The 57,671-nt window shown below is 62.2% G+C and carries 37 protein-coding genes and 1 pseudogene (1 of these 38 running past the window's edge); 24 read left to right on the top strand and 14 right to left on the bottom strand.

All coding sequences use genetic code 11. The features are described 5' to 3' along the window. Window positions 1-1,770 carry the 5' portion of a UvrD-helicase domain-containing protein gene (locus tag FQ664_RS12605; RefSeq protein WP_256675929.1) on the bottom strand. Its footprint begins 702 nt before the window's first position, so 1,770 of the gene's 2,472 nt are visible here — the first part of the coding sequence; it begins with the start codon at window positions 1,768-1,770; its stop codon lies off the left edge, out of view. A 219-nt stretch (window positions 1,771-1,989) separates the two neighbouring features. Between FQ664_RS12605 and FQ664_RS12600 the strand changes: the two genes are divergently transcribed. Continuing rightward, a complete protein-coding gene (locus FQ664_RS12600) occupies window positions 1,990-2,688 on the top strand; it encodes a pirin family protein (RefSeq protein ID WP_144172200.1) in 699 nt (232 codons plus the stop codon). Window positions 2,689-2,745: 57 nt separating this feature from the next. Here the strand turns inward: FQ664_RS12600 and FQ664_RS12595 are convergent, their stop codons facing one another. Further along, the gene (locus FQ664_RS12595; RefSeq protein WP_144172199.1) at window positions 2,746-3,231 is read right to left on the bottom strand and encodes an isochorismatase family protein; all 486 of its coding nucleotides are present in this window, start codon (window positions 3,229-3,231) and stop codon (window positions 2,746-2,748) included. Window positions 3,232-3,551: 320 nt separating this feature from the next. Beyond that, entirely contained in the window at window positions 3,552-15,254 is an 11,703-nt protein-coding gene (locus FQ664_RS12590) for a peroxidase family protein (protein WP_144172198.1), read from the bottom strand. Between the two features lie 541 nt (window positions 15,255-15,795). On the opposite strand from FQ664_RS12590, the gene FQ664_RS12585 reads away from it, so the two are divergent. The 5 genes from FQ664_RS12585 to FQ664_RS12565 all read left to right on the top strand — a co-directional run bounded on the left by FQ664_RS12585 (window position 15,796) and on the right by FQ664_RS12565 (window position 21,911). Beyond that, window positions 15,796-17,532 carry a type I secretion system permease/ATPase gene (locus FQ664_RS12585; protein WP_144172197.1) on the top strand — a complete coding sequence of 579 codons (1,737 nt, stop codon included), beginning with the start codon at window positions 15,796-15,798 and terminating at the stop codon, window positions 17,530-17,532. Window positions 17,533-17,538: 6 nt separating this feature from the next. Beyond that, window positions 17,539-18,879, top strand: coding sequence for an HlyD family type I secretion periplasmic adaptor subunit (locus FQ664_RS12580; protein ID WP_144172196.1), 1,341 nt, complete (start codon window positions 17,539-17,541; stop codon window positions 18,877-18,879). Next, window positions 18,880-20,208 (top strand): TolC family outer membrane protein, encoded by a 1,329-nt coding sequence (locus FQ664_RS12575; protein WP_144172195.1) that lies wholly within the window; start codon window positions 18,880-18,882, stop codon window positions 20,206-20,208. It abuts the gene before it with no gap. A gap of 123 nt (window positions 20,209-20,331) precedes the next feature. After that, window positions 20,332-21,195, top strand: a complete 864-nt coding sequence (locus tag FQ664_RS12570) for a sensor domain-containing diguanylate cyclase (RefSeq protein ID WP_144172194.1) — start codon at window positions 20,332-20,334, stop codon at window positions 21,193-21,195. Window positions 21,196-21,242: 47 nt separating this feature from the next. Beyond that, window positions 21,243-21,911: a class I SAM-dependent methyltransferase gene (locus FQ664_RS12565; protein ID WP_144172193.1), complete on the top strand. Its 669-nt coding sequence runs from the start codon at window positions 21,243-21,245 to the stop codon at window positions 21,909-21,911. Window positions 21,912-21,978: 67 nt separating this feature from the next. On the opposite strand, the gene quiC is transcribed toward FQ664_RS12565, so the two are convergent. Next, a complete protein-coding gene (quiC, locus tag FQ664_RS12560; protein ID WP_144172192.1) occupies window positions 21,979-23,886 on the bottom strand; it encodes a 3-dehydroshikimate dehydratase QuiC in 1,908 nt (635 codons plus the stop codon). Between the two features lie 324 nt (window positions 23,887-24,210). Here quiC and FQ664_RS12550 point away from each other — a divergent pair, with 324 nt between their 5' ends. Next, window positions 24,211-25,584 carry an MFS transporter gene (locus FQ664_RS12550; RefSeq protein ID WP_144172191.1) on the top strand — a complete coding sequence of 458 codons (1,374 nt, stop codon included), beginning with the start codon at window positions 24,211-24,213 and terminating at the stop codon, window positions 25,582-25,584. A 36-nt stretch (window positions 25,585-25,620) separates the two neighbouring features. Here the strand turns inward: FQ664_RS12550 and FQ664_RS12545 are convergent, their stop codons facing one another. From FQ664_RS12545 to FQ664_RS12525, 5 genes are all read right to left on the bottom strand, one after another. After that, on the bottom strand, window positions 25,621-27,033 hold the full coding sequence (locus tag FQ664_RS12545) for a DOPA decarboxylase (RefSeq protein ID WP_144172190.1): 1,413 nt from the start codon (window positions 27,031-27,033) through the stop codon (window positions 25,621-25,623). Window positions 27,034-27,214: 181 nt separating this feature from the next. After that, window positions 27,215-28,159 carry a LysR family transcriptional regulator gene (locus tag FQ664_RS12540; RefSeq protein WP_144172189.1) on the bottom strand — a complete coding sequence of 315 codons (945 nt, stop codon included), beginning with the start codon at window positions 28,157-28,159 and terminating at the stop codon, window positions 27,215-27,217. A gap of 143 nt (window positions 28,160-28,302) precedes the next feature. Further along, a complete protein-coding gene (locus FQ664_RS12535) occupies window positions 28,303-29,013 on the bottom strand; it encodes a YebC/PmpR family DNA-binding transcriptional regulator (protein WP_144172188.1) in 711 nt (236 codons plus the stop codon). A gap of 97 nt (window positions 29,014-29,110) precedes the next feature. Beyond that, window positions 29,111-30,502, bottom strand: a complete 1,392-nt coding sequence (locus tag FQ664_RS12530; protein WP_144172187.1) for an FAD-dependent oxidoreductase — start codon at window positions 30,500-30,502, stop codon at window positions 29,111-29,113. A gap of 15 nt (window positions 30,503-30,517) precedes the next feature. Beyond that, window positions 30,518-31,834 (bottom strand): MFS transporter, encoded by a 1,317-nt coding sequence (locus FQ664_RS12525; RefSeq protein ID WP_144172186.1) that lies wholly within the window; start codon window positions 31,832-31,834, stop codon window positions 30,518-30,520. A gap of 243 nt (window positions 31,835-32,077) precedes the next feature. On the opposite strand from FQ664_RS12525, the gene FQ664_RS12520 reads away from it, so the two are divergent. Together FQ664_RS12520 and FQ664_RS12515 are read left to right on the top strand one after the other, a co-directional pair. Then, window positions 32,078-32,947, top strand: coding sequence for a LysR substrate-binding domain-containing protein (locus FQ664_RS12520; protein WP_144172185.1), 870 nt, complete (start codon window positions 32,078-32,080; stop codon window positions 32,945-32,947). A gap of 94 nt (window positions 32,948-33,041) precedes the next feature. Then, on the top strand, window positions 33,042-33,413 hold the full coding sequence (locus tag FQ664_RS12515) for a DUF2784 domain-containing protein (RefSeq protein WP_144172184.1): 372 nt from the start codon (window positions 33,042-33,044) through the stop codon (window positions 33,411-33,413). Here the strand turns inward: FQ664_RS12515 and tam are convergent. Next, the gene (gene tam, locus FQ664_RS12510) at window positions 33,403-34,179 is read right to left on the bottom strand and encodes a trans-aconitate 2-methyltransferase (RefSeq protein WP_144172183.1); all 777 of its coding nucleotides are present in this window, start codon (window positions 34,177-34,179) and stop codon (window positions 33,403-33,405) included. The genes FQ664_RS12515 and tam overlap by 11 nt on opposite strands. Window positions 34,180-34,297: 118 nt before the next feature. Then, window positions 34,298-35,710, bottom strand: coding sequence for an amino acid permease (locus tag FQ664_RS12505; RefSeq protein ID WP_144172182.1), 1,413 nt, complete (start codon window positions 35,708-35,710; stop codon window positions 34,298-34,300). 325 nt (window positions 35,711-36,035) lie between these two features. On the opposite strand from FQ664_RS12505, the gene FQ664_RS12500 reads away from it, so the two are divergent. Both FQ664_RS12500 and FQ664_RS12495 read left to right on the top strand, forming a co-directional pair. Further along, window positions 36,036-37,460: an aminotransferase-like domain-containing protein gene (locus FQ664_RS12500; RefSeq protein ID WP_144172181.1), complete on the top strand. Its 1,425-nt coding sequence runs from the start codon at window positions 36,036-36,038 to the stop codon at window positions 37,458-37,460. A 362-nt stretch (window positions 37,461-37,822) separates the two neighbouring features. Continuing rightward, window positions 37,823-38,011: pseudogene (locus tag FQ664_RS12495) on the top strand (FAD-binding protein); the annotation flags it as partial. Window positions 38,012-38,041: 30 nt separating this feature from the next. Here FQ664_RS12495 and tssM read toward each other — a convergent pair. From tssM to vasI, 3 genes are read right to left on the bottom strand one after another with little or no spacing between them, the layout of a single operon-like run. Further along, complete coding sequence (gene tssM / locus FQ664_RS12490; protein WP_144172180.1) at window positions 38,042-41,668, bottom strand: type VI secretion system membrane subunit TssM; 3,627 nt, start codon at window positions 41,666-41,668, stop codon at window positions 38,042-38,044. Then, on the bottom strand, window positions 41,665-43,131 hold the full coding sequence (tssA, locus tag FQ664_RS12485) for a type VI secretion system protein TssA (RefSeq protein ID WP_144172179.1): 1,467 nt from the start codon (window positions 43,129-43,131) through the stop codon (window positions 41,665-41,667). Before tssA ends, tssM begins: the two co-directional genes overlap by 4 nt. Next, window positions 43,119-43,727, bottom strand: coding sequence for a type VI secretion system-associated protein VasI (vasI, locus tag FQ664_RS12480; protein WP_256675933.1), 609 nt, complete (start codon window positions 43,725-43,727; stop codon window positions 43,119-43,121). The genes tssA and vasI overlap by 13 nt, the downstream gene beginning before the upstream one ends. A gap of 348 nt (window positions 43,728-44,075) precedes the next feature. Here vasI and tssB point away from each other — a divergent pair, with 348 nt between their 5' ends. The 13 genes from tssB to FQ664_RS12415 form a co-directional block, all read left to right on the top strand. Continuing rightward, a complete protein-coding gene (gene tssB, locus FQ664_RS12475; RefSeq protein ID WP_144172177.1) occupies window positions 44,076-44,579 on the top strand; it encodes a type VI secretion system contractile sheath small subunit in 504 nt (167 codons plus the stop codon). Between the two features lie 17 nt (window positions 44,580-44,596). Continuing rightward, entirely contained in the window at window positions 44,597-46,087 is a 1,491-nt protein-coding gene (tssC, locus tag FQ664_RS12470) for a type VI secretion system contractile sheath large subunit (RefSeq protein ID WP_144172176.1), read from the top strand. After that, window positions 46,084-46,494, top strand: a complete 411-nt coding sequence (gene tssE / locus FQ664_RS12465; protein WP_144172175.1) for a type VI secretion system baseplate subunit TssE — start codon at window positions 46,084-46,086, stop codon at window positions 46,492-46,494. Before tssC ends, tssE begins: the two co-directional genes overlap by 4 nt. A 3-nt stretch (window positions 46,495-46,497) precedes the next feature. Then, window positions 46,498-48,264 carry a type VI secretion system baseplate subunit TssF gene (tssF, locus tag FQ664_RS12460; protein ID WP_144172174.1) on the top strand — a complete coding sequence of 589 codons (1,767 nt, stop codon included), beginning with the start codon at window positions 46,498-46,500 and terminating at the stop codon, window positions 48,262-48,264. Continuing rightward, window positions 48,228-49,244 carry a type VI secretion system baseplate subunit TssG gene (gene tssG / locus FQ664_RS12455; RefSeq protein WP_144172173.1) on the top strand — a complete coding sequence of 339 codons (1,017 nt, stop codon included), beginning with the start codon at window positions 48,228-48,230 and terminating at the stop codon, window positions 49,242-49,244. The genes tssF and tssG overlap by 37 nt, the downstream gene beginning before the upstream one ends. Continuing rightward, window positions 49,241-49,804 carry an FHA domain-containing protein gene (locus FQ664_RS12450; protein WP_144172172.1) on the top strand — a complete coding sequence of 188 codons (564 nt, stop codon included), beginning with the start codon at window positions 49,241-49,243 and terminating at the stop codon, window positions 49,802-49,804. Before tssG ends, FQ664_RS12450 begins: the two co-directional genes overlap by 4 nt. Continuing rightward, entirely contained in the window at window positions 49,801-50,595 is a 795-nt protein-coding gene (tssJ, locus tag FQ664_RS12445) for a type VI secretion system lipoprotein TssJ (protein ID WP_144172171.1), read from the top strand. The genes FQ664_RS12450 and tssJ overlap by 4 nt, the downstream gene beginning before the upstream one ends. A gap of 52 nt (window positions 50,596-50,647) precedes the next feature. Beyond that, a complete protein-coding gene (gene tssK, locus FQ664_RS12440) occupies window positions 50,648-51,985 on the top strand; it encodes a type VI secretion system baseplate subunit TssK (RefSeq protein WP_144172170.1) in 1,338 nt (445 codons plus the stop codon). Between the two features lies 1 nt (window position 51,986). Beyond that, window positions 51,987-52,853, top strand: coding sequence for a type IVB secretion system protein IcmH/DotU (icmH, locus tag FQ664_RS12435; RefSeq protein WP_144172169.1), 867 nt, complete (start codon window positions 51,987-51,989; stop codon window positions 52,851-52,853). 131 nt (window positions 52,854-52,984) lie between these two features. After that, the gene (locus tag FQ664_RS12430; RefSeq protein WP_087500852.1) at window positions 52,985-53,494 is read left to right on the top strand and encodes an Hcp family type VI secretion system effector; all 510 of its coding nucleotides are present in this window, start codon (window positions 52,985-52,987) and stop codon (window positions 53,492-53,494) included. 91 nt (window positions 53,495-53,585) lie between these two features. Then, on the top strand, window positions 53,586-55,754 hold the full coding sequence (locus FQ664_RS12425; protein ID WP_144172168.1) for a type VI secretion system Vgr family protein: 2,169 nt from the start codon (window positions 53,586-53,588) through the stop codon (window positions 55,752-55,754). Next, window positions 55,751-56,683 carry a DUF4123 domain-containing protein gene (locus FQ664_RS12420; RefSeq protein ID WP_144172167.1) on the top strand — a complete coding sequence of 311 codons (933 nt, stop codon included), beginning with the start codon at window positions 55,751-55,753 and terminating at the stop codon, window positions 56,681-56,683. Before FQ664_RS12425 ends, FQ664_RS12420 begins: the two co-directional genes overlap by 4 nt. Next, window positions 56,676-57,671: T6SS effector BTH_I2691 family protein (locus FQ664_RS12415; RefSeq protein ID WP_306109824.1), on the top strand; the 996-nt coding region annotated here is incomplete at its 3' end. The genes FQ664_RS12420 and FQ664_RS12415, both read left to right, overlap by 8 nt.

The following is a 57,671-nucleotide window of genomic DNA, read 5'->3' as shown; positions in this document are numbered from 1 at the left end:
GCCGTAGATCGACTGCCAGTCATCGCCCACGCACAGCAGCGACGAATGCCGGGCATGGCGCCCGGTGTGCATTGCCGGGCCGCGCCGGCGGATCTCGGCGAGGCTGGCGCGCAGCCAGCTGACGATCTGCGGCGACACATCCTGAAACTCGTCGATCATCAGGTGCGCCAGCGGTCGCAGCAACGGGTCGGGCAGCAGTTGCAGGTTTTCCGGGTTGTTCTCGCCGAACAAAGCGAACATGCGGTTGTAGCTCATCACCGGCGGCGACTGGTCCAGCAGGTGCGCCTCCAGGGCCTTCCAGTACAGGGCCAGGGCCTCGAAGAACAGCGCATCGCTGTCGCCGGAGGGGAAGCTCATCGCCGCCACGGCAGTGTTCACGTCCAGGCCCAGGTTCTCGATGAAATTCGCCGCACCGACAAAGGCATCGAGCAGCGGCGCCGGGGCCAGTTCGCCCTTGACCTTGTATTCGAAGCCGGGGCCGGCCACGGCATCACCGGCCAGCGAGGCTGCCAGGCGCCGGGCCATGGCGTAATTGTCGAGCCAGATCAGCGGCCGGTCGCAGAAGGCCTGCAGCAGGGTGCGCTTGACCGCCCATTCGGCGCGCACCGCCAGCTTGGCGCCGGGGCGCTGGTACTGCGCGCTTTCCGCCGGGTCGAAGCCCAGCACCACCAACGGCCCCTGGCCGGCCAGACGGCCATGCACATGAAAGCGGCTGCCACGGATCTGGATCGTCTCACGGCAGGGTTCGATGCCTTTGATCGGCCAGGCGCCAGCGGCGAACCACAGGTCCTCGATCACGTCGCACAGTTCTTCGTCGCGCTGGGCCGCCAACTGGATTACCTGCACGCGCTTCTGCACATCGGGATTATTCGGGTCCAGCGGCTTCAGTTGCAGGGCTTCGCTGCGCAACAGGCCGACCAGCTCGGCAAAACGTGGGCTGTCGCCCAGCAGGGTGCTGTAGCACTGGTTCAGCTGCTGGCGCTGGGCATCGTTCAGGCGCAGGTCGAACGGGTTGCTCTCGGCCTCGGCCTCACGCCCGGCCGGCATCTCGTTGCCCAGTGTTTCGAACGCGCGTACCTGGCCAAAGCCCGGCAGGCTGCGCACCAGCGGCAGGATGCGCGAATGGAAGGTGCGCACCAGCTCGCGCGCCTGCAGCGGTTGCAGGTTGATCTGCCACACGGCGAACACTTGCAGCAGGCGCTTGATGAAGTCCTTGCGCGACTCGCGGGTGAAGGTGACCACGGTCATCGCGTCCAGCTCATAGCCCAGGTAATGGCGCAGCAGCAGGATGCGCAGCACCAGCGAAGTGGATTTGCCCGCCCCGGCCCCGGCCACCACGCAGGTGGACGGCGTGTCGCTGAAAATCAGCTTCCATTGCGCGGCACTGGGTTGGGCCTCGGCGGGCAAGCGCTGGGCGACATCGGCCTTGAAGCGCTTTTTCAGCTCGGCGGTCAGGGGCAGGCGCCAGTCATCGAACAGGTTGTCATCCTGGCCCGGCACGGCGGCGGTGTCGGGGCGGGTATCGCGGATCACCAGCACCTGGCGCCCGGCCTCGTAACCTTCCACCCGCCCGCGCGCGAACCCTTCACGCAGGCCATCGGCATGGCCACTGCGCTGGCCGCTGGCATGGCCGAGGAACCAGGAGTCGCGGTGCTGGGCCTGCAGGCGGGTCAGGCCACGCCCCAGCAGGCGGGCCGCCAGGCGGCGAAACCAGGGCAGTTGGGCAGGAGGGGTAAGGTCGGCGGGGGCCTGGGGTTGCTCGTGGGCCACGGTCACTCCGTTGAAAAACTGAATCAGCGGGCATGTTCGCCGGATCGACAAAAAATCGCCAGCGAATGCTTGCAGATCAGTGGATTAGGCGATGAAGCGGATAAAACACTCCACCGCAACAAATCTATTTTACTGATTGTTTTAAGCCGATATTTACGCTTATTTTAGATGCTTCTTCAGCGCATCATGGCGTCAATCCACTGATTCAAGGAGCACGACATGCTGCAACTGCGACCGTTCGAAAGCCTCGGCCACGCCAACCACGGCTGGCTCGACGCCCACCACCACTTCTCGTTTGCCGAGTACTACGACCCGGCGCGCATGCACTGGGGCAACCTGCGGGTGTGGAACGACGACCTGATCGCTGCCGGCAGCGGCTTCCCGCCGCACCCGCACCGCGACATGGAAATCATCACCTATGTGCGTGAAGGCGCGATCAGCCACCAGGACAGCCTGGGTAACAAAGGCCGTACCGAAGCCGGTGATGTGCAGGTGATGAGTGCCGGTACCGGCATCGTGCACAGCGAGTACAACCTGGAGGACGTCGACACGCGTATTTTCCAGATCTGGATCGTGCCGGAGCGCACTGGTGAAGCACCGCAGTGGGGTACCCGGCCGTTCCCCAAAGGTGAGCGTGGCGAAGGCTTCGTGACCCTGGCCAGCGGCCGCGTGGGCGATGAGGACAGCCTGCAGATCCGTACCGATGCGCGGTTGCTGGCTGCCACCCTGCATGCCGGTGAAACTGCCGAGTACCGCTTCGATGCCGCACGCCGGGGCTACCTGGTGCCGGCCAAGGGGCTGGTGGAGGTCAACGGGCTGCGCACCAAGGCGCGCGATGGTGTGGCGATCGAGCAGGAGCAGGTGCTGCGGGTGACCGCCATCGAGGACAGCGAGATCGTACTGGTGGATGTGGCCTGATGGATCGGGCCAGTGCTGGCCGCCTTGTGCTGCCACCTCGACTGCGGTGACATTGAACTAGCCTTGCGCGGCCAGTTCGGCAAGCACTTCGGCCGAGGTGGTGACCTGGCGGAAGTGCTGCTGCCACAACTGGATCCCCAGCTTGCCCGACCTGTCCAGCGAAGACCCTACCGTCATGTCGGTGACCAGGGTGGGCATCAGACCCGCATCGAACAGGGCGAAACCGGCGGCCAGCACACAGGTTTCGGTCTGCAGCCCGCACACCAGCACGCGCTCCACGCCCAGTTGCCGAATGTAGTCGATGGCCTCGGCGCTCTGCCCGTAGCCATGCTTGACGAACACCTGGTCGGCTTCGATCAGGCTCTCGTCCTCGGCCGCCGGGTGCCAGCCGAGTTGGCGCTCGAACGGCGTGACCTGTTCATCGTGCAACTCGACCGAGGCAATGGTGGGGATGGTGGCCGACAATCGGCGCAGGCCATCGATCAGCCACTCGGGCGGGCTGAAGGTGGACTGGACATCGACGATGAGCAAAACCTGGCGCATGTGCGGATTCCGGGCATGGGCAAAAGACGCGGAGTATAACGCGCTCCATTGTCGGAGCGGGCAAGCCCGTGAAGCAGGCGACGCGCCATATGGCACCGGCTGCGCCGGTGATCGCCGGCAAGCCAGCTCCCACCCCGACCACGTGGACCTCGAACCATGTGCAAACCTGTGGGAGCGGCTTTAGCCGCGAACACCGGCAACGCCGGTGCCATCCACAGCGCGGGCAAGCCCACTCCCACAAGCCCGGGTTGGCACTTGTGGGAGCGGGCTTGCCCGCGAATGGGCCGCAAAGCGGCCCTTGCAGCGTATCTCTCAGGCCCTCAACCTGCCAGGTTGAAGTCCGCTGCAGTCACCGTGGTTGCATCCGCCACCCCCACCAGGCGGATGGAGTCGGTAGCACCGATACTTACCAGCGTATCCGCGCCGTCATCGGCGATGGTAACGTTGGCGGCAAAGGTGGCTGCGGTGATGTTGAAGGCGGTAATATCCAGCAGGTCCTGCCCGCCCGTCACATCACTATCGAAGTTGATGATCAGGTCATTGCCGAAGCCCGCGGCGAACTGGAAGACATCATTGCCGTCAGTGGCCATCATCGTGTCATCGCCCGCGCCGCCGTTGACCGTGTCATCGCCTGCCGCACCGTTGATGAAGTCATTGCCACTACCACCCGACAGAATGTCGTTGCCATCATCGCCGAACAGCGTGTCACTGCCTGCCCCACCGTTGAGGATGTCGTTGCCAAGACCGCCATCCAGGCTGTCGTTGCCGTCGCCGCCGTCCAGAGTATCGTTGCCAATGCCACCCAGCAGCTGGTCGTTGCCGACACCACCGGTGAGGGTGTCATTACCTGAGCCACCGGTGATGACGTTGTCCAGGGCATTACCGGTACCGGTGAAGTTGGCGGCACCGAAGTACCTCAAGTTCTCCAGGTTGTTGCCCAGCGTCCAGCTGGTCAGCGTGGTGCGCACCAGGTCGGTACCACCACCGGCCTGTTCCACGATCACGTCCCCGGCATTGTCGACCACATAGCTGTCGTTGCCGGCACCGCCCACCAACTGGTCGATACCCGCACCACCGTTGAGGAAGTCGTTTCCGGCACCACCGACGATGGTATTGGCCAGGGCATTACCCACACCGATAAAGTTGCCGATGCCGGTAAAGCTCAGGTTCTCCAGGTTAGCGCCCAAGGTGTAGCTTGCCAGGTTGGTCTGCACCAGGTCCAAGCCCCCACCAGCCGACTCGCTGACGGTGTCACCCACGTTATCGACGACATAGGTGTCATTGCCGGCACCGCCTGTCATGGTATCTGAGCCTGCCCCACCGTTTAGGACATCATTGCCCGAACCACTGGTGATGACGTTGTTCAAGCCGTTACCGGTACCCACGAAGTTTGCGGCACCAAAGTAGGTCAAGTTTTCCAGGTTATTGCCCAGCGCCCAGCTGGTCAGCGTCGTACGCACCAGGTCGGTACCAGCCCCTGCCTGTTCCACGATCACGTCCCCGGCATTATCGACCACATAGCTGTCGTTGCCGGCACCGCCCACCAGCAGATCGATACCCGCGCCACCGTTGAGGAAGTCGTTTCCGGCTCCGCCGACGATGGTGTTGGCCAGGCCATTACCTACACCGGTGAAGTTGCCGGTACCGGTAAAGCTCAGGCTCTCCAGGGTGGCCGCGAGAGTGTAGCTCGCCAGGCTGGTGCGCACCAGATCGGAGCCCCCGCCCAACACCTCGACGATGATGTCTGCAGCGTTGTCGACGACAAAGGTGTCATCACCAGCTCCGCCGATCATGGTGTCCGTACCGAGCCCACCGTCGAGTGTGTCGTTACCGGCGTTGCCGATGAGGATGTCATTACCTGAACCACCGGTGATGACGTTGTCCAGGGCATTACCGGTACCGGTGAAGTTGGCGGCACCGAAGTACCTCAAGTTCTCCAGGTTGTTGCCCAGCGTCCAGCTGGTCAGCGTGGTGCGCACCAGGTCGGTACCACCACCGGCCTGTTCCACGATCACGTCCCCGGCATTGTCGACCACATAGCTGTCGTTGCCGGCACCGCCCACCAACTGGTCGATACCCGCACCACCGTTGAGGAAGTCGTTTCCGGCACCACCGACGATGGTATTGGCCAGGGCATTACCCACACCGATAAAGTTGCCGATGCCGGTAAAGCTCAGGTTCTCCAGGTTAGCGCCCAAGGTGTAGCTTGCCAGGTTGGTCTGCACCAGGTCCAAGCCCCCACCAGCCGACTCGCTGACGGTGTCACCCACGTTGTCGACAACGAACGTGTCGTTGCCAGCGCCGCCCGTCATCGCATCTGCACCCAGCCCACCATTAAGCACATCGTTGCCGGCACCGCCGTCGAGGGTGTCGTTGCCTTCACCGCCATCGAGCGTGTCGTCGCCATCACCACCGAACAACTGATCGAATCCGGTCAGGCCAATGAGTGTGTCGTTACCAGCCAGACCAAGCAGGACGTCGTCACCCACGGTGCCGGTCAGGGTATCCGCAGCGGTTGTACCCACCAGCGTCACGCCTGGCACCGCCGGCACCTCCGCCGTCGCTGCAGAGGTCACCGTTTCCTGGGCGCCGAAGCCGTCGGTGTAGCGCACCAGCACGCGCAGCTGGAAATGCCCCTGCGACGGACCTGGGGTGAAGGTAGCAGCAGTCGCACCAGCAATATTGGTAAACGTCGTACCGCTACCTTGCTGCCACTGGAAGCTGAACGCACCCAGCCCGTCCAGGTCGGCAATAGTGCCGGTAAGTGCCGTCAGCGTCTGCCCAAGGGCTGGCGTGGTGTCGCTGATCAGTACGGCACCGGTAGGCGCATCATTGACGTTGGCCACCGGGTCGAGGATGTCGGAAGCGATGCTTTCCTGCACGCCAAAGTCATCCACGTAGCTCACCAGGACCCGCATGTTCTGCCCAACTTGCGCCTGGGTCAGGACAAAGGTGCTGCTGATGGCGCCAGCAATATTGACCCAGCCGAGCCCCCGGTTGGACTGCCACTGGAAGGTGAACTGCGGGTTGCTCAGGCCATCGGCATCGACGATGGTTGCCGTGTTGGCGGTGAGGGTCTGGTTCTGCACCAGCAGCCCGGTCACGGTCGGCCCGGCAGTCGGTGCGCTGTTCGCCGAGGAATCGACGATTTCCAGCGTGCCCTTGGCGTCCTGGTACACCCCGCGTACGCGGATGTTCAGGCCCGCTACATCATCGGTCACCCGGTAGGTGCTGCCGATCGCCCGCGAAACCTCACCGGCGGCGACGAAGGTGATGTCTTCGTACACCCCCGAGCCTGGCAGGGTCTCTACTTGCCAGTAGTACGCCACAGGGCCGTTGATGGCACCGCTCGCGTTGGTGGCGCTGACGTTGTCGGCATCGTGCACCGCCAGGTTGCTCACCCGCAGCAGCTGGCCGCTGACCGATGTATCGTTGCGCAGACCGGTGACTGCGTCGAGGATCGCCAGGTGGCTCGTTGGGCCGGCGTTGACAGCGGTGCCCACGCCGGAGGCCTGGGAGCTGTCGGAGAACTGCAGGCGCTCGATGCCGGTCAGGCGATCGACACCATCCCGCCCGTCCACCAGGTCGGTGACGATCACCGAGTTGCCATCGACCACCACGCTGTAGTCGGTGGCCACGCCCGAGAACACCGCCGTGTCATAGCTGTCGGTGCCGTTGAGGATTTCGCGGACGATCACCAGTTGGCCCGGATTGTAGGTGCCATTGAGCATCAGCGGCACCATCGGCTCCATGCTGTCGTAGCTGGCGATTTCCGGGCCGGTGCCGTCGCTGTTGGCGCGCACGCTGATGCGCACGTTCAGCCACTTGTCACCGTCGAGGATATCGTCACCGCCACGGCCTTCGATCAGATCGCTGCCACTGCCGCCGAGGATGATGTTGCCGCCATCGTAGAACGTCGCCCCGGCAGCCAGCAGGCCGGCCAGGCCGTCGATCAGGCTGATGTTGGTCAGCACGCTGCCGTTGGCACCGTTGGTCGGCAAGGTGGCAGCGGTTTCGCTGTCACCGCGCAGGAAGTCACCATGGGCCGAACCCGACAAGCCTTCCATGATGTCGAAGCGCACCAGCGCGGACGCGCCCGACCCTGGTACCGGCGGCACATCGAAGAAGCGGTCGCTGAAGTCGATGGTCACGCCCTGGGCGAGGTCCTTGAAGGTTGCCCAGTCGTAGCCGGAGCCACCGATGTAGCGATCACCGAAGCCCAGGCTGCCGACCATGATGTCGTCGCCGCCTTCACCGTTGAACTTGTCGTTCTCGTTGCCACCGATGAACACGTCGTGGCCGATGACCGGGTCGTTGCCAAGCGGGTCGAAGTTGTCGCCGGGCGCGCCGTCCGAGGTGCCTTTCTCGATCCAGTCGTCACCTTCGTTACCCATGTCCTGCTCGTTGGCCTTGCTGCCCAGGATAAAGTCGTTGCCCTGGCCGCCGATGGCTTCGGAAGCATCCTCACCGGTGACGATGAAGTCGTTGCCGAAACCGCCGATGATCAGGTTGACGCCGTTACCACCGTGCAGCACATCGTTGCCGTCGCCGCCCTGGATGTTGTCGTCACCACCCATGTCGCTGATGATGTCGTCGCCGGCACCGCCACGCAGCTGGTCGTTGCCGTCGCCACCCTCGATGCGGTCGTTGCCATCATCGCCCCAGACCGTATCGTCGCCCTCGCTGGAGACCAGAATGTCGTCACCGTTGGTGCCACCCAGCACGATGTGCTGATCACCGGCGTAGCGGATGTAGTTGGTGTCCGGGCCTGCGGTCAGCGGGCTGTCGCGGAACACCACCTGCTCGCCGTTTTCGCCCAGTGGGTCGGCATTGCCAAGGCCTTCGTTGAACTGCTTGCTCTGGTCCACTTCCAGGTAGAAGCCTACGTCGGAGAACACCAGGCCCGGCAGGTGGGTGGCCGAGGTGTTGGCCATGATCAGCTTGGCGAACGAGTTGCTTTCCAGCTCGGCGTTCATCGACAGGCCAGCGGTGCGCTCCAGGTAGTAGAAGCGGTCGCCGTCCTGCAGTTTCTCCATCTGGTTCTCGAACACGAAGTTGAAGGTGCTGCCAAGCATGCCACCAAACGGGGTTTTCGCTTCGGCCAGGCCACCGATCCACAGGTCGATGGCATCGACCCCGGTCACTGTCACCGCCCTCAGGTCATCGGCGGTACCCAGCACGCCATCCCTGCCAGGCAAAGTGACGTTGGCGTAGGCGCCAGTGCTGTTGAGGAAGTCCAGGCGATCAGCTGGCGCGCCGTCGCCGCCGAACACCAAGGCCATGGCCGCCGCACGTTTTTCCAGCAACGTGGTGGCCCCGGTGATGGTGCTGTGGGTGCCGTAGGCGGCGATGAAGTTGATCAGCGACTCCGGATGTTTCAGGTGCTGCACCAGGTCGACCCAGCTGGTGTACGGCTTGAGCTGGGTATCGCCGGTTTGCGCGTAAATGTCGCGGCGCACGGCGTTCAGCGATGGGATGCCGACGTCACGGCCACGGGCGATGTTGATCGCCGGCAGGTCCAGCGGCAGGCCGAGCAGGTTGTTGCGCAGCGCCTCGGTGACGAACTCGTCGATTTCGTTACCGGCCTGGCGGGTGACCCCGCGCACGATGGCGCTGGTGGCATCCTCGGGGGTGACACCACTGGCGGCGTACGCCAGCGGGTTGAGGAATGCCGCGATCAGACCCAGTTGCTGGTCGGGGTTGGCACTGTTCGGGTCGCCGATGACGGTGAAGTCGACGTTGAAGCGGTCGACGGTCTCGGTCAGCATCGAGTGGCCGAAGCGGTACACGGTGTGGGCGAACTCGGCCACGATCGACGCATCGAGATCAACGTCGTACACCTGGGTCGGGGCAAAGAACAGGTCGACCCGTGGTTGCACGGTACGGGCGAACTCCTCGAACACCAGGTGCTGGTACTGCATCTCGGTACCGAACTTGGCCGCCTGGAACAAACGCTCGCCATTCCACACCAGCGCGTCGATCTCGGCCTGGTTGGCCGGCAGCGCGGTCAGCGGGTTGAGCAGCCACTCGTTGAGGAACGCCAGGTCGCCCGAGTCGAGCACGGTGTCCTTGGTCTGCGCCACCAGCCGGTTGTGCTCGGCATGGAAGATCGCATGCACGGCGGTCAGGCCGATGTTCTCGTTGACCCGGCCGTCGCCGGCGATGTAGTGGGCATCGAGCAGCTCGTCGTCGTAGGCCAGGTTGGCGCCGGTGTTTGGGTCCACCGGCACAGCATTGCCGGCGACGCTATCGGCATCAGGCGCCAGCACGCCACCGCTGAACACCGGCGCGGCATTATGGGCAATGTCGGCCAGGAACTGGTGGCCAGTGCGCACGGCGTTGGTCAGGCTGATGGGCGCATCGCGGTTGCCTTCGACCAGTTCAGTCACATCGTCAGCTGTACCGGCGATGCCATCGGCGCCATTGTTCACGCGCATCACCACCTGCGGCATGCCGGTAGGCCCGCGCAGGAAGTTGCCGTAGGCGTCGGTTGCCAGCAGCGGCACGTTATCGACGTCGGCATCGGTCAGGTTGATGCCGAGCACGTCGCGGGCCTGAGCCTTGACCACTTTCCAGGTCGCCATGCCTCCGATTGGTATGTCGTCGGCAGTGCCGAACGTGCCATCGGTACCCAGGTCACGGTTGGTGATCAACTCACCGGTCGCGACGGGGCCAGCGTCGGTCATCACGTAGGCACGCAGGAACACCTGGTGCGAGGGGTGCGAGCTGTAGGTCTGGTTCTGGTCCACGAATGGCGAGGTGGTGTTGGTGTGCTCGTGAATGTCGTCGGCATTGCCGAGGATGCCATCCGGCCCAGGCAGGTTGGTGGCACGGGTCACCACCATGAAGTTGGTGAAACCGCCCTCCACGTACAGCGGGTCATCCGGTTGCAGCGGAATGTAGATGGTGCCCGAGCCGCCCTTGGTCACCAGGTCCAGGCCATGATCGAAGAACTGCCCGAAGAAGGTCATCCAGGCGTTGAACGGCGCAGACAGGCCGGCATCGGCGGCGGTGTTTTCGAACAGGTACACGTCATGGTCGTCGGCGGTGCCGAACTGACCGTCCAGGCCCGGGCTGGCGACGATGCGCACGCCGTCCTTGAGCACGTCGTCGTTGCCCACGGCGCCGAAGTTGAGCACGCCGTCCACACCCGGGTCATACGCGGTGGCATAGGCCGCCGGGTTGTTGGAGGTCTGGTCGACGATCAGGTTGCTGATGGTGCGCGGCTGCGAGTCGAACACCGGGCCGCTGGTCTGCTCGTACGACGAGCCCGGAATGGCCGGCGAGCCAGGGCCGAAGAAGCCTGCAGGCGCACCTTCGGCCGGGTTGAACACCGGGTCGGTGACACGCGGGAAGACGTTGTCGGCGGCCCCGAACTCGGTATTGTTGATGCCGTTGAGGTTCAGCAGGTTGTTGTTCGAGCCGTCCACCGTCCGCAGGCCCAGCGGCGCACGAATGTTGGGCAGCAGCGAGAGGATGTCCGCCCCGGCGGCATCGGCCTCGGCGATCTTGATCTGGTCGAGGATGAAGTTGAGGTCGGAGCGCACCATGTGCAGACCGGCACCGCCTGCAGTGGCATCCACCACCGGCGCGGCCGGCGTCGGTACCACAGGCGCGCCTGGCTGCACCACGGCGGTGGGCTGGGAGAACAGTACTTCGGTGGTGCCATGAGCGTCCTGGTAGATCGCCTTGACCCGCAGGCTCAGCCCGGCCAGGTCCGGCGATACCTTGAAGGTGGTGCCGTCGGCACTCTGGAACGCCAGGTCGCCGGCCGGCAGCAGGATGATGTCCTCGAACACACCACTGCCCGGGGTGGCCTCAAACTGCCAGTAGTACGACACCGAACGGTCGGCGAGCGTACCCAACGGGTTGGCGGCGCTGATGTTGTCGGCATCCAGCACATCGGCCACGTTTACCGTAAGGACATCGCCCACGGTGATCGCACCGCCGTTGCCGTCAGTAATGGCCGGGCTGCCGGTGGGCTGCGCGTTCAGCCCCTCCACCAGCACGCGCTGGCCGTCGGAGAACTGCAGGCGTTCGATGTGCAACAGCGTATCGACGCCATCGCGGCCGTCCACGGTATCGGTCACCGTCCACACATCGTCGCTGGTATCGGCGGTGCCACGGGTGTTCTGGGTGACCACATACTCGTTCTGCAAGCCGGAGAACACGGCCGTGTCGAAGGCCGCGCCACCGGTCGAAGTGCCAGGCAGGATTTCCCTCACGGCCTTCAGCTGGCCTGGGTTGTAGGTGCGGTCGAGCATGAACGGAATCATGTCGACCATGCTGTCGAAGCTGGCGATTTCAGGGCCGGTGTGGTTGACGTCTTCCGGTGCATACACGGCGATGCGCACGTTGAGCCACTTGTCGCCGTCGATCAGGTCATCGCCGCCACGGCCTTCGATCAGGTCGCTACCGTTGCCACCGAGCATGATGTTGCCGGTGGCAAAGCCGGTGGTCGGCAACCCGGCGTCAGCCAGGAACTGTTGCAGGCCGCGGATCAGCGCGACGTTGGTCAAGGCGCTGCCGGTGGCACCGCCATGGTTAAGGATGGTCACGGCATCGACATTGTCGCCCTTGAGCACATCGGCGAAGTTCGAACCGGACACGCCCTCGACCTCGGCGAAGCGGTCGAGGATGGAAGCCGGCGAGGCGCCGACCGGGTTGAACACGCCAGCGTTCTGGTTCGGTGCGTTGCCATGGGGCTGAGCCAGGGCGGCCAGGGTCAGGTCGACGGTGACGCCAACTTTGTCATTCTTGTTGGTAATCCAGTCGAAACCGGACATGCCTTCCATCTTGTCCTGGGCGTCACTGCCAACAAAGATGTCGTCGCCGCCCTCGCCGATCATTTCGTCGAAGCCACCGCCACCGACAAAGATGTCGTTACCGATCACTTCGTCACCCAGCAGCGGCGCAAAGTTGTCGCCGGGCGCACCGTCCTGGGTGCCCCTCTCGATCCAGTCATCGCCCTCGTTGCCGGTGGGTGGCAGGTTGGTCTTGGCGCCAAGGATGAAGTCGTCGCCCTGGCCGCCGAAGGTGGTGCTGATGTCTTCGGTGGTGATGATGAAGTCCTGGCCGTTGCCACCCAGGATCAGGTTGCCGCCCACCAGCATGCTGCCGGCGACGATCACGTCGTTGCCGTCGTTGCCTTCCAGACGGTTGTCGCCGAACGAGTCGGTGATGATGTCGTCACCGGCGCCACCCAGCACTGCATCGTTGCCGGCGCCACCTTCCAGGGTGTCGTTGCCGCCATCACCATACACCGAATCGTCGCCCTCGCCGGAGATGATGATGTCATCGGCAGCGGTACCGCCCAGTACCACATGGTCTTCACCGGTGTAGTGCAGGTAATTGGTGTCGGTGCCCACGGTATCCGGGTTATCGCGGATAACCAGCGGTACGATCTCCACCCCGTTGATTTCGATCCCGCCTGTCGGGTCGGCCCGGCCATCGGCGCCCAGCCCGGTGAACTGGTTGGCCTGGTTCACTTCAAGGGTGAAGGTCGGCGTGAGGAACACAGTGTTGGACAGGTGGGTCACGTCGGAGTTGAGCATGATCAGCTTGGCGAAGGAGTTGTTCTCCAGTTCGGTGCCGAAGTTCATGCCCGCCGTGCGCGCCAGGTAGTAGAACCGGTCGCCGTTCTGCAGGGCTTCCAGCTGGGTTTCGAAGACGAAGTTGAAGGTGGAGCCGAGCATGCCGCCGAATGGCATTTTCTGCTCGGCCAGGCCGCCGACCCAGAAGTCGATATCATCGACGCCGGTCACGGTCACACCGCTGATGTCGTCGGCGGTGCCGGCGATGCCGTCCGCACCGGCCAGCGTCACGTTGACGTAGGCACCGGTGCCGTTGAGGAAGTCCAGGCGATCGGCTGGCGCACCGTCACCGCCAAGCACCAGCGCCACGGCAGCGGCACGTTTTTCGGCTTCGGTGGTGGCCCCGGTGATGGTGCTGTGGGTGCCGTAGGCAGCGATGAAGTTGATCAATGACGCCGGGTGCTTGAGGTGATCGGCAAAGTCGGCCCAGCTGATGTACGGCTTGAGCTGGCTGTCGCCAGTTGCCGCATAGAAATCGCGGCGCGCCTCGTTCAGGGTGGGGATGCCGGTGTCACGGCCACGGGCTATGTTCAGCGCCGGCAGGTCCAGCGGCAGGCCAAGCAGGTTGTTGCGCAGCGCCTCGGTGACGAACTCGTCGATTTCGTTGCCCAGCTGACGGGTGACGCCACGGATGATCGCGCCGGCCGCTTCGTCGGCGGTGGCGCCACTGCCAGCGAAGGCCAGCGGGTTGAGGAAGGCAGCGATCAGGCCGAGCTGCGGGTCGCCATTCACCGTGGCGAACGCCGGGTCGAAGCGGTCGACGGTCTCGGTCAGCATCGAGTGGCCGAAGCGGTAAACCACGTGGGCGAACTCGGCGAGGATGGCCGGGTCGATCGCGGTGTCGTAGCCGTTGGGCGCGAGGAACTCGTCGATCTGCGGCTGGATGGTACGGGCGAACTCTTCGAACACCAGGTGCTGATACTGCATTTCGGTGCCGAACTTGGCGGCCTGGAACAGCCGCTCGCCGTCCCATACCAGCGCGGCGATTTCAGCGGGCGTGGTGGGGATGGCAGCGACATCATCGATCAACCACTGGTTGAGGAACGCCAGGTCGCCTGAGGCCAGCAGGGTGTCTTTGGTCTGCTGCACCAGGCGGTTGTGCTCGGAGTGGAACACATGGTGCACGGCGGTCAGGCCGATGTTCTCGTTCACCCGGCCGTCACCAGCGATGTAGTGAGCGTCAAGCAGTTCGTTGTCGTAGGTCAGGTTGTTGCCACCCGGCCCCACCGGCTGCGCGTTGCCCACGGCGGTGTCGGCGTCGGCCTGCAGTACACCGTCCACCAGCACGGGCGCGGCGTTGTGGGCGATGTCGTCAAGGAAACCATGCCCGGTGCTCACGGCATTGGCCAGGCTGATCGGCGCGTCACGGTTGCCTTCGACCAGCGTGGTGACGTCGTCGGCGGTGCCGGCGATGCCGTCGGCGCCATTGTTCACGCGCATCACCACCTGCGGCATGCCGTTGGGCCCGCGCAGGAAGTTGCCGTAGGGGTCGGTGGCCAGTAGCGGCACGCTGTGCACGTCGGCGTCGGTCAGGTTGATGCCGAGCAGGTCGCGGGCCTGGGCTTTGACCACTGCCCAGGTGGCCATGCCACCGCTTTCGCCACTGCCATCGTCGGCGGTGCCGAAGCGGCCATCAGGGCCCAGGTCACGGTTGGTGATCAGCCGCCCGGTGGTTACCGGGTCGCCTGCGGCGTTGAGCGTGTATTCACGCAGGAATACCTGGTGCGAGGGGTGCGAGCTGTAGGTCTGGCTCTGGTCGACGAACGGCGAAGTGGTGTTGGTCTGGCCATCGTCGGCGGTGCCCACCACGCCATCGGCGCCAGCAGTGCGCACGGCGCGCGGCAGCACCATGAAGTTGGTCGGGCTGTTGGGGTCGAACAGCGGGTCGTCCGGCTGCAACGGGATGAACACGAAGTCGGTACTGCTCTTGGTCACCAGGTCCAGACCATGATCGAAGAACTGCCCAAAGAAGGTCATCCAGGCGTTGAAGCCGGCGGTCAGGCCGACGTCGGGCGAAACGTTGGGGATGAAGAACACTTCCGTGTCGTCAGCGGTGCCAAACACCCCGTCGATGCCGGGGCTTATCACCGGGGCGGCACCGCCATTGGCTTCGACCGCGGCCGGGTTGTTCGCCGTCTGGTCGACGATCAGGTTGCTGATGGTGCGCGGTTGCGAATCAGTGACCGTACCGGTGCCGAGATAGTCGCCGCTGAAGGAAGGACTGAGCAGGCGCAGGAACGCGTTGTCGGAGGCTCCGAACTCGCTCTGACCGGTCACCAGGTTGTTGTAGCTGCCGTCCACGGTACGCAGGCCGAACGGCACCTGACTGTTGGGCAGCAGGTCGATCAGGCTGGCGCCATCGGCGTGGGCTTCGGCGATGAAAATCTGCTGGAGGATGAACTCCAGGTCCGACTTGCTGAAATCTGCCATTTCAATTGCCCTCGATCTGTCCGGAGATGACACAGGGCAACAGGGTCCTTCCCGCGCCCAGTCAGTGTTGACGTGCGCAGATACTGGTTCGGTGTTCCAGTCGCAGTGGGCACAAACCTCTTGTGCTGGCCCCACTGGCCTTCTCATTCGCAAGCCGGCCCCCGCTGTCCGGGGCCTTGTTAAGCATGCGATACAGCTGTAACGCACATGCATCGACCCCAGCTTGCACAGGGCCCGAATACTTCAGACTAAAGTCGCAGGCGAAAAGCTTGTCAATATTTCGTCGAAAAAATCGTCAGGCGGTGATAATGCAATGCAAATGACTGTTTTATTGGCACTTATAAAAACTTCAAAGATTTGATAGAGCGAAACGATATTACCGTCCATGTCGCTGCAACCTACGCTCCAGCATGTGGGAGCAGCGCAGCGTTTTGGACCATTCGCCATAAGAGCGATCCGCCTGCGAGCCAACCAGAAGCCACGACTACCGCTGCACGGGGCGCCGCAAGAGCTTCCCGATTTGCGATAAAGGGAGGCCCCGATGCACAAGCCACCACGCACGCGTTCCGAGCTGGCCGATGTGTTGTTCCGCCTGCGCCGCAGCTTTTTTGCCTTGGCCGCCTTCAGCGGCGTCATAAACGTCATGATGTTGACGCCAGCAATTTATATGTTGCAGGTGTACGACCGTGCCCTGGTCAGCCGCAACGTCACCACCCTGACCATGCTCACTCTGTTGGTGATCGGTTTGTTCATGCTGATGTCGGCGCTGGAGATGGTCCGCACCCGCGTGCTGATCCGGGTCGGCAACTTCCTCGACATGGACCTCAACCGACGCATCTTCAGCGCCGCCTTCGAGCGCAACCTGAGCCGCGCCGGCGGCAACCCGGCCCAGGCCCTGCAAGATCTGGCGCAGGTGCGGCAATTTCTGACCGGCAACGGCCTGTTCGCCTTCTTCGATGCCCCCTGGACACCGATCTACCTGCTGGTCTGCTACCTGATCCACCCACTGCTGGGGCTGATCACGCTGATCGGCTCGCTGATTCTGGTGGGCCTGGCCTACCTCACCGAAAAGGCCACGCAAAAACCCTTGGCCGAGGCCAACCAGGCGGCCCTGTCGTCGGCCTGCTACGCCAACAACAACCTGCGCAACGCCGAGGTGATCGAAGCCATGGGCATGCTGCCGGCGATCGGCAAGCGCTGGTACCAGGGCCACTTGCACATCCTGCAGATGCAAACCCTGGCCTCCGACCGCGCAGCGCTGATCAGTAGCACCGGGCGCTTCGTGCGCATTACCTTGCAGTCGGTGATCCTCGGTGCCGGCGCCCTGCTGGCGATCGAAGGCAAGATCACCCCCGGCATGATGATCGCCTGCTCGATCCTCACCGGCCGCGCCCTGGCCCCGGTGGAGCAGGTGATCGCCGCATGGAAGCAACTGCAGGGCTGTCGTTCCGCCTGGGACCGGCTCAACGACCTGCTGCACGACTTCCCACAGCGGCCGCCGAGCATGTCACTACAAAGGCCGATGGGCATGCTGGCCGTGGAAAACGTGATCGCCGGCGCCCCCGGCACCAGCAACAACATCGTGCGCGGGGTCAGCTTCAGCCTGGTCCCGGGGGAAAGCCTGGGCATCATCGGCCCTTCGGCCTCGGGCAAGTCCACCCTCGCCCGCCTGCTGGTAGGCGTATGGCCGACCCAGGCCGGCAAGGTGCGCCTGGACGGCGCCGACATCTTCACCTGGAACAAGGCCGAACTCGGCCCCTGGCTCGGCTACCTGCCGCAAGACGTGGAGTTGTTCGAGGGCACCATCGCCGAGAACATCGCACGCTTTGCTGAAGTGGACAGCGAGGCGGTGATCCGCGCTGCCCGCAGCAGCGGCGTGCACGACATGATCCTGCGCTTCCCGCAGGGCTACGACACCCGCCTGGCAGCCGACGGCAGCCCGCTGTCCGGTGGCCAGAAGCAACGCATCGCCCTCGCCCGTGCGCTGTATGGCGAGCCGAACCTGGTGGTGCTGGACGAGCCCAACGCCAACCTCGACGACGTTGGCGAAAAAGCCCTGGTCGATGCCCTGGCCGAACTCAAGGCGCGCGGGGCCACGGTAATCCTGATTTCCCACCGGCCCAATGTGCTGTGCGCGGTCGACAAGGTGCTGATGCTGCGTGACGGCGCCGTGCAAATGCTCGGCAGCCGCGACGAAGTGTTCGCGGCGCTGCGCAAGGCCAGTGTGATCCCGGCAGCAGGCGCTGCGCCGCTGGCTTCGGTAAAAGCACGGGAGTGACCGATCATGCAGATGACCCAACACACCGAATTGATTCCCGCCGAGGCCCGCAACGAAATCGACCTGGACATCGGTCGGCCAGCACGCTGGGGCGTATGGCTGGTCATCGCCGGCTTTGGCGGCTTCCTGCTGTGGTCGTGCCTGGCGCCGCTGGATGCCGGGGTGGTCGCCACCGGCACGGTCAAGGTCACCAGCAACCGCAAGGCGGTGCAGCACCTGACCGGCGGCACGATCGAGGCAATCCTGGTGCGCGAAGGCGAGGTGGTGAAAAAAGGCCAGGAAGTGGTACGCCTCGACGCCCTGCGCGCGGTGGCCGAACAGGGTGCGGTCAGTGCCCAGTACATTGTCAGCAAGACCGTGGAAAACCGCCTGGAAGCCGAACGCGATGGCCGCGACACGGTCACCTTCGACCCTGCCCTGCTCAAGCACTACGGCAGCGACCCGCGCCTGCTGGCAGCCATGGACCTGCAACAGCGCCTGCTGGACACCCGCCGTGCAGGCCTTGCCGGTGAACTGAGCATCCTCGAGGAAAACCTCGCCGCCACTGCGGTACAGCTCAAGGGCCTGCAGCAGGTGTACGGCGCCCGCGCCTCGCAGATCGGCTTCCTCAACCAGGAACTGCAAGGGACCCGTGTACTGGCCGCCGAAGGCTATGTGCCACGCAACCGCCTGCTGGAACTGGAGCGCAACAATGCCGACCTGTCCGCCGGTCAGGCCGAAAACCTCAACAACATTGCCCGCACGCGCAGCCAGGCCACCGAGATCAAGCTGCGCATGCTGCAACGCCAGCACGACTACCTCAAGGAAGTGGAGTCGCAACTGACCGATACCGCCAAGGAAAACACCACCCTGGCCGACCGCCTGCGCGCGCTGGACTACGAAGTGACCCACACGGTGATCCGCTCACCGATCGACGGCATGGTCCAGGCCCTGAGCATCGCCACGGTCGGCGGCGTCATCCAGCCTGGGGCCAAGATCATGGAGGTGGTGCCGCTCGACCAGCCGTTGCAGGTCGACGCGATGATCCCGGTACAGGCCATCGACAAGATGGTCCCGGGCCTGGACGTGGACCTCGCCTTCCCGGCCTTCAACCATGCGCAGACGCCGAACATCCCGGGGCGGGTCAAGACCATCTCCGCCGACCGCCTGATGGACGAAGAAAGCAAACAGCCGTACTACCTGGCCCAGGTGGAAGTGACGCATGACGGCATGGGCCTGCTGGGCAGCAACCACATCCGCCCCGGCATGCCGGCTACCGTCACCATCAAGACCGGCGAGCGCAACCTGCTAAGCTATCTGCTCAAGCCGATGCTCGAACGCGTGGACGCCTCGTTCAAGGAGCAGTGAATGAATCACCGGTGCCTGATGTTTTGCCTTTTGGGGTTGTCCGCACAGACCAGTGCCATGGACCTGAAACAAGCCTGGGACCTGCTGCAGTACCAAGGCCCGATCTACCGCGCCGCGGTGCACGAGAAAGAAGCCGGCAGCGAGAACCGCGCCATCGGCCAGGCCGGCCTGCTACCGCAGATCAACGCTGCGGGCTACTTCAACAAGGTCAATGGCAGTCAGCGTCAGAATGGCCGGGACAGCGACCTGGACTATGACTCCAAAGGCGCCAACGTGCGTTTGCGTCAACCGCTGTTCAACAAGCAGAAAATGGCCGAATACCGTCAGGGCCAGCAACGTGCCGACTATAGCGTGGCGGTGTTCGACGCCAAGAGCCAGGACGCTGCGGTGCGCCTGGCCGACGCCTACTTCGACGTGCTGTTGGCCAGCGAAACCATCACCCTGGCCAAGGCCAAGCTGAATGCCTTCGAAGAGCAGTTGGCGTCGGCCAAGCGGCGCATGGAGCTGGGTGCCGGCACCATCACCGACATCGACGAGTCGGTGGCCCGCCGCGACCTGGCCGAGGCCGACCTGATCGAAGCCGAGGACAACCTGGTCAACGCCCGCCGCAAGCTGGAGGAATACATCGGTGAAACCCCGCAGTCGCTGACCACCTTGCAACCAGGCTTCAACACGCCGCCGCTGATGCCGGGCAATCTGCAGGACTGGCTGGTCAAGGCCCAGGCCGACAGCCCGTTGATTCATGCACGCCGGCACAACTACGAGCTGGCCGAAGAAGAAGTGAAACGCGCCCGCGCCGGGCACTGGCCGACCCTGGATTTCGTGGCCGGCTATACCGCCGGCAGCAGTCAGTCGATTTCCGAACTGAACCAGCGCAACCACTACAGCTCGATCGGGCTGGAGCTGAACATTCCGCTGTATAGCGGTGGCAGCACCAGCGCCCTCACCCGCCAGGCCAGCGCCAACAGTTCCAAGGCCCTGGATGAACTGGACGCCACGCGCCAGGAAGTGATTTCCGGCACCACCCGCGAGTACCGCGGCGTGCAGAGTGGCGCCTTGCGCATTCAGGCGCTGGAAAAGGCCGTGGCGTCCAACGAACGCTCGCTGCTTTCGGCCCGCAAGGGCTTCAAGGAAGGCGGCACCAGCACCAACTCGGATGTGCTCAATGCCGAAGAGTTGCTGTATGACGCCCGCCATGACCTGTTCGAGGCGAAGTTGAACTACCTGATGTCGCGGCTGCGCCTGGCATCGTCGGTGGGCAGCCTGGGAGATGACGATATCCAGCAGATCAATGATTACCTTGGGCCGGAGCTGGTGGTGAGCAACTGACTGCAGATCGCTCCCACAGGGTGCGCGAATGGCTGGTGAACTCGCCTCTCTTTATGCAGCACTTACCGCATTTTATTCCATTTCAGGCTATGATCGGTCACCCCGCCGCGGACGCCCTGACCTATGCCCGTCGACCTGCAAGCGTTATATCCCAGGCTGATCCACCTGATGCTGGACACGGTGTTCGTGGTCGACAGGGACAACCAGATCGTTTTCGTCAGCGATGCCTGCGAGGCGTTGCTGGGCTACCAGGCCGGCGAGCTGATCGGCACCCCGATCACCGACTACATGCACCCTGACGACCTGGCGATCACCCGCGCGTCGATCGTCCGGGTGATGAACGGCCAACCCCATTACGACTTCCGCAACCGCTACATCCGCAAGGATGGCAGTATCGTGCACATCCTGTGGGCGGCCTGCTGGTCCGATGAGGCCGATGCCCGCATCGGTGTGGCGCGAGATATCACTGCCCAACGCCAGGCCGAGGACGAACTGCGCTTCCTGGCCCATCATGACCCCCTCACCCGCCTGGCCAACCGGGCCATGTTCAATGAGCGGCTGGACACTGCCCTTGCCGCGGCCCGGCGCCACAACCAGCCGCTGGCATTGCTGTTCATCGATATCAATGACTTCAAGGACATCAACGACAATCACGGGCACAGCGTCGGCGACCGAGTGCTGTGCACCTTGGCTCGGCGCCTGGAAGGCTGTGTGAGTGCGACCGATACAGTGGCGCGGATGGGTGGTGACGAGTTCACCGTGCTGCTGACCGACTACGCCTCGCCCGAGGCGATTGCCGAGCAGGTGGCACGCATCCTGACAGCCATGGCCGAGCCACTCGGTGCCGAGTTTGCGGGCATCGCCCCGCCATCCTGCAGCATTGGCGTGGCCTGCTTCCCCGAGGATGGCACCGATGCCGACATGCTGCTGCGCCATGCTGATGGCGATATGTACCGGATCAAGCGACAGCGCGCCACGGCCGGCTGATCGAGCTGGCGGCCCGCGGGTGGAATCGACCCACAACGGAGATGACCATGCGCAACCCTGAAGACGCCTTGCTCGACAGCTGGCAGCATAACGCCCAGGCCTGGATCGATGCGGTGCGCAGCGGCGCCATCGATAGCCGTCGCCAGGTCACCGACCAGGCCATCCTGCTGGCCATCCTTGGTCGCCAGCCCGAACGCGTGCTCGACCTGGGCTGTGGTGAAGGCTGGCTGCTGCGTGCGCTGGGCGAGCGTGGTGTCGAGGCGGTAGGTGTGGATGGTGATCGGGCGCTGGTGGATGCCGCGCGCGCTGCGGGTTCCGCCGAGGTGCACCTGGCCAGCTATGCACAACTGGCCGATGCGCAGGCCTTTGTTGGCAAGGACTATGACCTGGTCTGTGCCAACTTCGCCCTGTTGCAGCAGGACATCATCCCGCTGCTGGCGGCGATGAATGCGTTGCTGGTGCCCGGCGGTGCGCTGGTGATCCAGACCCTGCACCCATGGAGCGTGGCGGATGGCGATTACCAGGATGGCTGGCGCCAGGAGTCGTTTGCCGGGCTGGCCGGGGATTGGCAAGTGATGCCGTGGTACTTCCGCACCCTGGCCAGTTGGCTGAATGCGCTGGACATGGCGGGGTTGCGGCTGGTCAGTCTGCAGGAGCCACAGCACCCGCAGAGTGCGCTGCCGCAGTCATTGCTGCTGGTGGCTGAGGGGCGCTGAACCACTGTGGCTTTACCGGCCTCATCGCCGGCAAGCCAGCTCCCACAGGTACTACACAGGCAAGCAACTACAGGACCGGCTTGCGCACCGCCCCGCTGCGGGCCTTGGCCATGGCCGCCAGGCGCACCGCGACGTTGGCCGCACCGTAACCGGCATACCCCCCCTTGCGCTGGATGATCTCGAAGAAGAAACGCTCTTCGAACGGCTCGGTGTACACGTGGAACAGCTCGCCACCCTGGGCATCGCGGTCGTACAGCACGTTGTAGTAGGCCAGTTCGCTGAGGAACTCGTCGTCGAAATCGAAACGCGCCGCCAGGTCGTCGTAGTAGTTCAGCGGGATCTCCAGCAGTGGTACACCAGCCAGTTTGGCCCGTGTCACTTCGCGGAAGATGTCGTCGCAATCGAAGGCGATGTGGTGCACCCCCGAACCGCGGTAGCTGGACAGCGCATGGGCGATGGCGGTGTTGCGGTTTTCCGAGATGTTCAGCGGCAGGCGCAAGGTGCCGCACTGGCTACGCAGGGCGCGGCTCTTGACCAGGCCGTAAGGGTCCGGCAGCACCACTTCGTCGTCGGCAGCGAAGTCGAACAGGCTCTTGTAGAACAAGACCCAGCTGTCCAGCGACTCGGCCGGCAGGGCCAGGGCCATGTGGTCGATGCGGCGCAGGCCGCCGGTGGCTGTGGCGCTCTTGTCCAGGCTGAAGTCGGTGTCGTACAGGGTCTGGCCGGCAGTGCCCTGCTCCACCAGGTACAGCAAGCTGCCATCCGGCGCACGTACCGCCGGCACTTCGCACTCGTTAGGCCCGACCAGGCCGCGGAACGGCTGGCCACGGTAGGCGGTGGCACGCTTCAGCGCGGCCTGCTGGTCCTTGACCCGCAGCGCGGTGGCGCACAGCGACGGCCCGTGGGCCTCGAAGAAGTTGTGGCCGAAGGAATAGGGTTCGGCGTTCAGCACAATGTTGATATCGCCCTGGCGCAGCAGTTGCACCTCTTTGCTGCGGTGCTTGCCGGCTTCGGCAAAGCCCAGGCGCTTCAGCCAGCTACCCAGGCGCGCGCCGACGGCTTCGTCGACCGCGAATTCGAGGAACTCCACACCGTCATAGGCACTGGCCACCGGTGGGGTGAACAGCACACCGGGTTCGATTGGCGTGCCTTCCTGTTCCAGACGCAGGCGAGTCTGCTCTTCGAGGTACAGCAGCGAACGCAGGCCGTCGGCGGCATTCTGCCGGGACGGCGCGGCGCGGAAGCCGTCGTTGAAGATTTCCAGCGACAGCGGCCCGCGGTAGCCGGTGGCGAGGATTGGCGCCAGGAAACCGGCCATGTCCATCTCGCCCTGCCCCGGGAAGCAGCGGAAGTGTCGGCTCCACTCCAGCACATCCATGGCCAGGAGCGGGGCATCGGCCATTTGCACGAAGAAGATCTTGTCGCCGGGGATATCGCCGATCGCGCTCGGGTCGCCCTTGAGCGACAAGGTGTGGAAGCTGTCGAGAATCACCCCGAGGGCCGGGTGGTCAGCCTGGCGCACCAGGTTCCAGACTTGCTGGTAGGTGTTGACGTGGCGGCCCCAGGCCAGGGCTTCGTAGCCAATGCGCAGGCCGCGTTGGCCGGCATGCTCGGCCAGCAGGCGCAGGTCGTCGACCAACAACTGTTCTTCGCCCAGGGCATCGGCCTGGACGTTGCTGCACACCAGCACCAGGTCGGTGCCCAGCTCCTGCATCAGGTCGAACTTGCGCTCGGCGCGGTCGAGGTTTTTCTGCAGGCGGTGGCGGCGGCAGCCTTCAAAGTCGCGGAACGGCTGGAACAGGGTGATGGCAATACCCAGATCGGCGCACATTTGCCGTACCTGGCGCGGGCTGCCGGCGTAATAGAGCAGGTCGTTTTCGAAGATCTCGACGCCGTCAAAACCGGCGGCGGCGATGGCTTCGAGCTTTTCCGGCAGGGTGCCGCTCAAGGACACGGTAGCGATCGAACGCTGCATGGCGGGAGTTCCTTGTTGTTGGAGGATTACGGAGCAACTTCAAGGCCAGGGCTGCCTGTACCGGCGATAGGGTCGGACCTGGAAAATCAGGCCCACAGTTCCTGGCACGATCGATTATTCGCAGGTAAAGTCGACGCTTCAATCTCTTTGTACGGAATAGTTAGTTTTGCGTTCGATTATCGCACACAACCCGTTTTAGCGAATTGCCAGTCCGCTGACCCGTGGTCAACATGAACCACAGACGCAGGCACACCGACCACTGCCTCCTGCCTTGGCCAACCTCCGGCGGAACCTGCGCAAACAACAATAACAACGGAGACAACGATGGCTCACTCCAGCTCGCAAGCCAAGAAAGCGACCGCCAGTGGATGGATAGGCTCGGCACTCGAGTACTACGATTTCTTCATCTACGCCCAGGCCGCTGCGCTGATTTTCCCGCAGATCTTCTTCCCCAACACCGACCCGAAAATGGCCATCATCGCCTCGCTGGCCACCTACGGCGTGGGTTACCTGGCGCGCCCGGTCGGCGCCTTCGTGCTGGGCCACTGGGGGGACACTCGCGGGCGCAAGAACGTCCTGCTGCTGTGCATGTTCCTGATGGGCCTGTCGACCATGGCCGTAGGCCTGCTGCCTACCTACCACGACATCGGCCTGCTCGCCCCGGCCCTGCTGGTGCTGCTGCGCCTGGTCCAGGGCTTTGCCGTGGCCGGTGAAATTTCCGGTGCCAGTTCGATGATCATGGAGCACGCCCCGTTCGGTCGACGGGGCTACTACGCCAGCTTCACCCTGCAAGGCGTGCAGGCTGGCCAGGTGCTGGCGGCGGCAGTATTCCTGCCACTGGCCTACTTCATGCCCAGCGAAGCCTTCAACGACTGGGGCTGGCGCATTCCGTTCCTGATGAGCGCCTTCGTGCTGATTGCCGGCTTCATCATCCGTAAGGAAGTGCACGAAACCCCGGCGTTCGTGAAGGAAGAGCAGCAGGACAAAGTTGCCAAGTCACCGATCAGCGAGGCCTTCCGCCACAGCTGGAAGCACATGGTGCTGGTGATGTTCATGGCCTTGATGAACGTGATCCCGGTGGTGGCCACCATCTTCGGGGCGGCCTACGCGGTGCAACCGGCCTATGGCATCGGCTTCGACAAGAGCGTGTACCTGTGGATTCCGGTAGTGGGCAACATCGTCGCGGTGCTGGTGATCCCGTTTGTCGGCAACCTGTCCGACAAGATCGGCCGTCGCCCGACCATGATCGCCGGTTGCCTGGGCTCGGGTCTGCTGGCCTTCGTCTACCTGTATGCGATCAGCATCCACAACGTACCGCTGGCGTTCGCCTCGTCGATCGTCATGTGGGGCATGGTCTACCAGGGTTACAACGCCGTGTTCCCCAGCTTCTACCCGGAGCTGTTCCACACCCGCTACCGCGTTTCGGCCATGGCCATCGCGCAGAACATCGGCACCATGCTGACCGCCATGCTGCCGGCGCTGTTCGCCCTGGTTGCCCCGCCCGGCTCGGACAACATCCCGCTGGTGGTCGGTGGCCTGGCGTTCTTCATCACCTGCGTGTGCGCCCTGGCGGCGTACATCGCCCCGGAAACCCATCGCCTGGCGATGGAAGACCTGGGTAACCGCAATGCCAAGCCGATGGACAAAACTGCGTATGAGGCTAGCCGTAAAGGGAGCTTTCAGGCAGTGAGCCACTGATAGATTGCAGGGGGCTGCTCTGCAGCCCCGGCAACTTCAGCCCTTGACCACTTCCTGCAGGCGCTGCCAAAGCCTCTCGACATCCCCCCGCTCGGTCGGCAACGCACCAATCGACACCCGCACCATCCACCGCCCATCCAGCGTTGCCGGCGTCACATAGGCATCCCCCGAGGCATTCAACCGCTCGGCCCAGCCCTTGGTATGCGCATCCAGCGCCTCCCCTGCCAGCCCCGCCGGCCGATGGCGAATACACAACGTCTGCAACTGCACCGGCGCCAACACTTCCCACTCCCCAGCCGCCGCAACCTGCCCGGCCAGCCACTGGGCATTGTCCAGGTCACGCCGCAGCCGTGCCTGCAGCGCCTCAACCCCCTCGCTGCGCAGCATGAACCACAGCTTCAACGCGCGGAACCGGCGCCCCAGCGGGATACCCCAGTCACGCAAGTTCTTCACCTCGCCATCCACCGCCGACTGCAGGTAGCTGGGGTTGGTGCTCATGACCCGGATCAGGTGCTGCGGGTCGCGCACGTAGTAGATCGAGCAATCGAAGGCCACACCCAACCACTTGTGCGCGTTGACCACCAGCGAGTCGGCCAGCTCGATGCCATCCCACATCCAGCGGCACTCCGGCAGGATCATCGCCGAGCCGGCCATGGCCGAGTCCACGTGCAGCCACAGGCCATGGGCCTGGGCGATCTCGCCGATCGGCCGCAGCGGGTCGAGGGCTGTGGTGGCGGTGGTGCCGGTGGTCGCGACCACCGCGCAGGGCTGGTTGCCGGCGGCCAGGTCCTGCTCGATTGCCGCCTGCAACGCCTCCGGGCGCAGGGCGTAGTGTTCGTCGGTCGCGATCAGGCGAATGTTGTCGCGACCAAAACCGGCCAGCAGCGCGGCCTTGTCCACCGAGCTGTGGGCATGGGCGCTGACATACACGATCAACGGCTTGGCTTCGGCCTGCAGGCCGCCGCGCACCAGGGCGTAGTCGGTGGCGCGCTCGCGGGCGCTGATCAGCGCGACCAGGGTGCTGGTTGAAGCGGTGTCCTGGATCACCCCGCTCCATTGGCCAGACAAGCCCAGCAGCTGGCGCAGCCAGTCGAGGGTGGTCTCTTCCAGTTCGCTCAGTGCCGGGCTGGACTGCCACGACAGACCCAGCACGCCCAGGCCGGTGCTGAGGAAGTCACCCAGTACCGAAGACAAGGTACCGTTGGAGGGGAAGTAACCGTAGAAGTCCGGGTGCTGCCAATGGGACAGGCCGGGCATGACCAACCGGTTGACGTCGTCGAGGATCGCGGCGAAAGGTTCGCCTTGCCGTGGGGCCTGTGCGGGCAAGGCGGCCTTGAGGTAGCCGGGCTCGACCTGAGCCATGACCGGGCGCTCACCGACGGTTTGGCGGTAATCGGCGATAAGGTCGATCAGTTGGTGGCCGTACTGGCGGAATTGTTCGGGGGTCACCTGGGGTCTCCTGTGGGTTGTTCGCTGCCTGTACTGGCCTCTTCGCGGGTGAACCCGCTCCCACAGGTATGGCATCGCTTGTGGGAGCGGTTCACCCGCGAAGAGGCCGCTACAGGCCACACAATGCCCCCCAGTCTAGGTAGCTATCCCGAAGTGAATAACCCCGCTTCGCGCATACCTGCTATGGCAAACCCGCATGCCCGCCCTGCACGCCGAACTGCGACTGGCGCCACAACTCGAACACCCGGTTGCGCAACCAGCGGTGCTCGGCCGAGGCCTGCAGGCGCTGGTGCCACACCACCCAGTAGCGCTGGCTGTGGTCGATGAAACCCAACGGCCGCCAGGTCAGGTCATGCAGGCGGCAAAGCTGCCGGGCGATGTGCTCGGGGACGGTGGCCAGCGCCTGGCTGTTGGCGATCACCTGCACGGTGGCGGAGAAGAACGGCACTTCCAGGCTGATCCGCCGTTGCAGGCCCTGGGCGCGCAGGTGGCGGTCGATGAAGCTGTCCTTGTCGCCACCGCCGGAAATACGCACATGCTTGTGCGCCAGGTAGTCGGCCTGGCTGAGCGCGCCGTGGGCGGTCAGCGGGTGGTCTTGGCGCATCAGGCACACGGCACGGTCTTCGCCCAACAGGCGCCCGTGCAGGTTGGCTGGCGACTCGTCGAACAAGGTGGTGGCCAGGTCGATCTCGCCACTGGCCAGCAAGGCGTACTGGCCGGCCTGCCAGGTGCGGTACTCCAGCGATACGCCGGGTGCTTCGTGCTCCAGTGCAGCGACCAGCAGCGGCAGCATGTGCTCGGCCACATAGTCTGAGGCTGCCAGGCAGAAGCGCCGTTCGCAGCGAGCCGGGTCGAACACCGCGGGCTGGCGCAGGGCGTGCAGTTCTTCGAGCACTTGCCTTAGCGGTTCGACCAGGGCCTCGGCGTGTTCGCTAAGTACGTAGCCACGGCCTTGGCGCACCAGCAACGGGTCGTCGAAGGCTTCGCGCAGGTGGGCCAGTTGGCGGCTGAGGGCGGACTGGCTGACGCCCAGGCGCTCGGCGGCATGGCTGAGGTTCTTCAGCTGCAGCAGGTGGTCGAGGGTGCGCAGGTGGGCGAGGCTGAGGGAGGCGAAGGTGGGGTTCATGCAGGCTCCCTTCTATTGGATCGACCGGCCCAATCGCCGGCAAGCCAGCTCCCACAGGGTCACCGCAACCATCGGGGCTTGTGATGTACCTGTGGGAGCTGGCTTGCCGGCGATGGGCCGCAAAGCGGCCCCAAATGCACAGATCAGTCAGTCAGACCAACATAAACGTTCTGCACATCATCGTTCTCGTCGATCGCCTCGAGGAACGCTTCAACCTCGGCCAATGCTTCAGCACTCAGGCTGGCCGCGCTCACCGGGTTCTTCGGGGTGTAGCCGATCTTCGCCGCGGTCACGGTGAAGCCATGCTCCGGCAGGGCCTTCTGCACCGCGTCCAGGTCGGTGGTGTCGGTAATGAACAGGGTCGAACCCTCTTCGTCACCTTCCTCGAAGTCCTGGGCACCGGCTTCGATGGCCGCCATTTCCGGGTCGGCGTCGCCGTTCGGAGTGGCTTCGATCAGGCCGACGTGGTTGAAGTCCCACGCCACCGAACCGCTGGCACCCAGCTGGCCCTTGCGGAACAGCACGCGGATTTGCGCGACGGTACGGTTGACGTTGTCGGTCAGGCACTCGACGATCAGCGGTACCTGGTGCGGGGCGAAACCTTCATAGCTTACTGCCGAGTACTGCACGGCATCGCCGTCCAGGCCCGCGCCCTTGCGGATTGCGCGCTCCAGGGTCTCGCGGGTCATCGAGGCCTTCTTGGCCTGTTCGATGGCCAGGCGCAGGCGCGGGTTCATGTCCGGGTCGGCGCCGGACTTGGCAGCGATCTGGATTTCTTTGGACAGCTTGCCCATGATCTTGCCTTTGGCGTTGGCCGCGGCTTCTTTATGTTTGGCTTTCCACTGTGCGCCCATGTCGACTCTCTTGTTTCAGCGGCCGGTTCAGGAAGCGACCGGCCAAAAGTGGGTGCAGTTTATACGCCCTCAGGCCGGTGTTCGACAAGACATCTCATCAGCCTTTATCCGCCTTGCCTGCCGCCGCGGCAAACCGCGCCAACCGCACATCCAGCTGGCGCGGACGCAAACCGTGGTCCTCGGCCCGCTCCTTGCGGCGGATGGCATTGCGCACCAGCAGCGAACCCAGGTAACGGATCGGCTCGGGCGGGAACAGCCCCAGGGGCCCCTTGACCAGCGGCGAACAGGTCCACGGATTGTCCAGCCCCAGCGCCAGCGAGGAAAGAATCTGCCCACCCATGTGGCACGGCCCGACGCCACTGCCGGAGTAACCAAAGCCGTAGAACACGTTGCCCTGCCCATCCAGCCGGCCAAAGAACGGCAAACCGGTCACCGAGCGATCGGACGGCCCGTTCCAGCTGGCCGCCAGTGGCACCTCGGCCAGCGCCGGGAAAAACCCGCCCAGGCTTTCGCGCAGCAGTGGCCGGTACGGCGACGGCTGGTCGAACACCGGCAACATGCGCCCGCCATAGGCGAAGGTATTGCCGCCCTTGCCGAGCATCAGCCGACCATCGGAGGTGTTGTGGTAGTAATGCACGAAAATCCGCGAATCGAGCACGCTGATGCCGCTGTCCAGGCCGACCTGGCGCAGCAGCTCGGGGCACGGTTCGGTGATCACCATGTCGCTGGAAACAATCGCCACGCTGCGCTCGAAACGCGGGAAGGCGCGCGCCATCCAGGCATTCAGGCCCAAGACCACGCGGTCGGCGCGCAGCGTGCCATGGGCCGTGCGCACCTGCACCGGCGCGCCATGCTCCAGGCCAGTCATGGCGGTACCCTCATGGATCCGCACGCCGCGCTGCAAGGCCACCCGGCGCAGGCCGCGCACCAGCCGGCCCGGCTGCACCGTGGCGGCGGCCGGCGAGAACCAGCCTTCCAGGTGCCGCGCCGAACCTGCCAGGCGCTGCACCTGCTGCAGCGGCAGGCGGCGAAACGAATTGATCCCCTTGTGCTCCAGCGCCGCGATCACCGCGTCGGTGGCGCCGACCTGGGCGGCGTTGGTGGCGGTGTACAGCGTGCCGTCCAGGCGGTAGTCGCAGTCGATGCCATTGGCCGCGCAGAACGCACCGATTTCCCCGATGCTGCGCTCCGACTCGCGCACCAGGCGCACCGCTTCGGCCACCCCGAACAAGCGCTCGAGGGTGAAGTACTTGGCCGCCCAGGACAACACGCAGCCACCATTGCGGCCACTGGCACCGGCGCCGCAGATATCGGCCTCGATCAGCACGATATCCAGGGCCGGCACCGCCTCCTTGAGCATCAGTGCAGTCCACAGGCCGGTGTAGCCGCCACCAACGATGCACACATCGCAACGGGCATCGCCGGGCAACGGCGGGCATAGCGCTTCCTGCGCCGAATCCAGGGCCTGTTGCAGCCAGAAGGGTCTCATTCGCTCGCTTTCCTTTCAGGTACGCAGTGGCTTGATTGCCATGCTGGTATTCGGTGCCACGTCGGTGCTTTGCGCAGCGCTGGCCGGGCGGCTGTTCCAGTGCGGCAGCAGCACCAGCGCCGAGAACAGCGCGCAGCCGGCGAACACGATGAACACCGTGACACCATCGAAGTAGCCCGGCAGCAGCCCGCCCAGCACTGCCCCCACCGAACCGCAGCCGTTGACGAAACCGGCCGCGGTGGCGCCAGCCTTGGCGGTGCCGAAGTCGATGGCCGCAGCGCCGCTGATCATCGAGTCCGGCCCGTACAGGGTCAGGCCCATGACGAACAGCAAGGCCACCACCAATATCACGCTGCCGGTGTGCATGGCCGCCATGAACGCCGCCAGGGCCACGGTCAGCAGCACCAGGCTGATCACGCAGGCCGGCATGCGCCGGGCGCCGAACAGCTTGTCGGAGGCCAGGCCGATGATGATCGGGCCGAGCAGCCCGGCCAGTTCGAAGGCTGTCGGGATGATCGCTGCCCCCACCTTGCCCACCGAAGGCATCTGCTCGAAGACGATCACCGGCCCCCACAGCAGGATGGCGTAGCGCGCCGGCTTCAACAGGAAGTACGCCAGCCCCAGGGTCAGCACCGTGCGGTTGCGCAGGATCTCTTTCAGCGGCGCCCACACGCTGCACAGGTTGCCGGCCGGGGCCATGCTCTGCGGCTCGGGCTCCACCGCTGGCAGGCCGACGTCTTCAGGCTTGTTGTGTTGCAGGAAGAAGAACAGCACGGCCACCAGCGCCACCACCGCGGCACTGGAGAAGAACGCCGCGTGCCAGGTACCGACCAGGGTATAGGCCCACCAGCCGGCGAACGGCGAGGCCACCAGGCCGCCGAAGGCATAGCAGGAGCTCCACAGGCCCAGCACCCGCCCACGCTGCGACGCCGGGAAGAAGCTGCCGATGTTCTTGCACAACCCGGCCCAGCCGGTGGATTGCGCCAGGCCCTGCACCAGCATGCAGGTGGCGAAGATCGGGAAGGTGGCGTAACTGCCCATCACCACCGCCGCCGCAGCAGAAATCAGCAGGCCGCCGAGCACCACCACACGCGGGCCGAAGCGGTCGGCAAGCATGCCCCAGGTGAACTGGCCCACGGCATAGGCGGCCAGGTAGATGGCGTCGAGGTTGGCCATGGCGGCCTTTTCGAGCATGAAGTCGGGGTCTTCAGCGATGCCCAGCTTGGCCACCGAGAAGGCCTTGCGGGTGAAGTAGAAGGCGGCGTAGGCCAGCCAGGTAATGGCGAAAATCTGGATACGCCAGCGTTTGAACGCGGCTAGGGATTGATTCATGTGAGTCTGACCTCTTGCTCGAGTGTGCCGGCAGAATGTGAAGAAACGCCTGTCTTGTTCTTGTGTTACGCACAGCGATGACGGGGCTGTCATCGGGTCAGATGGCGCCGTGTGGGGGCCATGGCCCTGGCGGCACTTGTGGTGCCAGCATCGGGCTGACACGCATGGAAACAGTTGCGCTAAGATAAATAAAATCGATTTATCGTATTTCACACATAAGCCCAGCTTGTTACTGAGGTCGTCATGTCGGTTTCCCACGCACAACTCAAGGCCTTCCATGCCGTGGCGGTGCACGGCAGCTTTACCCGCGCCGCCGAGAAGCTGTTTCTTACCCAGCCCGCGGTGTCGGACCAGGTGCGCAAACTGGAGGAACGCTTCGGCGTGTTGCTGTTCCACCGCAACAAGCGCTCGGTGCAGCTCACCGACCTCGGTGAGCGCTTGCTGGGCATCAGCCAGCGCCTGTTCGCCTGCGAAGCCGAAGCCCATGACCTGCTGCAGGATTCGCGTGCGCTGCACACCGGCAGCCTGGTGCTGGCGGTGGATGCGCCGGTGCACGTGCTGCCGCAGATCGCCCGCTTCTGCCAGCGTTACCCGGGCATCCAGGTAAAGATCGAGACCGGCAATACCGACGAGTCGCTGGCCCGGCTGTTCAGCTACCAGGCCGACCTGGCCCTGCTGGGGCGGGACGTCGACGATGAGCGGCTGCACTGCCTACCGCTGCGCCGCGACCCGATGGTGGCGTTCGTCTCCCACCAGCACCCGTGGGCCAGCCGCGGCGCGATCAGCCTGGCGGATCTGGACGATATGCCGCTGGTGCTGCGCGAGCCCGGATCGGTTACCCGACAGACCTTGGAGGAAGAAATGCAGCGCGCCGGGTTGCGGATACGCGCGGCGATCCAGGTGGAGGGCCGCGAAGCAGCGCGAGAGGCGGTGGTGGTCGGGATTGGTGTGGGGGTGGTATCGGCGGCGGAGTTTGGTGCGGATGCGCGGGTGTGTGCGTTGCCGATCATCGATTGCCAGCGGCACCTGACCGAGACACTGGTGTGCCTGAGCGAGCAGCGCACGCGGCGGGTGGTAGCGACCTTCCTGCAGATGGTGGAGGAAGGGTTGTAAGCCTGTACCGGCCTCTTCGCGGGCTTGCCCGCGAAGAGGCCGGTACAGGCAAGCCGACTATGCTGGGGTAACCTCAACCTTCGGCACACAAGCCATGCTCTACCGCCTTGCCGCCGACACCCTGGTCCTGCTGCACCTGGCCTTCATCCTGCTGGTGCTGTTCGGCGGCCTGCTGGTGCTGTGCTGGCGCCCTGCCCTGCTGCTGCACCTGCCGGTCCTGGCCTGGGGCCTGGCGGTGGAGTGCCTGCACCTGGGCTGCCCGCTGACCACCTGGGAAAACCGCATGCGCAACGCTGCCGGTGACGCAGGCTACCAGGGCGGCTTCGTCGAACACTACATCTGGCCATTGATCTACCCCGCCGGGCTGACCCCGCACATCCAGCTACTGCTGGGCACTTTCGTGCTGCTGCTCAACTTCGGCATCTACAGCTACGTGGCCTGGCGCTGGCGTCGCCCTAGCGGGTAGCGATCACGAACAACCGCGGGAACGGCAACAGCACCTTGCCATCGGTGGCCGGTGGGTAGTCGCGCTGCATGGCCTGCAGGTACATCTGCAGGAAAACCGCCTGTTCCTGCACCTCCAAGCGCGCCAGGTAGGGCCGCAATGCCGAGCCCTTGAACCATTCCACCACGGCTTCGGCGCCGCCAGCCAACGGGTGGTGATAGGTGGTACGCCACACATCCACCCGTGCACACAGCGGGCTGAGCAGGTCGTAGTAGAACGCCGCGTTGTGTCGTGGCGGCAGCTGGAAATCGGCAAATTTCGCCGCCCAGGGGCCCTGGCTGGCAATTTCGCGCAGTTGCCGGTGGGCCGGCTCGTCGAGGTTGTCCGGGGTCTGCACGGCCAGGCTGGCGCCTTCGCTCAGCTGGCGCACCAGGTGCGGGTACAGCGAGGCGTGGTCGGGTACCCATTGCAGCGAGGCATTGGCCAGGATCAGGTCCTGCGGTTCGGGGGCGGACCAGCCTGCAATGTCAGCGATGGCCATTCGCACGCGGGGGATGCACAGCCGTTTGCGCGCGCGGGCCTTGTCGATCATGTCCGGGTCGCTGTCCAAGGCCGTCACCTGGGCATCCGGGCAACGTTGCAGCAGCACCTCGGTGGAATTGCCGGGGCCACAGCCCAGGTCGGTGGCGTGGCGCACCGGGCGTGGCGGCACAGCGGCGAGCAGGTCGCGCACGGCGCGGGTACGCTCGTCCTCGAACTGGGAATACTGGGTGGCAGACCAGGCCATGTGAAGCTCCTTTGGACGGGCAATGTGTTGAGCATATGCCATATAACGGCTGCGCGGTCCATGTAGCAAAACGGCCGGGTCCCCAAGGGAGCCGGCCGTTTCGAAAAGCGAGTGACGCTTAGTGCTGCTTGCTGCCAGAACGGATCTGGTGCACCACACCCATCGCCACCACGACTGCCGCGGCGATACCGGTGGAAATCACCAGGATCTGGTAGTCAGGCATGAAGGCCATGGTCACCAGGGCAGCCACGATGAAGGCGATCACCAGGTAAGTCAGCCACGGGAACAGCCACATCTTCAGGCGTACTTCCTTGCCTTCGGCAATCAGCTTGCGGCGCATGCGCAGCTGCGAGAAGGCAATCACCAGGTACACCAGCAAGGCGATCATGCCAGTGGTGTTCATCAGGGTTTCCAGCACGTCTTTCGGGCGCAGGGTCTCGCTGAAGTTGATCAACGCACACACCACAGCCACGGCGCACGAACCCATGATCGCGTACACCGGGACACCGGTGCCAGCGCGGGTGATCTTGAACAACGACGGCGCGTCACCACGCTGGGCCAGAGAGAACAGCATGCGCGAAGCGGTGTAGTGACCCGAGATCAGGCAGCTGCTCACCGAGGTCAGCACCACGAAGTTCATCAGCAGCTCGGCATACGGCACGCCCAGCAGTTCCAGGGTGCGGCGGTAGGCGCCGTAGCCGGAAACGCCCAGATGCGGGTCGTTCCACGGTACCAGGCAGACGATCAGGAAGATCGAACCCACGTAGAACAGGCACACACGCCAGACCACCGAGTTGGTCGCCTTGACGATCTGCGCGGCCGGGTCCTTGGCTTCGGAAGCAGCGATGGTAACGATTTCCGCGCCGAGGAAGGCGAACATCACCCCGAGCAAGGCACCGATCACGGTACTGATGCCGTTGGGCATGAAACCTTCGGCGGTGAGGTGGCTGATGCCACGCACTTCACCGAACTGCCAGATGTTCAGCACGGCAGCGGTACACACGATCAGGAAGCAGACGATCGCGATCACCTTGATCAAGGCGAACCAGAACTCGAACTCACCGTAGTGCTTGACGTTGAAGAAGTTGACGGTGATCAGCAACAGGGTCGTGGCCAGCACGAACACGTTGACGCTGACATCGGGGAAGAAACCGTGCAGGATCTTGCCCGCCACATAAGCTTCCCAGGCCATGAGAATGACCCAGTACCACCAGTACAGCCAGCCGATGGTGAAACCGGCCCAACGGCCGATGGCGCGATCGGCGTAGGTGGAGAACGAACCGGTGTCTGGCGAGGACGTCGCCATTTCACCGAGCATGCGCATGATCAGTACCACCAGGATGCCGCCTGCCAGGTAGGCCAGGACAGCGGCTGGGCCGGCGCTATGAATTACGCTGCCGGAACCGACGAACAAGGCGCCGCCGATAACCCCGGCGATCGACATCATCGTCAGGTGGCGCGACTTGAGCGAGGCACTGAGCTTGCTCTCGTGCCCGCTTTTCGCGGTGGTGGTTGTGGATATTGCGTCCATCAGTTGTGTACCCCGTGCTTCTTTTTATCCAAGGAAAACCGTGAAACCCCGATGGCTGGCGGTTTCACCTGTACATCAGTGCTAATGCGCGCAGGATGGTGTGAACGAACACACGCAGGCCCTCCATGGCGGCCTGCTGACGCGCCCCAGGGCTAGCGCCTGGGGCGAACTGAACATGCTTTATGTGGCGATATCTGACACCTAATGTAAAAATGTCCGACGCAGAGAACCATGCACAGTGGCATGAAACTCGCACTGCACTGTACAGGTCGCCCATGCAATACACCTTGCAAACGCCGGGCGATACGCACCCTGAAGGCCCCGAATGTTCGAATTACATCCAGACTCCTCGACCCCGCTGGTGAACCAGATCATCGACGGGCTGCGCGAGCTCATCGACAACCAGACCCTCAAGCCAGGCGCCAAGGTCCCCTCGATCCGCGCCTTTGCCGCGAGCTATTCGGTGAGTACCTTCACCGTGGTCGAGGCCTACGACCGCCTGGTCGCCCAGGGCCTGCTGGTGAGCCGGGGCAATGCGGGGTTCTTCGTCAATCGTGCGGCGGGCGAATTGCTGGACCAGCACAATGCCGAGGTCGACACCAGTCGACCAACGTTCAACTCCGAGTGGTACCTGCAGCAGATCTTCGAAATCCGCCAGTTGCCGTTCAAGCCGGGGTGCGGCTGGCTGCCCAACGACTGGATGTACGAAGACGGCCTGCGCCGCGGCCTGCGCCAGGTGGCCGGCAGCCCGCTGGAGCTGTCGGGCTACGGCGACCCCATGGGCCTGCCGGAACTGCGCGCGCTGACCGCGCAGAACCTGCAGCAGGAACTGTCGATCGTCGCCAACCCGGCGCAACTGATGCTCACCCATGGCGCCAGCCAGGCCCTGGACCTGGCCGCGCGCACCCTGGTGCGCCCGGGCGATGTGGTGCTGGTGGACGACCCCGGCTATCCCAACCTGATGAGCATCCTGCGCACCCAGGGCGCGACCCTGGTCGGCGTGCCGCGCACACCCGCCGGCTACGACCTGAACCAGCTGGAGCAGTTGCTCACCCATCACCGCCCCACTGCGTTTTTCACCCAGCCGCACCTGCACAGCCCGACCTGCTCGCGCACCCCGCTGCCGCAGTTGCACCGTTTGCTGCAACTGGCCAGCCAGCATGGTTTTCGCCTGGTGGAGAACAACCTGTACGCCGACATGGTCGCCGAACCGCAGCCGTGCCTGGCCAGCCTCGACCACCTGCAGCAGGTGGTGTACGTGGGCAGCTATTCGAAGAGCATTTCGCCCAATGTACGGGTTGGCTACATGCTGGCCAACCCCGAACTGATGCAGAAACTGCTGCACCTGAAAATGCGCTCGGGCCTGACCACCTCGCAGGTGATGGAGCGTGTGGTGTATGCCGCGATCATCGACGGACGCTGGCGCAAGCACCTCAAGCGCCTGCGCCAGCGCTTGGCCGAGGCGCACCAGGAAGTTGGCCGGCATCTGCATCGGTTGGGCTTCGAGTTGTTCATCGAGTCGGATGAAGGCATGTACATCTGGACCCGCCACCCGGCGATTCCGGACAGCGCGGCGTTGCTGGATGATGCGCTGGAGAAAGGCATCATGCTCGGCCCCGGGCAGCTGTTCATGGTCGATGCCAAGGCGACCGGGTGGATGCGCTTCAATGTGGCGTTCAGTACCGAGCCGGCAATGTGGGAGTTGCTGGAAAAGGTGCTGGTGAAGCATGTGCGGCGCGCCGTTGCTTGATGCCAGCCAGTTGACGCCCCCCCGGGGCCGATGCAGTAGAGGTGTGAGAACCGCCAAGTTCTGCCTGTACTGGCCTCATCGCCGGCAAGCCAGCTCTCATAGAACTGCACATAACTCGTTGCATTAGCAGGGCCCCTGTGGGAGCGGCTTTAGCCGCGAACACCGGCGCNAAGGATGCACGGACCGCTTGCGAATTCAGTTCTCTATGCGACAGCGCAGACCAAAGGGCTGGGCCATCTCCCACAGGGATCGCGTCAACTTTTAAAAATTGAGCAAGACAGTTGCTCCCAGAGGGTATGCGGACCGCTTGCGATCTCAGTTCTCGACGCGACAGCGCGGCCCAAAGGGCTGGGCAACCGCCCTTTGCCGGCCTTGCAACAGGCAGTGCAGCCCGCGTGCTGGACCACGCGCTGCAGCCGATTCCTGGGCTGTATGCGGTGGGCAACGACATGCACAGCGTGATGGGCGGGCACTACCCGAGTGGCGGTGTTACCCTGGCGCCAGGGATGACACTTGGTTATCTGGCCAGTAGAGCGTTGAGTAACTTATAGGCTCCATCTGACTTGTGCAGGACCTGATCGTCATAAAAGCGGCTCATCCGACTGTCTCCCCTGCGCCACCTTGGGTGGCTGTTGCAACAAACCTCGTGGCAATCGGAAGCCCTTGAAAGGCTCCTGGGTAATCGGGTTAAAGGCTTTCTCGGCATTCAACCGGTAGCGCATCACCCCGTCACCGGTCCTGAAGCTCAAATCCACACTGGTTGCCGTCCTCCCATTCAGCGAGCCACGGCTGAACAGGCGGAACATCGACCATGGGCCGCGGTACTCCAGGCTGCTGCTATTGCCATTCTGCCTGAGCAAGGTGAGGTTGCTGCGCACTTGCTGCCCTTGGGTATTGGGCCAGACGATACCGGCGATCTGGCTCGGGCCATGAGTGTAGGAAATCAACTGTCCATCCAGATCCAGCAAGCTGGTGCGTTGATTCGCACTCAGCCCCAACGGCTCAATACTAAACTGCACGCTCAGGTTGCCGCGCTGATCGAAGAAGGTTTCGCGGATGCGTTCAGCCAGCTCCAACTGCTCGATCACATCGTCGCGAATCAGCGACTGCCCGTGCTGACCGGACTGCAGGGCTTCGAGGTTTTCCTTCAGGAAGATCTTCAGGTACTGATCATTGAACTGTTGCAGACGCCCCTTTGGTCCGAAGAATGCCTCAAAGTCATCCAGGGAGGCATCGGGCGCCCTCACCACAAACGGGTAGCGCCCTGCCAGGCGCTGCTGGAAGAAACTGTAAACCTCAGCATCCCAGCGGCGCTCCAACTCGCGCAGCGCTTCAACGTTCAGCACTTGCGCAGTCTGATCCGCCACCTTTCGGACTTGGTGATTGACGGGTTCCGGCAAGCCCGTTGCCACTCGTTGCAAGGTACTGATCGGGTCGTGCCCTGTCATTGAGAAGCGCTGATGCACGGCTTGCAGAGCGGCCTTGCCTCGGTCCGGGCTGTCCTGCACTGCCTTGGCGTAGTCATGTACGGCCGCGATGGCGGCGAGGGTCTGATCGTAGTAGCTCGGTTTTTCACCTGCTGCCTGCAACATGGCACTCAGGCCCGAAAATGCCCGCTGGATGGCCGACGCTTGCTGCATCTCGGGCTTGCTGCTTGCAGGTCGAAGCGCTTCTGCCTCGCTCGGTATATCAAGCCCCGCTGGCAATGAAAGCACAGTATTGTCCCTCACCGTATCCAGCAGCCGATGCAGCGGAGCAGCGGGTCCGGTCAACTGCTCCAGGATGCCGACACCATGGTCCAGATCCCGGAAATCAGCCACCGAAAAGGCATTCAAGGCACGCCGCCAGCTATCAATGTAATCGGTGCTGTACAGGCTGCGCAGGCGTTCTGTCAGCACATCACGGTCGGTGTCCGAGTAATCGAGCTGACCTCGCTCGCCCAACGCCCACTGGTCGATCATCGCCATCTCGGCGAACCGCTGGCTACGCGGTTCAAAGTATTCCTTGAAGCCTCTGGCGGTGAGCATAGGCGCAAGCAAGACACCATCACCACCCAGCCTGGAGCCAGAAGCCGACTGATAGACCACATCGAAAGCTGGCCCCACCTGATGACGCAGGTCCAAGCCTGTATGCAGCTGCTCCTGGGCCTGTTGTTTGAGGCTTGCATAAACCCGCTCCGGCAGCGGAACCTTGCGCAAGGTCTGCTGCACTTCGGCAACACGCGGGCGGTACTGTGGCAGATCGGTATCGGCATAGGCCAAGGCGTATTTCAGATGCTGCATGAGGTTGCGCTGCAGTTGCCCCTGGCCCGGGAAAGCCTGTTGCCACTGGCGGGCCATCCAGTCCTCAACCCATCCTGGCCGGCGGTTCTGGCGTTCCTCGAGCATTCGGTACACCCTGAGCGTGGCCATCTGCTGCTCACTGCCTGGGGAAGCCGCGTTCATGGCGTCGATCACGCCACTGGCCAAGGCCGGCAAGAAGCGCTTGGAGAGCAAGCTCAGGTAGGCCTCATCGATCGAGGGGCCAATGGTGCGCCCCTGGTACAGGCCAAATTCAGCAATACCCGGCCAGGCCGCTCGATAATCGCCAAATACCACTACTGCATCACGGATCTGGTCCAGTGGCTCCAGCAAGTTGCGCCCGGTCGGGTCCAGGCGCTGGTCCACTTGGTGATGGCTGTACTCCCGGCTCTTGGCAAGCACGCTGCCTGCCTTGGTGCCGTTGATATCGAAATAGCGCTGCCAGGTGGCGATGACGACACAGAATGCCAGGATACCTACACCGGACCCCATCCATAACAACTGGCGCTTGTTACGTGCCACCCTGAAATTGTCGCCGGCGAGGCCGGCCTCCTGGTAGATGACTCTCCGGAAGGCCTGCTGAATGAAGTAGACCAATGACTTGCCTTGTGCCTTGCCTTCACACAGGGGAAGCTTTGTCTCGTAGGGTTGTGCCGCCTCACGAACGAATGCATTGAGCATGTCACCTTGCTGCACGACCGACGACAGATAGACGCCACGTACCAGTGCAGGTGTGGTGAACCGGTCGCTCGCCAACATTTCACGCAGGAAACCCAGCAATATCGGGCGCAGGCCAACCAGTTGCGCATGCAAGGAGAACAGCCGCGACCGGGGCGCTGCACTGCCCAGCCCGTCAAGTTGGTCAAATACCTGCTCGAACAGGCCCCTGAGCAAGCGACCGTAGCATTCATCGTATTCGTCCAACCAGACGTCGAACGAATCGACCGCATCCAGTTTGAACGTGAACCCCAGCAGATTCTCCCGCCTGGAGGCTGAGAACTTGCTGTAGAGCTGGTCGAAGCCATCCAACAGATCGAATTTGGATAACACCACATACAATGGCAGGCGCGAACCAAGCTGGCTACTCACCTCGTATAGACGCGTGCGCAGGACGTGAGCCAAAGCAATACGTTGCTCAGACGTGCCATGTAACAGCGCCGGCAGGTCGATGACCAGCACCAATCCATTGAGGGCTCTCTGACTTCGATTGCGCAGCAGCCATTCCAGCAGGTGGTTCCACAACTTGGCCGGAGTTCCGGACGGCAGGGAAGATTCAGGGGCTTTTGAGTTCTCGAATAACGAACCTGCCCATGCTTCCTGGCGGATGAAAACACCAGGTGGGTCGATAATCACCGCGTCATTGCTGACCCACCAGCCTACCGGGTAGGCAAGCACTTCAACTTGGTGGCCGCGCGCCTGGGCCCGGTCGATGCGGGTCAGGGAGAAATTCTGGTCGGTACGCTCAACGAAGCTACTCTTGCCGGAATGTTCATCACCCAACACCAGATACCACGGCAACCGGTACAAGGCTCTGCGCCCGCCGGCATTGTCGAGGTATCGTGCAAGCCCCAGGTTCAACGCCTTCTCTTGTGCGTGGACAAACGGTAACGCGCGATCCAGTTCGCCAGCCACTGCCTCCTTGCATTCCGCTTGCAGATGGCGAAAGCGCGTGCTCAATACAATGAGCCCGCAAAGTAGCGGTACCACCACGAGCACCAGGCTCGCCACGATGCGATGAGACACATCGGCTAGCGGTTGTTGCTCACGCCACGTCCATTGCGGCCCGAACCACCAGATGGCGATCAGCATCAACATGACGCCAAGCCCGAGCAGCAACGGCATCGCCAGGCTAATCCGCGTAACCAGAGGCAAGCCCCCGCGTTTGAGTTGTTTCCATAGTGGATTCATGTGGGCTCCGGATCCTTGTTCTGATCTGCCACTGCTGAAAATGTCGCATAGTGCTGGAGCCCTTGGAAAACCTCGGGTTCCCAGGCAGCAGCAGTGGTTTGCTGCATCGTCCGGGCTACTCCGGCACACAATTCCTGGGCCAACCAGGAAACGCCTCGCGTCGTCAGCAAATCGGCGGCGATGAGCGTGGTGTGGGAGCGTTCACGAGGGGAATGGAGATCTGCTTGCATCCCTTGCAGCCTCAAGAGAACCTGCTCTACACCAATACCCTCCAGCTGCGAGGCGAGTTCCTCCCGCAGACTGCGGAACTCTTGAAAGGCAGCGCCTTGGTCAGCCACTCTTTCTCTGCCTTTAAGCCAAGCCAGGCATTGGCCATCGACGAACACCGTGCCATCGCTGAAGCACAGTTGCTGTAACGAAGGAAGGCGCTGTACAAAACGCGCGGTCGTACTGCGAATGGCCTCGCTAACCTCGGTCATCGCCAGCTGTGACGCTACAGTCGCAGCCAGGAAGCTCCCGCGGATCCAATAAGGGGCTGCCGTGATGCTTTTCTCGATTCGATGCAGTAACGCAACATCAATCGAAGTGCCAGTTGCAGCATTTTCGTAAGCAGCGACAACTTCCGGCGGTACCGCTATCAGTCCCGTGCATAGCCGCTGTTTGACGGCAGGTGCGGTCTGGATATGGGCCCATAAGCCGAAGCGACGTAGCTGGTAGCCAACCGGGTCGTAAGGATCCTGTTGATTGATGAGTTCGGCCATATACAACACGGCACGCCGCGTTTCGCGCTCGTTGCCAATTGAAGCCCGGGGCACTGGCCTTGCAATGACGTCAGCCAGTGACGCTGGCTGGCTGCTTGCAATTGGGGAGATGGGCGCAGCAGCGTCGCCAACACCATTGGCAAGGTCCGTGTGTTCACGTAACAGCCGCTCCAGCCCGCTCAGAACAGCCGCATCCAGTTGTGCGGCGTCTTGTTGCTGGATCAAACGCGTCAACGCATCCTGCACGGCCATTGCATGAGCAGGGGTGTACGTGAAACGGTCAAGGCGCGGCAGCGCTTCGATCAACCGATCAAGCACAAGGCCAACTAGCTTGCGCTTGCCCAGGAAGCCTTTGGGCCCCGGTTTTGGATGAGCGGCTTCCCAATAGCGTTCCACCATGCCGGCAAGCAACGCCAAGGTGACGCTCCAGCGCTCCCAACAACCGCTGCGCAGCCACACGACACTCAGGTGTGCGACGATCCGCAAGTGCTTGCACTGCTGGCCCAGATACTGACAAGACGCCTCTTCGATATAGCTCCAGTCGATTGAAGCCTCCTGTAGCCCGCCCAGCTTGACCATCTCCTGGTCAATGGCCTGGTAGGTTTCGTCCTCCATGTCGAACAGGCCAGCCGGTACTGCCGGATCGATCGGCATAAGCAACCGGGTGAGTTGCTCTTCCCCCCACCCAGTTACCAACGACATGTGCTACGCGCCTTGCTGATCAATGGGTCCAGCCCTTGGGCATCGAACACAAGGCCATCAACCTCGGGGTTGTCGCTGAGCAGCCGTATACGTTGAGCCCCGATCAACTTCTTGATCTGCTCGATGGCTGGCAGGCCCCGCCCCGCATCTAGCACCTGGCCGTTCTCCATCACCTGCCAGGGCCTTGCAACCGTGGATCCACGCATGCCCTGCAACTGCACCTTCACCCATCTCGCGTCCAGGGGCCGCGCGCTGATCAACTGCAGCCTGGAGATGCCCTCTACACAGCTGATAGCCAGGTACGGGCGTAGCTCGGCCGATGCAATTGCCGGTGCTGATATCACCAGCCCATGCAATCGCCAATCCCCCTCATCCGTACTTGTGAGGAAGGTCAGGTCATCTGGCCCTCGCGCGGTTTCGTTTGCCATCACTCGTAGCACACTGGGTGCCCCGTGCTCGGGTGCTGACCACTGTCGCTTTATTACATATGCAAGCGTATTCGCTGCTTCATCAAAGCAAGCCAGACGCTCCAAGTTAGACACAATCCGCGGGCAGTCCCGCACTGGGCTCGCCAACGCCGGCGGCAGGCAAAACATCAACGAGAGAACAGTGCCACAGGAATAGCGGGCAATCATCGTGAATCCACTCTCCTTGCAATAGTAAATATGTCCTACGTGATAAATCGTACTTTCCTACAGGATCAGCCAATCACACGAAACAAAGTTAAAAACATCAATCCGAACGAAATCACCCGGAGCCTAGTCCATCGTCGACAGATAACACAAACAAATATTTTCTTACACCTTTTTACTCGACCCCTACCACACTTCAAGTGCATGGTTTTTATGCGCCACCAAAATTGAGCACAGACACACGTTTATTATTAAACACGGACCTGCAGGAAGTTTCCTACACATAAACCGAAACAAACAAGGATATTGGCAATGAGTAAGCCTTCCGGCTCCGTTGCGCCCAAAGAGCGCATCAATATCAAATACGTACCGGCGACCAGTGGCGAACAAGCCGAAGTAGAGCTACCTCACAAGATGCTTGTTTTGGGCGACTTCGGCCTGGATGACAACCGCGCCCTGGAAGACCGTACGATCATGCGCATTGACAAACATACCTTCAACAATGTGCTGAGCGATGCCGAGGTGCGCCTGGACATGTCCGTGCCATCCATGCTCAGCGCAGCCCCGGATGCGGAACTGGCGGTCAATCTGCGGTTCAAGTCGATCAACGACTTCGGGCCCGATTGTATCGCTCGCCAGGTACCGGAGCTGAACAAACTGCTTCAACTGCGCGAGGCGTTAGTCGCCCTGAAAGGCCCGCTGGGCAACGTGCCGACTTTCCGCAAGCAACTGCAACATCTGTTGAACAACGAGCAAGCCCGTAAACAACTCACGAAAGAACTCGACCTGGTGCTCGAGGCGCCAAAAGAAGACTGAGACAACGGAGCGTCCCAATGCCAGAGCCAAGCAATACTACCGTCGCCGCTGAAGCAACTACCGAGACATTGAGCAACACCACCTTGCTCGACAAGATCATGGCAGAAACCAAGTTGGTGCCCGCTCAAGAGGGCTATCAGGTTGCTCGCCAGGGTGTATCTGCGTTCATCGCCGAAATCCTCAAGAGCAATGACCCAGATCAACTGATCAACAAGCATCGCGTCGACCAGATGATTGCAGAGCTGGATCGGGTACTCAGCAAACAGATGGATGCCATTCTTCATCAGCCCGAGTTCCAACAGCTTGAATCCTCGTGGCGTAGCCTCAAACTTCTGGTGGACCGCACAGACTTCCGCGAGAACATAAAGCTTGAGGTGCTGCATGTTTCCAAGGAAGACCTGCTCGATGACTTCGAGAACGCGGCCGACATCACCTGCAGTGGCATTTACAAACACGTCTACACCGCAGGCTACGGCCAATTTGGCGGTGAACCAGTTGCAGCCATGGTCGGCAACTACAACTTCGGCCCCTCCTCTCCGGACATCAAGCTACTGAGCTACATGGCCTCTGTCGGTGCCATGTCGCATGCGCCGTTCCTGACGGCGCCTTCTCCGGAGTTCTTCAACCTCAGCAGCTTTGAGGAATTGCCGAACCTCAAGGAGATCAAGGACATCTTCGCCGGCCCACGGCATGCCAAATGGCGTGCTTTCCGAGAAAGTGAAGATGCCCGTCACACCGCACTGACCGGGCCGCGCTTCATGCTCCGCACCGCCTACCACCACCAGGAGAAATCGATCGAGAGCTTCAACTACGACGAAGACATCGCCGGCCGGCATGACAACTACTTGTGGGGCAACTCCGCCTTCCTGCTTGCCAGCTGCATCAACGAAAGCTTTGCCCGCTACCGCTGGTGCCCGAACATAATCGGCCCGCAGTCAGGCGGTGCTGTCGAAGATCTGCCGGTGCATCTGTACGAATCCCTGGGTCAGATGCAGGCCAAAATCCCTACCGAAGTGCTGATTTCCGACCGAAAAGAGTTCGAACTGGCCGAAGAGGGCTTCATCGCCCTGACCATGCGCAAGGACAGCGACAACGCCGCTTTCTTCTCGGCCAATTCGGTACAGAAACCGAAGAACTTCCCCAAGACACCCGAAGGCCTGCAGGCCCAGACCAACTACAAGCTCGGCACTCAATTGCCCTACCTGTTCATCGTCAACCGGCTGGCCCACTACATCAAGGTGCTGCAGCGCGAGCAGATCGGCAGCTGGAAAGAACGGCGCGACCTTGAGTGCGAGCTCAACAAATGGATCAAGCAGTATGTCGCCGATCAGGAGAACCCTTCTGCCGATGTACGCAGCCGCCGGCCGCTACGAGCTGCCAGCGTTGAAGTTTCAGACGTTGCCGGTGATCCAGGCTGGTACCAGGTCTCGCTCGCCGTGCGCCCGCACTTCAAATACATGGGTGCGAACTTCGAAATCTCCTTGGTCGGGCGGCTCGACACGCAATGAGCGGTTTTTTTGATCGTTTGATGGCGGATCAGTCTGCCAATCGGGAGCCATCTCGGCAGGAGAACGCTTCCCACAAGTTCGCCGCCATCAAGCGCCATCTCGAAACACTGCTCAACGCCCGCCAAGGTTGCTCACAGAGCAGCCCTGAGCTGGGCCTGCGCGACTTCAACGGGCACGACACGAGCAGCGGCGATCTGCTTGAGCAAGTGAGCGTTGATATTCGCCGCACCATCCGGCGCTTTGAACCACGCATACAGGTGCATGCGCTCAAAGCAGTGCCCGATTGTTACGCCCCGCTGGAGTTGCATTTCAGGCTGGACTGCCAGGTGCAGGTCAATGACCACACGGAGCAGTTGCAACTGGAGCTGCTGGTCAACGGGCACAACCGCTATACCCGAGTGAGGTGACCCATGTCACTGAAAGACCGATTCAACGAAGAACTGCGCTACCTGCATGAATTGGGAAACGACTTCGCCAAGGACAATCCACAGCTGGCTCGACTGCTTGGCAACGGCGGTAGCGACCCCGATGTCGAACGCCTGATGGAAGCCTTTGCGTTCCTGACGGCCAAGCTACGACTGAAGCTGGAAGACGACCTGCCAGAGCTGACGCACCCTATGCTGCAGTTGCTGTGGCCCAACTACCTTCGGCCGCTGCCCAGTGTAACGATCATCCAGTTCACACCACGCAAGCAATCGCTCAGCCAGTCTCAACAGATCCCCAAGGGTTCAAGGTTGTTCTCAAAACCCGTGGACGGTGTCGCCTGTGAATTTCGCACCTGCACAGCAGTAACCATTCATCCGTTCGAAATCGACGCGGTAGGCGCAACCCAGGCCCTCGACAGCTCCGTGGTTCACATCGATCTTCAAACCCTGGTCGAGCGGCCATTGAATACCTTGGGCTGTGCCAGCCTCGACTTCCACCTCAGCGGTGATCACCGCACCGCACGCACGCTCTATTTATGGATCTCTCAATACCTCGAACATGTCAGCGTGACCATCAATGGCGAGGTTCGCCGATTGCCGGCCAGCAGCATCGCCTTTCCGGGTTTCAACCCTGACGAAGCCCTGCTGCCCTATCCGCAGAACGTCTTCGACGGCTACCGGATCCTGCAGGAGTACTTCATCTTCCCACAACGCTTTCACTTCTTCGCTGTGACCGGACTGGAAAGCCTGTGGCCCGCAGAGCAAAGCGCCAAGGTAGGTATCAAGCTGCACTTCACCCGCCAGCTTCCCGACTCGCTGCGTGTCGGCAAGGCAGACTTCAGGCTGTTTTGCACACCTGCAGTCAACCTGTTCAAGCACAGCGCCGAACCCATCGACCTGTCCAGCGACGTCGCTCAGGTCGAGCTGAAGCCTAAAGGCGCAGAGCGCTACGCTTACGAGATCTTCAGCATCGATGAGGTGATCAGTACCCGCACCACGACTGATGGCAGCACCGGCGAACACCTGAGGACCTTCCGCCCCTTCGAGTCGTTTGCCCATGAAATCGAACATGTACAAGGGCGCACGGCGTTGTACTACCGCTACCAGCTCGCAGAATCCCTGCGCGGCGATGGCGTCACGCATTGCATCGCTTTCGTGCGCGCCGATGCCAACGCTTACATTGGCGAGCTGGAAACGGCGTCCATCGACCTGACCTGCACCAATCGCGACCTGCCACTGGCGTTGGGCATCGATGACATCAACGTGCTCACCGAGATCACGCCGCCCCTGGCTACCTACACCAACATCTGCGCACCCACCCGCCCTTACAGGCCGGTGCTGGATGGCCAGATGCAGTGGGCCTTGATCTCCAACATGTCGCTCAACTACCTGTCGCTGCTCTCGGTCGCCCCACTGAAAGCGGTCATTCGCGCCTATGACTTCGCCGCGTTGCACGACATCCAGCAAACACGCACCACCCGCAAGCGCCTCGATGGCATCCGTGATGTGCACACAAAACCCTTGGATTGGCTTATCAAGGGGCAACCCATTCGTGGCCTGCACACCCGGCTGAAGCTGGACCAGGCCGCCTTCCTCTGCGAAGGCGATTTGTACCTGTTCAGTTGCGTGCTCGCGCATTTCTTCGCGCTGTACGCCAGCATCAATTCCTTCCATCAACTGGAAGTAATCAACACCACCAATAACGAGCACTACACATGGCCAATCCAGACCGGCAAACAACCGCTGATCTAGCCGACAAGCTGCTCGCCGAAGCGCACCAGTACAACTTCTTCCAGTTGCTGGAGCGCTTGCACGGGCTGCATGGTGATGACCTTGAACCACGCTGGCCTAGCGAGGCCACCCGGTTACGTGTGCGCCTTGCCAGCGACCCGCGGCTGACCTTCCCAGTTTCGGACGTATACAAAGCCGAACGGATGCCCGGCGAGGAACAGCGCTATTGCGTGTGCGCCACCTTCATGGGTTTGCACGGTACTGACTCGCCTTTGCCCACCTATTACCTGGAGCAGGTGGCATACGAGCATGCACAGGGTATTGGTGTGCGACCGGCTTTCTTCGATTTCTTCAACCACTACCTGCTCAGCCTGCTGCATCGCATCTGGCGTAAATATCGCTACTACATCCGCTTTCAGCCGGGAGCCACCGATGGGTTCTCACAGTACATCTTTGCACTGCTTGGTTTGAACGACAAACAGCTGCGAGGGGACACGGCACTGCCATGGAGCCGGCTACTCAGTTTTGCCGGCGTCATTGCCAGCCGCAGCCGTGCACCGGGAACCGTGGCCGGCATCATTGCCCACTGTTTCGACCTCAAGCATGTGCAGATCCGCGAGTTCGAAACCCGCTCGGTCCCCACTACGGCCAAACAGCTTGTAAGCCTCGGGCGCAGCAATGGCGAGCTGGGCAGCACGTTCATGGTCGGCAGCCGCACGCGCACCCGTAGCAGCAAGTTCACCATCGTGATCAGCGAACTGCAACAAGCGCAATTGCGCGACTTGCTCCCCAGCGGCATCAACTTCGGCCGGTTGCGCGCGCTAATCGACTTTCTGCTGCGTGATGGCTTGGCCTACGACCTGGAACTGCGCCTGAAGCAAAACGCGCTGTCGTCATTCTGCCTGCACCGCAGCCGAGGCGCCTATCTGGGCTGGACCAGCTTTGTCGATGACCGCCACGGCCAGATCAGCCCCGTCGTCCGGTTCCGGGGGCGCTCATGAATACATTGACCTTGAACATCACCAATCTCGACCAATTGCAGCACACCGTCACCGCGCGGCATCGGTTCGATTGCACGGGCGGCACCATCGGCAGCAAGGCAGCCACCTGGCTGATCAATGACCGTGACCAGACCGTTGCACCAATTCACTGCGAAATCCGCTGGATCGAGGGCAGCTTCTGTGTGATCGATCACTGTAATCGCACCTATCTGAACGACAGCATCGCCAGCCTGGGAGAGACAACTGCGAGACGGCTTGTTGAAGGTGATCAGCTTCGTGTCGGCGCCTATCGGCTGTTGGTTCAGTACTCACAAACCGATGCGCGCTCACTTGAGGATCTGTTCAACCCGGGCCATAGGGTACTCGACCAGCTGATCGCCGAAATGCCGACCGGGACTTGGCAACCAATGCCTCCAGCCGCCCGGGCTACCACTGAGATCTGCTCGGTCTTCGAGCTGGGCGTGGGGAATGATCCCTTGGCGGCATTGGATGCAGTGACAGTTATGGGGTTATCGCACGAAACCCCACTGCAGCGCCTGATTGCAGGAGGACACTCATGACGCGACATCCGCTCGCAGTCACCCTGTTGGTCATGTTGATTGGGCTTTCAGGCTGCACGTTCCTGAGCAGAGTGAGCCAAGTGGTCATGGACCCCTCGCTGCCCATTGGTCCGCCCAAGGATCACCCAACCGAGGTCGCGTTCAGCATCAATGCCAGCCCTACCCTCAACGGCAACCCGAACAGCCTCGATATCGCAACTGAACATGAGAGCGTCCTGGAGCCCAGCCCCTACGCCGTGAGCCTGAGTGCAGGAGACCCCTACGTACTGACCGAAAAAGTCGGAACGTTGTTCGAATATCTCCAGGAGCAATTCCCCGCTGTCTCGCCGGTCGTCATGGACGAGGACGAAAGCAATGACCTGGCTTATTCGCCACTGGAGGAAAGCACACCCGGCAGTTACGACGACCCGACAGTGGTGCTTACCTTGCCGCGCACTACAACCCTGGCCACAGAGCCGGTCGCTACGCCCATTGCCATCAAGATCCTGCAGCTAAGCGACGACTCTCTGCTACGCAACAGCGTGTATCAACTGCTGGACAAGGACCCGGCCAAGGTCCTGCGCAGCACCTACATCCGTGATGACGATTACCTGCTGCGCCCTGGCCAGTTCAAGTTCGTCCCCTTTGCGCCCATCGAGCCCGAGACCCGCTTCGTAGCGGTAATCGGCGACTACCGAAGCCAGGAAAACGCAACCTGGCGCCAAGTGCTGCGCATTCCTCCACGCGGACACCAGATCATTCTGTCGGTGTTGGTCAACGACACGCAGATCCTGCTCAAGGAAGAAGACTGATGGCGCTACCAGTCCTGCCCTTTTCACTTACTCACGCTGACATGGAGCGTACATGAGTTCACGTAATCCCGTCCTTTGGCCTGAGGGCCTGTTCGTCAAACCACAGCATTTCCAGCAGGCGGCCCGGGCTAGCGAAGCGGCCTTGCATCAACGCCTTGGTAGCCTCAATGCAGCCTTTTACGGTTTCAGCGAACTTCAGCTGAATGACGAGTACCTCACCCTGGGCAAAATCGCCATTACCCGGGCCCGGGGCATCATGCCAGACGGCACGGTGTTCGATATCCCCGCGGATCTTCCACCACCACCGCCGCTGGAAATCGAAGATGACGCTTCGAAGGACAGCGAAGTGTATCTATGCCTGCCCCTGCGCACCGATGGTGGCCGTGAAGTGAGCTGGCCCGACAATGCCACCGACTCCCGCTACATCGCCCAGGCACAGGAAATCAAGGATACCCATAGCGCTGACGGCGACCTGGTGCAGGTCGACCTGGCCGTCCCCAACCTGCAGCTCAAACGCAAGGCCGAAGACAGCAGCGCCTACACCCGCCTGGCCTTGGCACGCATTCTGGAACGCCGCCCCGATGGCAGCCTGCAGCTGGATGAAGCGTTCTACCCCACCTGCGTGGCAGTGCGGGCAATACCGGCGCTGCAACGTTTTCTTGAAGAAATTACCAACACCATGCGCGAACGAGGACGCAACCTCGCAGCACGCATTGGCGGAGCAGGCCAGTCTGGCATCGCCGATATTCGCGACTTCAATCTGCTGCAAGCCATGAACCGCTGGTGGCCATGCTTCCAGCACCTGGCCAGGCAAGCCCAGACACACCCCGAACAGCTCTACCTGAGCATGAGCCAGGCCTGTGGCGAATTCGTGACCTTTACCGACGAAAATCGGCTGCCACAGGAATACCCCGCCTATCACCACACAGCGCTGCGCACCTCGTTCAAGCCGCTGGAAGACACGCTACGCCGAGCGCTAAGTACTGTCCTGCAACCGCGCGCCGTGTCGCTACCACTGAAGACACTGGACTATGGCGTGATGACGATCACCCTGGAGGACCGCCAGCTGATCGATGAAGCCGACTTCATCCTTGCGGTGCGCGCGCACCTGCCTCCTCAGGTGCTGCGCCAGATGTTCGTGCAGAAAGCCAAAGTTACTTCACTCGAATCACTGAACGAGTTGGTGCCATTGCAACTACCAGGCATTCCGTTGACCCCATTACCGGTGGCGCCTCGCGACCTGCCTTTTCACGCTGGCTTCAGCTATTTCGAACTGGATCGACGGGACCCGGCGTGGGTATGCATGAAGACCGCGAACGGCTTCGGTATCCACATTGCAGGGGACTTCCCTGGGCTTGAGCTGCAATTTTGGGCAATCAGGAGCGAATAAGATGGCAGAAAAATGCATTGCATCCGATGCCAAAAATGTCGAAGGCGCGCGGTTGCACTCGAAGCTCAAGACGCCATTGCCCAGTGACCCACCCACTTCGACAACGTCTGAAGCCCCCGAGCAGATGCCAAAACCAGAGCCCGTTCATGAAGGCTACCCGGCTGATCCAGACTTCCAGCTACGGGGCGGCTACGACAATTTGATGCTGGATGCTGCTGCACCGCTGTTCGGCCTGGTCATACGCCTGCGCACACTGGATGAATTGCCAAACATCAAAGATGTACACCAGAAAGTGCGCGAGCAGATCGAGAACATTCAGGAAGAAATACGCCAACACGGCTACGAGCCCGCTCAAGCGCTGGCGTATTCGTACGCTCTGTGTCTGTACATCGATGAAGCGGTGATGGAAAGGCCCTGGGGCAAGAACAGCTGCTGGAGCCAGGAACCACTGCTCAGCATCTTCCACGACGAGACCTGGGGTGGGGAGAAATTTTTTACGTTGCTGTCCCGCCTGATGCAGGAGCCTGCTCGCTACCAGGACGTACTGGAGTTCATGTACTTCGCGTTGAGCCTTGGCCTGAGGGGTAAGTACGCCATTGCGCCAAAGGGCGAAGAAACGCTGAACGCACTCATCCATCAACTTCACGGGATGCTCCGTGAACTGCGCGGGCCTACCCCGGAAGAAGTGTGTGACCCCTACACCAATGTGGCTCCCCGAAACTTCCGTATGAACCGGCAATTGCCGTGGTGGAGCCCTTTGGTGATTTCCATCCTTGCCATGGCCGTGGCTTACGGAATCTATAGCTATCGCCTACACCTCATTACCACCGAGGTGCTGGAATCACTCAACGGAATTCTACAGCAGTAAGTAGCTGAAATTCGGCACCACTGATTTCAACGAATTGGCGAGGTCCCCGCCTCGTTACCAAGTCCATCGTTTCCGATGGCCACGCCTGTATAAACAAGGGCGTGTACACCTACTGAAACTGGGAGTACATCATGGCATCACCAGCCTATTTAAAAATCAACGGCAAGGTACAGGGCAACATCAGTGAAGGCGCCAGCACTTCCGAGTCGATTGGTAATATTTATCAATCGGAGTTCGCAGATGAGATCATGGTGCAAAAAATCGAACACGAGATAAACACCCCAATCGACCCACAGAACGGCCAGCCCTCGGGAAAACGCGTTCACGGCCCTTACAAAGTCACCTTCACAACCAACAAATCAAAGCCATTGCTGCTGGAATCGATCTGCAAGGCAGAGTTGCTCCCAGAAGTTGTAATCACGCAATACAGAGCAACCAGCGAAGATCCAAATGAACTGTATTACAGAACCACCCTTACGGACGCGACCATCATCAAACTGAGAACCGAGCAGCCCCACGCACAAGAAGATACACCGACGCCCCGACACCAAGAGGTTGAAGTCTGGTTCTCCTACCGGAAAATCACAGAATGCCATGAGGTCTGCGGCACCGAAGGATCCGATGACTGGCAAAAGACTTGAAACACCAGCACTCCTCTGAGGTATCGAGTGTTCCGGGCAGCTTGCTGTCTGGACACCCTTAAAACTATCAGACGGCAGACAAGGAATTCTTATGCCTAGCCAATCTGACCTGCATTACAGCTTCCGACCTCTCGCTAGCCGATTAGAGTTCGAGGTGGTTTCCTTTACACTCAAGGAAGGTATTAGCACTAATTTCCAATTAGAGTTGGAATTGATCAGCCATGAAAACGATTTAGACTTCGGTCAATTGCTCGACAAACCTGCACTGTTCACCATCTCCCGTGCAAACTGCCCTTTGCGACATGTCCATGGTCTAATCAGCACGTTCAACCAAGGCGATAGTGGCCCTCATCGCACACGCTATAGCGCGGTAGTCGAACCGCAACTGGCGCGCGCCAGCCTGCGCTCGAACTGGCGTATTTTCCAGCACAAGACCGTTCCGCAAATTCTTGAATTGATGCTCAAGCGCCAAGGCATCGCACAGTACGAACTGCGGGCAAGCATGGACCACCAGATTCGCGAATTCTGCGTTCAGGCCGGCGAGACCGACCTTGAGTTCATTGCTCGCCTGGCTGCTGAAGAAGGCTTCGTCTACCGCTTCGAGCACAGTGAAAAACTCCACAAACTGATCATCACTGACCGGCTGCAATCGCTCGGCGTGATCAGCCATGGGGTCAAAAAGGCCAAGGATGAAGACGAGAGTTTTCTCGAAGTGGACGGGCTGCTCGATCCCAATACAGTCCTCTATCAAGCCAATAGCGGTGGCGCCCAGGCGAAACCCTGCCTGCGGCGCTTGCGCTACAGCGAGCAGGTGCGCACGGCACGTCAGGTTCAGCGCGACTACACCTTCACCAACCCGGCCTATCGCCAGGAACACAGAGCCGCCGGCCCCTTCCTGGAACATCAGTCCAGCGAGTACGAACGCTTCGATTACCCTGGCCGCTACAAGCGCGATGCCGTTGGCAAACCGTTCACTGAAAACCGCATCAGCGCTTTGCGACACGATGTACGTGTGGCTGAAGTCGGGGGTGATGATGTACGCCTGCAGCCCGGCCTCGGTTTTACACTTGCAGGCCACCCACGCGCTGATTTCAACGTGCATTGGCGAGTGACTACGGTCACTCATGAAGGCAGCCAGTTCACCAGCCTGCAAGAAGAAGCCGCCGGCGTCGACCAGAGCACACGCTACGAGCAGATCGCACAGCTCGTCCCCGGCAGAACGGAGTGGCGCCCTGCTCCGCTGAATAAACCTCGTGTCGATGGGCCGCACATGGCGACCGTCGTAGGCCCGCGCGGTGAAGAGATCTATTGCGATGAATGGGGCAGAGTCAAGGTCAGCTTCCCTTGGGACCGTGAAAGCCAGGACAACGAATTCAGCTCCTGCTGGGTGCGGGTATCCCAAGGCTGGGCCGGAGGCAGTTGGGGCTCGATGGCTATTCCACGTATTGGTCAGGACGTGATCATCCAGTACGTCAATGGCGACCCCGACCAGCCAATGATCACCGGGCGCACCTACTGCGGTGATCAGTTGCCGCCCTACGACCTGCCCCGACACAAAACACGTATGACGATCAAAAGCCAGACGCATAAGGGCGAAGGCTTCAACGAACTGCGTTTTGAAGATGAACTGGGCCAGGAAGAGATCTTCATCCACGCACAGAAAGACCAGAACATTGTGGTCAGGCACGATGAGACGACGCAGGTCGGCAATGACCGCAAGGAACAGGTCAATAACGACGAATCGATTCTGATTGGCCGTGACCGCACTGAAACGGTTGGCAATGATGAGCGTGTCACTATTGGGCATGACGCCGCTCTCGACATCGGTCGAAACCAGACAATCAAGATAGCCAAGGATCGTATTGAAGCCATCGGCAATCACCGCCACGACCAGATCGCAGCCAATCACCACACCAGTATCGGCGGCAACCTCGAGCAGCAGGTCGAGGGGCACGCCGAGCTTGAAGCCCGGGGCGAAATCCGCAGACGTACCCGCCGCTACGAGCTTCGCACAGCAGAAGCTGTGATTATCCAGGGCCCTGGGGGCTCCATTCAGATTGATGAGACAGGCATCACCCTGGACAGCCCGACAATACGCATCAACGGCCAGATGCTGAAATCGGCAGATGGGCTAAGCAACCTGTTTTCCATCAGCGGTGCGCCGGTAAATGGCACCCCCCTGGATCGTCAGTGCGGGCGCCGCCCCGATGGTTCCTGCCCGTTGCCCGACTGCCGCTGCATCAGAGGGCCAGGTCGATGAAAACAGCACCCTCAAACACACTGCCAAGCGTGCATTTCGGAAACAATGCGCGCTTTCTGCTGCTCATGACCATTGTGCTCGAGCACTCGGCCTACCGGCCAATATCCCAGATACTCCCGAATGGCGAGCTGGTCCCGGCCTATGCCCCTTCGGTACTTGAACTTATCAATGAAGTCAGCCGCCATACCCAGCATGCGTGGCTGTGGCGAGGTAGTGCGGTGGATGACCGCCATGACTTTGGCCCGTTGCTGGTAAACGTGTCAGACGCGCCCGAACTGCTTGCCCATGCAATATCCACCTGGATGCCCATTGGCGGTGCCATCGCACTGAATGCCGATATTGGCTTTGCCGAGCTGGCAGACCATTTCTCCAGCCTTGTACAAATCACGCTTCCGGATCAGGGGCTGGCCAATTTCCAGTTCAAGCCAGACCACCTTGCAGCCTGGCTGGATGCGCTGGATGACGACCATCGGACTACCTGGCTTGGGCCTGTGTGTTCGCTGGCCTGGCGAGTCAACTGGGGGCCGGCTCACGAGTGGAAAACACTTGAACGCAGCCCGACCACTGCCCGTTGTTTTTCGCAAGCCCCACTCTCCCTGCGCAAACATGAACTTGAGCGGCTGCAAGCAGGCATGCATGAGCACTTCGTGCTCACGTTGGCACACGAAGTGTCAGCCCTGCCACAACACGACCGCCACACACTGGCCGACATCAGGCACTGGATTGAAAGCCTGCTGCCGCAACTGAAAGCCCTCAACTTTCGCGACGAGGAAGTCGCCGGGCAGTTCATCAGGCTGATCGCCAGGCACATGTGGCTCATGAGCAACGATGAGGCCGGGAAGATCTACACCAACCTCGAGGAGTCACCCCAGAGCCGCCTCCGCGAACTGCACGCATTGATCGAAAGCAAGGAGCCCGTCCATGACTGACGCCTCCGTCAGCAGCGCTACCTCCGGCCCGGCCTGCAGCGCACGCATCCCCATCCTGCCGGTGCGCTACGCCATCGTGCCGCGCACCGGCGCTATNACCTCCGGCCCGGCCTGCAGCGCACGCATCCCCATCCTGCCGGTGCGCTACGCCATCGTGCCGCGCACCGGCGCTATGCCCGCCTGCCGCTATGCCGATGCGGGCTTCAACCTCGAACAAGGCTTCGGGCCGCTGCAACACTCTGCCTACACCCTGCGCGCGCTGCGCCCGGGCTATGTCTATGTATTCATGCAAGGCCCACTGGGCCAGAAACTGGTCATTCACGAGTACGTCGGCGCGGGCCTTTACAAGGAACTGTGCTATCGAGGGCTGGACGACTACCACCGGCGTGACCGCTACCTGGCCAGCCGCACCCTGGGCTGGGTGTGGGCCGATACCTGCCCCGATACCGCCAGGGAAGTGTGGATCGGCTACAGCCCGCACCTGTGGACCAACGCCATGACTGCCCGTATCAGCGGTTCGCCAGCTCTGCGCCAACGGCACATGCGCCAGCTGGACATGGCCGAACTGATAGCCGGCAGCCAGGCACCCTCAACCCAGCCCCATGTCTTGCCGGTCAGCGCCCTGCAAACCTGGGTCGAAGACTTCAAGCCAACCGAGCGGCGCATGCCCCTGACCTGGAGCAGCGACCCGATCAGCGAAACCTTGCCCATCGGCAACCTCGTTGCCATCGGCCGGCGCTACCCCTACACCCAGCCGAAGGTACCGGTAGTGGTGGCGCTCGCCGATGCCGAAGGCATGGCCCTGGACCTGAGCCTGACGGTGTCTGCCTACCAGCATCAACTGCGCGACCTGATGCCTGCCGAGCAGCTGGAACACCTGAAACCTGCACAAGGGCCCGAGCAGGAACGCGTACCGGCGTGCTACCGGCTGGATGCCGAGCAGCTAAGCGTGCAAAGCCGCGATTTCCACCACCGCAACCTGGTGGCC

This window comes from Pseudomonas persica, assembly GCF_900291015.1.
Taxonomy (GTDB): Bacteria; Pseudomonadota; Gammaproteobacteria; order Pseudomonadales; family Pseudomonadaceae; genus Aquipseudomonas.
The sequence above is the reverse complement of the archived record's forward strand: the minus strand, read 5'-3'. Positions and strand labels throughout refer to the sequence as shown.

Excerpts from the sequence above, each read along its gene's own strand:
- quiC (WP_144172192.1), bottom strand. The coding sequence starts at position 23,886 with ATGCAGCGTTCGATCGCTACCGTGTCCTTGAGCGGCACCCTGCCGGAA.
- FQ664_RS12425 (WP_144172168.1), top strand. The coding sequence starts at position 53,586 with ATGCCTAGCCAATCTGACCTGCATTACAGCTTCCGACCTCTCGCTAGC.
- vasI (WP_256675933.1), bottom strand. The coding sequence starts at position 43,727 with ATGTTTTGCCTGCCGCCGGCGTTGGCGAGCCCAGTGCGGGACTGCCCG.
- tssA (WP_144172179.1), bottom strand. The coding sequence starts at position 43,131 with ATGTCGTTGGTAACTGGGTGGGGGGAAGAGCAACTCACCCGGTTGCTT.
- FQ664_RS12540 (WP_144172189.1), bottom strand. The coding sequence starts at position 28,159 with ATGAACCCCACCTTCGCCTCCCTCAGCCTCGCCCACCTGCGCACCCTC.
- tssM (WP_144172180.1), bottom strand. The coding sequence starts at position 41,668 with ATGAATCCACTATGGAAACAACTCAAACGCGGGGGCTTGCCTCTGGTT.
- icmH (WP_144172169.1), top strand. The coding sequence starts at position 51,987 with ATGGCAGAAAAATGCATTGCATCCGATGCCAAAAATGTCGAAGGCGCG.
- FQ664_RS12585 (WP_144172197.1), top strand. The coding sequence starts at position 15,796 with ATGCACAAGCCACCACGCACGCGTTCCGAGCTGGCCGATGTGTTGTTC.
- tssJ (WP_144172171.1), top strand. The coding sequence starts at position 49,801 with ATGACGCGACATCCGCTCGCAGTCACCCTGTTGGTCATGTTGATTGGG.
- FQ664_RS12430 (WP_087500852.1), top strand. The coding sequence starts at position 52,985 with ATGGCATCACCAGCCTATTTAAAAATCAACGGCAAGGTACAGGGCAAC.
- FQ664_RS12580 (WP_144172196.1), top strand. The coding sequence starts at position 17,539 with ATGCAGATGACCCAACACACCGAATTGATTCCCGCCGAGGCCCGCAAC.
- FQ664_RS12520 (WP_144172185.1), top strand. The coding sequence starts at position 32,078 with ATGTCGGTTTCCCACGCACAACTCAAGGCCTTCCATGCCGTGGCGGTG.
- FQ664_RS12420 (WP_144172167.1), top strand. The coding sequence starts at position 55,751 with ATGAAAACAGCACCCTCAAACACACTGCCAAGCGTGCATTTCGGAAAC.
- FQ664_RS12530 (WP_144172187.1), bottom strand. The coding sequence starts at position 30,502 with ATGAGACCCTTCTGGCTGCAACAGGCCCTGGATTCGGCGCAGGAAGCG.
- FQ664_RS12450 (WP_144172172.1), top strand. The coding sequence starts at position 49,241 with ATGAATACATTGACCTTGAACATCACCAATCTCGACCAATTGCAGCAC.
- FQ664_RS12505 (WP_144172182.1), bottom strand. The coding sequence starts at position 35,710 with ATGGACGCAATATCCACAACCACCACCGCGAAAAGCGGGCACGAGAGC.
- tssC (WP_144172176.1), top strand. The coding sequence starts at position 44,597 with ATGCCAGAGCCAAGCAATACTACCGTCGCCGCTGAAGCAACTACCGAG.
- FQ664_RS12535 (WP_144172188.1), bottom strand. The coding sequence starts at position 29,013 with ATGGGCGCACAGTGGAAAGCCAAACATAAAGAAGCCGCGGCCAACGCC.
- FQ664_RS12565 (WP_144172193.1), top strand. The coding sequence starts at position 21,243 with ATGCGCAACCCTGAAGACGCCTTGCTCGACAGCTGGCAGCATAACGCC.
- FQ664_RS12595 (WP_144172199.1), bottom strand. The coding sequence starts at position 3,231 with ATGCGCCAGGTTTTGCTCATCGTCGATGTCCAGTCCACCTTCAGCCCG.
- FQ664_RS12590 (WP_144172198.1), bottom strand. The coding sequence starts at position 15,254 with ATGGCAGATTTCAGCAAGTCGGACCTGGAGTTCATCCTCCAGCAGATT.
- FQ664_RS12525 (WP_144172186.1), bottom strand. The coding sequence starts at position 31,834 with ATGAATCAATCCCTAGCCGCGTTCAAACGCTGGCGTATCCAGATTTTC.
- FQ664_RS12550 (WP_144172191.1), top strand. The coding sequence starts at position 24,211 with ATGGCTCACTCCAGCTCGCAAGCCAAGAAAGCGACCGCCAGTGGATGG.
- FQ664_RS12515 (WP_144172184.1), top strand. The coding sequence starts at position 33,042 with ATGCTCTACCGCCTTGCCGCCGACACCCTGGTCCTGCTGCACCTGGCC.
- FQ664_RS12570 (WP_144172194.1), top strand. The coding sequence starts at position 20,332 with ATGCCCGTCGACCTGCAAGCGTTATATCCCAGGCTGATCCACCTGATG.
- tssB (WP_144172177.1), top strand. The coding sequence starts at position 44,076 with ATGAGTAAGCCTTCCGGCTCCGTTGCGCCCAAAGAGCGCATCAATATC.
- FQ664_RS12600 (WP_144172200.1), top strand. The coding sequence starts at position 1,990 with ATGCTGCAACTGCGACCGTTCGAAAGCCTCGGCCACGCCAACCACGGC.
- tssE (WP_144172175.1), top strand. The coding sequence starts at position 46,084 with ATGAGCGGTTTTTTTGATCGTTTGATGGCGGATCAGTCTGCCAATCGG.
- FQ664_RS12575 (WP_144172195.1), top strand. The coding sequence starts at position 18,880 with ATGAATCACCGGTGCCTGATGTTTTGCCTTTTGGGGTTGTCCGCACAG.
- tssG (WP_144172173.1), top strand. The coding sequence starts at position 48,228 with ATGGCCAATCCAGACCGGCAAACAACCGCTGATCTAGCCGACAAGCTG.
- FQ664_RS12500 (WP_144172181.1), top strand. The coding sequence starts at position 36,036 with ATGTTCGAATTACATCCAGACTCCTCGACCCCGCTGGTGAACCAGATC.
- tssK (WP_144172170.1), top strand. The coding sequence starts at position 50,648 with ATGAGTTCACGTAATCCCGTCCTTTGGCCTGAGGGCCTGTTCGTCAAA.
- tssF (WP_144172174.1), top strand. The coding sequence starts at position 46,498 with ATGTCACTGAAAGACCGATTCAACGAAGAACTGCGCTACCTGCATGAA.
- tam (WP_144172183.1), bottom strand. The coding sequence starts at position 34,179 with ATGGCCTGGTCTGCCACCCAGTATTCCCAGTTCGAGGACGAGCGTACC.